This is a genomic window from Halegenticoccus soli, assembly GCF_002844195.1.
Classification (GTDB): Archaea; Halobacteriota; Halobacteria; order Halobacteriales; family Haloferacaceae; genus Halegenticoccus; species Halegenticoccus soli.
Genome location: NZ_PEND01000003.1, coordinates 288,358 through 342,062, shown reverse-complemented (window position 1 = coordinate 342,062; position 53,705 = coordinate 288,358). Strand labels below are relative to the sequence as shown.

Below are 53,705 nucleotides of genomic sequence, written 5' to 3'. Positions count from 1 at the left end.
TCGATTTGAACCTTCTCCACGGATTGACTCGCTCTACATCGAACAGTGGCGACGGGGATTCCGCCACGACCACGAAGATGTTCTCACGATCGAGGTCACCAACGTCGACGCAGCGCTTCCGGTTGCTCATCAGATTCGCGAGCTTGGCCGGCCGGGCGAGTACAAGTGCTTCAATGTCGATTTCTCGCGCGAATTCCGCTACTGCCTCGAGAACGATCTCGATCCAACTCCGACACAGACTCCCTCGACACTCTCACTCAAGGTTGAACCAGTGGAACTGGCGAATCCACCGATCACAGAACTCACCATCGACTGCCTCGTTATCGGGGCTCTCCGCAACTCTCCATAAGAGCGCCACCTTTTGATTTCACTTTTTGCGCTGTACTGTACTAGGCGTCGGCGGTACCGTTCGTTTGTGGCTGGTGTTAGCGTGCAGTGAGGTGATTCGACGAGCAGTAGCCAAATCAACACCAAGCATCGTCGCGGCGACGTCAGGGCTTTCATTTCGATCGACAGTACGCCTCAAAAGGGGATCAATCACGTCGTAGGTGGCCCCCAGTTCGTCTGCATCAGTCTGTCCTGCCCAGAATCCAGCGGTGGGATCTTTACTAATAATCCGCTTCGGCACACCGATGTGATCAGCGAGGGCGCGGACTTCGGTCTTATAGAGATCACCGATCGGGTACAGATCCGCACCCCCGTCACCGTACTTTGTGAAGTACCCTAGTAGTAACTCTGACCGATTCGCTGTTCCAAGTACGAGACGGGACCATCTGTTCGCCGCATAGTAGATGCAGGTCATTCGCAGTCGAGCAATGAGATTTCCGATCGTCTGATCCATAACATGGAATCCTTCCTGCTCTGCCGGTCCTGGTTCAAGCCACGGGGCAATCATATCCTCAAAGAAATCAAGCAACGGTCGGAGTTGAATCTCGTAAAACTCGATTCCTAACGCTTCCGCCATGATGCGGGCCTCGTGTGCATGAGGGCTCTCTGCTTTGTGACACGGAAGGCTTAGGCCAAGAACTCGATCGCTACCGAGCGCTTCAACGGCGAGAGCGGCGGTCAGTGTCGAGTCAATGCCACCACTCAGAGCGACAATTGCGCCGTACATTCCAGAGTCGTCGACGGTATTTCGAATGTACGAAATGATTTCCTCACGGGTGGTCTCAAGTTCGAGGTGACTCGAAAGGAACTCGTTGCTTTCCCCCACGTATCTTGTCTGCGTTTTTGTTTCGCTTTTGCTACTCATGCTCCAAGTTTCATCTCTTATTCTGCGTACACAGGTCTAATATGGAAGTATAAAGGCCTACTCCTTATAGAACTAATATTTTACCGCCCTCCAAGATCCGCATTCAGGATAAGCTCCGTCACCTACTCCGGGCTTCCTCATCGTATCTCTGAAATTACGAGCTCATCCCTTAGCTGTCGAGTTTCTGTATCTTTGATGTGACTTGAGACCTTGATTGGTTTCGTTTTCTCAACCTCAAACCCTTCGACCACCTCCTCAATTTTAATTATCTCAAAAAATAACGATTTATATTATGAATTAAAAGAAGCTATTCAAATTCGGTGAGCTCAGTAGGTTGCAGATGTGTAAAGAACTATTGCATCTCTTGAAGGGAGACAAACGAGTCGCCGCTAGCAGTAAGCCAGTGGGTCACCAGCTCTGCACTGCTGCAGTTACAGGGGAGAATCGTACATTCAACCATACTGTCTTCGTTTCTAATCGTGATGTGTTCGTACTGGTCGGCAGCGTCTATACCAGTAGTGGGATCATCCGTGTTTCCGGTTGGTCTCTCTTTCATTCCTCTCACCACATCGTCGCATTCGTAATGTGATTGGCCTCATTTATTTTGCTTTTGTCCATGTTATCTCGGATACGATCTAAGAATCTAATCTAGTTATATTCTCTAGTTGAATTGAGGTGCTGAGCCCTCTTCTTCAATGAGCGATAGAATGGTGTTAATAGGAGGAAGATAGTGTCATCTGAACGTAAAGCGGTCTGATGGGAGAACGGGGTGAAGCTCCCGTTAGCGCCTGTAGTGACTGCGCTCTCTTCGGGCACCCCTCCGGCCCGTGCAAAGCACGTCATCAAAACAGGAGACTCTACCCTTACCCGCGAGCCGTCAGGTAAGCAGTAAGGTGGAGTAGTCTGCTTGTGAGCTTCGTCCGTCGAACCTAAGCGAGACGACCAGCCGGCGATCCGGAGGGATCAGCTCATGAACAGCCGTCGGTCGGCGCGTTCGTGGTTCGCCGTGATCACGTCGATCAGCGGGGCGAACGGCATCATGTCGTCAGGCGTCCGGCCGGCGCTCGCGTCGACGGCCGCAATCATCTTCGGCCGCAGATCGTCGAGAATCCGCTGTGCGTCGGTGTGGCCGAGTGACAGCAGCCGCTGGGCGGCCCCCAGGAGTCCCGTGACGAACCCGTGACAGCATAGCAGACACGCCGACCGCTCGTCGACATCTGCCAGCCCCGTCACGACACCCAGAACAACGGCGTAGTTGCTAGGCGCGTCGCCGTCGGCGACGCGCTCAGCGTACTGGTTGAGGAATGACGCCTCGCGGAGGTCCCGCTGGAGTGAGAGGAGTCGCTCGCCGGACTGCTCCGCGCTCTTTCGGAACTCCGCCGCCAGCGTCACCGCAGTCAACCGGCGGTCGACTCGACAGGCGGCGTCGACGTCGCCCTCACGGGTGGTGGCGTGTGCGGCCCGAAGCGCGATCAGGTCGGCCGGACCGACCTGTCGTTCGAGATACGTCGAAAGCAGCGCTTCGAGGTCTGTCGCGTCGCTCACGCGCCCCTCTTGGACGAACTGTTCGAGGCCGTAGGAGGCGGTGTACGTCCCGACCGGCAGAAATGAGTCGGCGAGCCGAAACGCCTCCAGTGTGGCGTCCGCGGTCACGTCTCATCCCCGTCGGCACTGTGTGGATGGACGTGCGAGAGGTCCCCGTGACTGTGGCCATACGTGTGCCCGCCATCCTCGTGGGTGTGAACGTGCCCGTCATCGCCGTGGGTGTGGACGTAGCCCTCGTCGCCGTGCGGGTGGTCCCCGTCACCGCGACCGTGGCCGTGAGCGTGGTCTGCTCCCGTCTCGTCGAACGTCGTCGGCGAAACGGTCTCTGAGCGGACCGTCACACCGTCGGGGAGCAGGTCAGCGACGATCGTCTCCATACGCTCGTAGGTGTCCGCGACCGGAAACAGCGCCCGACTCCCGCGGATCGCGAGATCCCAGTGGCGGTTGCCGAGGGTGTGGCCGAGCGTCAGCGCCGCGATCGCCCCCACGTCGGCGTCGGTGAAGTCCAGGACCAACGCCTCAACAGGCGCGAGTTCGACCACGACCAGGTCGCCCTCCTCGGTTTCGAGGACGTCGCCGTCGCAGAGGTCGCGGGCCACGACGACGCCGAGATCCCGGCCGTCGTCGGTTTCCGTGCGGACGCGCGAGCGACGCCGGTCGGTGTCCGAGAGGACCACCCGGTGCGCGTTGGCGTCGGCCAATCGGTCCACGATGGCCGGGTCGTCGTGGTGTCCGAGGTAGCCGTCGGCGACCAGCATCAGTACTTCCTCCCGACCGGTGCCGGCGCGTCCAGTAACTCGCGGCGAGCGCAATCCCAAGCGGCGTGTAAGACGGTCTGAACCGCATTGGCGCAGTCACCGAGCGCGCGAACCGCGACGCCTGCGTCGTTGGGGAGTTCGGTCGCGCCGGCGCGAGCGTCCGAGTCCGCGTCGGACGCTGCCTCGTGCAGGGTGTCGCTCAACGCCGCCGCGTTCCGCCCGGGGGCGACGACGAACGTTGTGCCGTACACCGCGAATTCGCCGAAGACGCCCGGTGCCGTCGGGTCAGACTCGGCGGGCGCGAGGTGCGTGGCGTCCTCGAACAGCGACCCGTCCGGTCCCTTGGTGTGGACCCGCGAGAGGTACCGCTCGAAGTCGAACCGTTCACCGCGGGCGAGTCGGCCGGGCACAACGACGTCTGCGACGACGGCCGTCGCGTCGGCAGCGAGTTCGAGCGTTAGTTCCTGACAGTAGCGTGCGCCTTCGTGGAGGATCGTCGGTTCGGGCACGTAGTCGAGGTGTCCGCCGCTGCCGACCGAGAGCGCGGTGCGCGCGCCGGCGTAGTTACGTTGCATCGTTTGCACCTTCGTCGAACTCTGGGTCGAGACATGGGCGACGGCGTCGGAGTCGACCCTCACGGTCACGTCGAGGCGGTCGCCCTGCGCGACACCGCCGGTCGGTGACTGGACGAACACGGTTTCGGCGTTGGGATGGGGGTCGTGAGCGAGCGTCCCAGAGACGTGGAACGGCACGGTCGCGTAGTCGTGGACGAGCCTCGTCCCGCGACTAGTGGCCGCGAACGTCAGCTCCAGCACTCCGTCCTTGCCTGGCGAGCCGACGGCGGCCTGCGGAACGGGCTCCGCGGCGTACCCCTCGAAAGTCGGGTGGGGCGCGTCAGCGGCCATCAGGCGAACAGCACCCCCTCGCGGACGTGCATCAGCACCTCGTCGATTCCCTCTCGCGCCTTGCAGTCAGTGAAGACGAACGGGCCGTTCCGGACTTCGAGGGCGTCTCGCTCCATTACGTCGAGGTCCGCGCCGACGTGCGGCGCAAGGTCGGTCTTGTTGACGACCAGCAGGTCGCACTCGACGACGCCAGGGCCGCGCTTGCGCGGGATGTCGTCGCCCTCGGCTACGCTGATAACGTACAGCGAGTAGTCAGCGAGTTCGGGGTTGAACGTTGCGGCAAGGTTATCGCCGCCACTCTCGACGAGGACGAGGTCGAGTTCCGGGTGGTCGTCGACGAAAGCATTTATTTGCTGGAGGTTCACCGACGGATCCTCGCGGATGCCGGTGTGAGGGCACGCGCCGGTTTCGACGCCGGCGACGAGGCTCTCGGGAACGACTCCGCGGAAACGCTCGCGGAGGACGTTGGCGTCCTCCTGGGTGAGGATGTCGTTCGCGATGACGCCGACGTCCAAGCCCTCCTCCCGGAGGCGTGGAACGAGTTCGGTCATCAGTGACGTCTTTCCCGAGCCGACTGGGCCGCCGATTCCGACCGTCGCCACGTCGCGGTGGGTTCGCTTCATGCGTCGGACGCCTCCGCAGTCTCTTCCGGACCGGCTTCCTCCGTCTCGGTCTCTCTGCTCACGTCGGCGGTTCCGACGCTGTCCGAGCGGATCGGGTCGTGAACGGTGACGAGCTTCGTCCCGTCGGGGAACATCGGTTCGACCTGAATCATGTCGATCATCTCCGGAATGCCGTCCATCACGTCCTCCCGTCCGAGTAACTGTGAGGCACCCGAGCGTATCTCGGCGACGGACTGTCCTTCTCGAGCGCGTTCGATGCACCAGTCGCTGATGAACGCGACTGCTTCGGGGTGGTTCAGCGGGACACCGCGTTTCTTGCGGCGCCGCGCGATCTCTGCGGCGGTGAAGACGATGAGACGTTCCTGTTCTTTGGTCGTGAGCTTCATAGCATGTACCGCTGGGCAAGTGGCAGTTCTGAGGCCGGTTCACAGGTGATGTGCTCCCCGTCGACCCGCACCTCGAACGTCTCGGGGTCGACGTCGATGTCGTCGGGACAGTAGTCATTGTACACCATGTCGTTCTTGCCGGGCGTGCGCGTCCCCCCGACGGGGACGATGGGCGTGTCGAGGCCGTACGCCTCGTCGACGCCCGCCTCAGCCGCGGCTGGCGAGACGAACGACAGTGAGAGGCCGTATTTCGCCTTGCCAACCGCGCCGGCCCGTTCGCGCTGGAGAATAGGCTCGCAGGTCATCAGCGAACCGTTGGCCTCGCCCATCTCCGAGTGGACCGGACAGCCGCCCTTGAAAGTCATCGCCGGTTTGATTCCAAAGAACGCTGGATCCCACAGGACCACGTCAGCGAGTTTACCGGGTTCGAGTGTACCGACGTACGGTTCGATCCCGGCCGCGATAGCGGGGTTGACCGTGTACTTTGCGAGGTAGCGTTTGATGCGGTGGTTGTCGGCTCCGGTCCCCTCATCCTCGGGGAGCGGGCCGCGCTGTGACTTCATTTTCGATGCGGTTTGCCACGTCCGCGGCACGAGTTCCGCCATTCGTCCCATCGCCTGGGAGTCGGTCGTCATCATCGAGATCGCCCCCATATCGTGGAGCACGTCCTCGGCGGCGATGGTCTCGGCCCGCACGCGCGATTCGGCGAATGCAACGTCCTCGGGAACGTTCGGGTTGAGGTGGTGACACACCATCACCATGTCGAGGTGTTCGTCGAACGTGTTGTCAGTGTAGGGCATCGAGGGGTTCGTCGACGAGGGGAGCATGTTCGGTTCGCCGACCAGTTCCATAATGTCCGGCGCGTGACCGCCGCCAGCCCCCTCGATGTGGAACAGGTGCATCGTCCGACCGTCGACGGCTTCGAACGTGTTCTCGACGAAGCCGGCTTCGTTCAACGTATCCGTGTGCATACACGTCTGGACGTCCTCGTCCTCGGCGACGGAGAGCGCGGTGTCGATCGCTTCGGGCATCGAGCCCCAATCCTCGTGCAATTTAAGTGCGCAGGCACCTGCCTCGACCTGTTCGCGCAGCGGCGCAGGGTCGGACGCGTTACCTTTCGCGTAGAAGCCGACGTTGACCGGCCACGCTTCGGCAGCTTGGAGGTACCGCTTGATGTTCTCCGGACCGGTCGTACAGGTCGTCGCGCCGCCACCGTAGCCGCCACCAAGCATCGTCGTGATGCCCGATGACAGGGCGTGTTCGTGCAGCTGTGCGGAGTTCCAGTGGACGTGGATGTCCAGCGCACCTGCGGTCGCGATCTTCCCCTCGGCCGGGTAGACATCCGTCGACGGACCGACGACCATGTCAACCCCATCCATCGTGTCCGGGTTCCCGGCCTTGCCAATCCCGGCAATCTCGCCGTTCCGAATGCCGATGTCGGCGGCGACGATCCCGAGAACGGGGTCAAGTATCGTCGCGTTCGTGAGGACCCAGTCGAGCGCCCCATCCTTCTGCGTGACGCCGGGGGCCATCCCCAGACCATCCCGCAGGGTCTTGCCGCCGCCGAAGACGGCCTCGTCGCCGTGGGTCCGGTAGTCCGTCTCCACTTGGGCGAACAGCTCGGTATCGGCCAGCCGAACCTTGTCGCCCTCCGTCGGGCCGTACAGCTCTGCGTAGGCCTCGCGGTCGATCTCGCGGGTCATGCACCGGTCCCTCCGGCATCGATCTCGTCGTCGCCGTCGGTCGCGGCGTCGTCTCTATCGGTCCGGTCGCTGGTGTCGGCGAACCCGGCCGCCCGCATGTGCGTTATCGCCGCGCTCGGATCACCGTCGATGCTTCCGTTGACCAGGCCGTTCATGCCGTGGGCACGGCGCTTTCCGCCGATAGCGACGAGTTCGACTGTCTGCTCGTCACCCGGTTCGAACCGGACGGCGGTCCCCGCGGGGACGTTCAACCGCATCCCGTAGGCCGCCTCGCGGTCGAACGCCAGCGCCGCGTTGGCCTCGAAGAAGTGGAAGTGCGAGCCCACTTGGACTGGACGATCGCCAGTGTTACTGACGGTCACCTCGGCAGTCTTCCGGTCCCGATTCAGTGTCACGGTCCCGTCTCCCGTGACCACTTCACCGGGAACGAGATCCTCCGTCATCCTCCCACAACACCTCCGCCGATGGTGGGGTGCCAGAGATTAGATGTATATTCATCCATCATCGGCGTGCATTTCGAGACGTTAGGCATAAAAAGACGGGTAGAGGATAATATTTGCATAGTAACGAAGTGACTTACTGAAAAACTGTATACCGGACTTCGATGCGCGTATCCAATTCGACCACGTTCGATCAGTCCGCACTCAGGACCGACCGGCGCTGCGAGGTTACAAGCCGATGAGCGCGGCTGTTCTGACCGCGCTTGTTTCCGCCTGTGCGCTCGGCGTGACGCATGCAATGGAACCTGATCACGTCGCCGGAATTTCTTCTTTAACCAGCGAGTACGGTGACTTCCGTCTCTCGGCGCTGGTTGGGGCCTGTTTCAGCCTGGGTCACGTAGCGCTCGTTGTCGGGTGGCTCTGCGTCGCGTACCTGCTGTTTGGCCGGACTGAATTCGCTGCTGTCTATGACGCTGTCGGGACGGTCGGCGTCGGGGTGATGCTCGGGGTGCTCGGGGCTGGGATGGCCGTCGCGGGGGTTCGTCGCGCCGTGCGGACGGACGAACATGATCACGGCGACGTGACGCACAGCCATCCGCACCTCCACCTCCCGCTACCGGGATTCGACGGGCACGATCACGACCACAACACCATCGCCTACCTCCGGATCGGTCTGGTCGGTGCATTGTTCACCCTTTCGCCGCCGGTGTCCATGATCGTCTTTTCATCAACGCTGCTCCCGGACTACGGGGTGAGCGTCATCGCGCTGGCCGTTTTCGTCTACGCCGTGAGCATCACGGCGACAATGTGCCTGCTAGGGGCGGGTGCCGGCGCACTATTCGGGCTCACTCGCGATCGCAACGCGACGTTCCACGGCGCTGCGCAGACTGTCGCCGGCGTTGCCATCGCGGCCCTCGCGGTGTCGCTCCTCGCGGACGGGATACCGACGTTACTGTGACTTTGTGAGCGTTTTCTCTCGTTCTTCGCCGCTCGTCGCCTAGGAGACGGTATCTCGTGTACCCGACGCGGAGCGAATAAATGGGCCTAGACGCAACGATAGCGCATACACCATACCCACTCGTGAACTACCCCGCCCTCAGCGAGCGCGTCAGCGCGAGCAGGGCGGGGCTTTCTGATTCGGCGTCGCGCTTTTTTACGTCACACGGACGCACAGGGAGCGCAGACGCCACAGGCGTAGATTCGGAGTCTCCCACTCCTAGTGGCTCGATGGGGGGTTCCACGGGCTACCGCACGCTTCTTGTCGCACTTGAACGATAGCCGTCCCCTCCACTCCCGCAAGGAGCGAGCCGTCCCTCTCGGGACGGCGAGCGAGCCGAAAGCGGAAGCACGGAACGCCCATCTTGCGCTTGCCGACGGGCATTCGGAAGATAACTCTACCGATGGAATCTAACCGATGACGGGCGTTGTATCCCCCTACTCGATTCCTTCGGTCGCTCGTCGAGGAAGGGGCTTAGCGTCCTGCACCGCACAAGCTAAGGCGCCCACGTCACCCTCCCGTTCGACGGCGACGCTCGACGGCTATGGAAATTTAAGATGTCCAAAAATGACAGTGATTAACCACTGATTGTCACCATATTCGGAACAGACCTAACAGTTCCTTATACACTTCCCTCTATTTGAAGGAGAATATATGATCGGATAAGCAAGATTTATTTATGCACTGTTGAACGCAAGAGTGTGAACGATATGATGGACAGACGTTTGGAGTATTTCGTAAAATATGAGGCTACGTACAGCTCATGCGCGATGAGAATGAACAAATGCCGTGGAATCGTGAGGGAAGCGGTATGACTGCCAGTCTTTCCGATCGCCGTGGGTTCCTCGCGTCGGCGGCGGGATTGGCCGGGACGGCGCTCACCGGCTGTATCGGACAGAGTGCCTCCAGCAGCGACACGGTCACGCTCGGCGTGTTGGAGGACCGTTCCGGGAACTTCGCGCTGGTGGGCGACCCGAAGCACAAAGCCTCGATGCTCGCAATCGAGGAGATCAACGCCGACGGCGGCATCAACGGCAAAGAGATCGAAGTGTTCGATCCTGACCCTCAGTCAGACAACCAGCGCTACCAAGAGCTGACTCGTCGAGCGATCGGCCAGAAGAACGTCGACGCGCTGTGGGCGGGGTACTCCTCTGCCACTCGCGAAGCGATCCGTCCGATCATCGACCGCGAGGATCAGCTATACTTCTACACGACGCAGTACGAGGGTGGCGTTTGCGACAAGAACGTCTTCGCCGTCGGTCCGACGGCTCGCCAACAGTTGGGTATCGTCCTGCCGTACCTCGTCGACGAGTACGGGCCGAACATCTACACTATCGCCGCGGACTACAACTTCGGGCAGCTCTCGGCTGACTGGGTAAAAGTGCTGGCGAAGGAGAACGGCGCGGAGGTAATCAATGAGGAGTTCATTCCGCTGTCGAACTCTCAGTTCGGGTCGACGATAAACCGCATCCAGGAGGCCGATCCAGACTTCGTGATGTCGATGCTCGTCGGCGCGAATCATACCTCCTTCTACGAGCAGAAGGCGTCGGCCGGACTGGAGGTTCCCATCGGGACGTCGACGGCGATGGCCCAGGGATACGAACACCTCCGCCTAGACCCGCCGGCGATGGCCAACGTCTACGCTGGGGTCAACTACATGGAGGAGGTTCCGACGAAGCGCAACACGGAGGACGGCGGCTTCGTCGACCGCTACTTCGAGAAGTTCCCGGACGCGCCGTACCTCAACGAGGAGGCCGAGAATAACTACTTCTCGATCTACATGTATAAGCGGGCGGTCGAGCAGGCGGGCACGACCGACCAAGAGGAAGTGAAAGCAGCGCTGGAGTCTGGCATCACGTACCCTGCGCCGGAAGCGCCTGAAGGCGAGGAGATACGGCTCGATGGCGCAACCCACCACGTCGACCACCACATGTGGGTGATGAAAGCCGACGAGAAGCACAACGTCGAGGCCGTCGCAAACCGCGTCATCCCCGAGACGTTCCTCTCGGAGACCGTTGGCTGTAACCTCCCCAAAGAGGCAGAGGAGACCCAGTACACGCCACAGGACTTCTACGAGGAGGCCGGGTAGCATGGTCAACGGACTGAACCTCCTGTTTCAATTCCTCGATAGCTTCGCGTTCATTGTACTGGCGGCCGCAGGGCTCGCCATCATCTTCGGCATCATGGGCGTGATCAACCTCGCTCACGGTGAGTTCATCATGGTCGGAGCGTACGCGACCACGCTGGCGAACGTCCGGCTGGGACTCCCCTTGCCCGTAGCAATGCTAGCGGGTGTCCTCGTCTCTGCCGTTTTCGGCCTGGTCGTCGAGCGGGTGATTATCTCCGGCGCGGTGCCGAACGCCGTGAGTCGGCGGACGCTCGGTCGCGACATCGTCGAGCCGCTGTACGACCGTCTCGCCGACTCGATGGTAGCAACGTGGGGGCTGAGCCTGATCATGGTCCAGGGGGTTCGCCTCACATTGGGCAACTCGCTCGATCAGATCGGAACCCCGCTGGGTAAACTCGCCTACGGCGGATTCTCCTACCCGACGTACCGTGTGCTGCTCGCGGGAGTTGCGGTCTGTGTGCTGGCGCTCACGTACTACGTCTTCACTCGGACCGAGTACGGGATGCGCGCGCGGGCGACGATCCAGAACAAGCCGATCGCCAGTGCGCTGGGCGTCGACACGGAGCGCACGTACATGACGACGTTCGCCATCGGTTCTGGAGTGGCCGGGCTGACCGGCGCACTGTACGCCCCGACGATCACGATGGTGCCGAGCCTCGGCGGTGCGTTCCTTGTTGAGGCGTTCGTCGCGGTCGTCGTCGGCGGCCCGAGCGTCGTGCTCGGAACGGCGCTAGCCGGCGGGCTGCTGGGGTCGATCAACGCTCTGATCTCGAACCTCGTCGGGACGTTCTTCGGTCGAATCGCGCTGCTCGTCACTGCGATCCTAATGATCCGGTTCCTCCCGGAGGGCATTACGGGCTATGTCGAACACGTGCGCGAGCGCCGCAAGGAGGGAGCGTAGATGGTCGCTAACACGACCGACGGTGCAGGCTCCGCCGACGCGGGCGGACCCATGGACGCGCTGCGTCGCCGGATCGAAGGGCCAAACACCGTAGGGAACTCTCGCGGATTCTGGATCGGGTTCACCGTCGCCGTCGCCTCGCTGGTGGCGTACCCGCTGGCGGTCGGTTCCTACCAGGCGTCCCGATTCTCGCTGTTCCTCGTATACGCCTTCCTCGGCCTCTCGCTGTCCGTCGTCTGGGGTTACGCGGGCGTGCTGAGTTTCGGCCAAGTGGTGTTTTTCGGCATCGCGGGCTACACGTTCGGCATCGTCTCGGTCAACTTCGCGACGCCCCTCGGCATCACTGCAGCGTTTCTGCTCGGCGTCATGGGTAGCGCGCTCGTGGCCGCCGTGCTGGGGTACTTCATGTTCTACGGCGGGGTGCGCGACGTTTACGTCACCATCATCACGCTGGTGTCAACGCTCGTCCTCCACACGTTCATGGCCCAGACGGCCGGCGACGAGTGGACCATCGGGACTGCGGCGCTCGGCGGGTTCAACGGGATGCCGACAATCCCCACCCTCGCCCTCGGCGTCGGCGGTGCCGCCTTCACTTTCGACAGCGTGACGTTTTACTACTTCGTGCTGGCGCTGCTCATAGCAACGTACCTCGGACTGCGGGCGGTGGTCAACTCCGACTACGGTCGTGTGATGGTCGCAGTGCGAGAGGACGAAGACCGGACCCGAATGTTCGGTTACGACGTGAAACGCACAAAACTCGCCGTGTTCACACTTGGCGGCGCGCTGGCGGGTCTCTCGGGCGTGCTGTACGCCTCGTGGGGGAACTACGTCAGTCCGCAGGTATTTGAGCTTGCCTTCGCCTCCCTGCCGGTCATCTGGGTGAGCGTCGGCGGACGTAAGACGCTTCTTGGGGCCGTGGTTGCCACCGTTGGCATCGAGTTTGTGAGGAACTCGCTGGGTGGCGAGTGGGCGTTTATCGCCGTCGGATCCCTGCTACTGGTGTTTGTTCTCGGGCTTCCCGGCGGCATCGTTCCATGGATCCACCGAGCCTACGTCGATGCGCGTGGCGACGCTACAGCGTCGAACCCCCCGGAGGCGGAGACTGTGGAGGTGTCCGACTGATGAGTACGATCGATCCAACGGGCCACCCCAACGTCCATCAGACGGCTGCGGAACTCGCAACGGGCGACAAAACCGACACGCTGCTTCAGACCGACGGGCTTCGGAAGGACTTCGGCGGCTTCACCGCCACTGACGAGGTCGACTTCAGCGTCGACGCCGGCGAGCTCCGATGTCTCATCGGTCCCAACGGGGCCGGCAAGTCGACCCTGCTGAAGCTCGTCATCGGCACGTACGCCCCGAGCGCCGGCAGCATCTACTACAACGGGCGCGACATCACCGACCTTGCCCCACACAGACGGGTCCGCCGAGGCATCAGCATGAAGTTCCAGGTGCCGTCCGTGTACGGCGAACTGACGGTGCGGGAGAACGCGCGGCTTCCCATCCAGCGGTTCGCCGACGGCGAGGAGCGTCGCCGGCGCGTCGACGACGCGATCGCGGCGGCCGGCCTTACCGGCTACGAGGACGTCGCCGCCAGCGTGCTCTCGCACGGGCAGCAACAGCAGCTCGAAATCGGGATGGCCGCCGCGCTGGAACCGGACCTCCTGCTCCTCGACGAACCAGTCGCCGGCCTAGACGTGGCGGAGCGCGAAGCCATCGCCGAGCGGATCGTTCGCCTCAACGAGGAGGAGGACATCGCCTTCGTCGTTATCGAACACGACACGGACTTCGTCGCGAGCATCGCCGACGAGGTGACCGTGTTGCACAACGGCGACGTGTTCCGCGAAGGACCCGTCGAGGAGATCAAAGCCGATCCCGACGTCCAGCGGATCTACCTGGGGGACGAGCAGTGATCCTCGAATTCGACGGCGTCAGCGCCGCCTACGACACGACCCCGATTCTCCGAAATGTTGATCTCGCTGTCGAAGCGGGCGAGATCGTCGGCGTGATGGGGAAGAACGGGGTGGGGAAGACGACGCTGATGAAGACGGTCATCGGCCTGCTCGAACCGACCGATGGCACCATCACGTACGCAGGAACTGACGTCACCGAATCGTCAGCCGACGAACGCGCCCGCGCCGGCATTGGCTACATCCCCCAGGGCCGGGAGGTGTTCCCGAAACTCAACGTCGAGCAGAATATCAGGATGGGGGAGACGGTCAACGCTGACAGCGACGAGACGCTCTACGACGAGATATACGACTACTTCCCCGTCTTAGCGAACCGGGCCGACCAGCAGGCCAGCACGCTCTCGGGCGGCCAACAGCAAATGCTCGCTATCGCGCGGGCGCTCGTCTCGAATCCGGACCTGCTTCTGTTAGACGAACCAAGCGAAGGGATCCAACCCTCGATCGTCGACCAGATCAGCTGCGACATGCAGGCGATCAACGAGGAACTCGGGACGACGATCTTGTTCGTTGAGCAGAACCTTGGCGTCATCCGCGAGTTAGCCGATCGCTGTTACGCGATGGAACGAGGCAAACTCGTGGACGAAGTTGGTCCGGAGACATTGGCAGATGAGAGTGTCCTCACAAAATATCTGGCAGTCTAATTAAGCGAAAGAAAACGCGTGTATCTGTAGATGGCCTGGTTTGGTTGCCTGCTTTTTCGCTTCGATTACCGAGACGAGGCAGCAGAACCCGTAGATGCTGGCCGTCCTGCGAGCCACTTGCTCTACACTACATTAACTGTACCGCTGGATCCAAGACGGTGGCGTTACCAGCCATTTGAGGAAGATCGATCAGTCACTGAGCAGTCTTCCTGAGGCTCGGAAGAGGTTTGGATTCATAGAAAACGTTGTTATGGATGACGATATTCAATAATCATGTACGAATCTATCCTGCTCCCAACTGACGGGGGACGAGAGATGGAGACGGTAGTGACACAGGGTCTCGAACTCGCCGAACTCTGTGCTGCAACAGTCCATACGCTCCACGTTGTGGACGAACGGGCGTATCTGACGATTCCTGACGAGATGCGTGATCAACTCCGGGAGACGCTCGAAGAGGACGGTCACATGGCGACGAAGGCTGTCGCAGAACGGGCGCTTAACGCCGGCCTCTCCGTTGTCCGCGAGGTTCGTCGTGGAGATCCGAGCGCTGCGATCCTTGCCTATGCGGTCGACAATGACATCGAGCTCATCGTCATGGGAACTCACGGTCGGACCGGCTACGAACGGTATCTCCTGGGGAGCGTCGCCGAAAAAGTCGTCCGGTGCTCACCGATTCCCGTGTTGACCGTTGCGGTCGGCGATGTCGATGTGATAAAGACAGACATTCAGGCGGGGCTATGTCGAGATTTGAAAGGTGTTGAAACAGACACAGGGCCACGTAACCAAACCGATGATTAATCTGATATGTGAGCATAGTGATTCTCCATCCCTCTTCCTTTCCCTCGAAGCGTGTCCTAGAATACCGATTGGCACTGTCTAAATAAGCGCCAGAGCCGGGCGTCCGGAAAAAGAGGAGCTCCCTTATCAGGGAGGGGCTTACGATGCGTCGATTAGGGGCGTGAGCACCTACCGGCACCGTAGACAACCGAACTGAATCTGCTGGTGAGACTGATAACCGCCCAGATGTTCAACCACTTACAGACGCCCGAGTCGGCTTAACTAAGCAGTGCTCTCATGCTAATTCAGCCGAGAGTAGAACAAGAATCAATCGCCTGCAGTGAATGTTCGCATCTTATATTTCGAGCCAAACAGCTATCGTGAGATAGATATCAAGTAAAAAGTATATCACAGATTACTAATAGCGGCCGACAACGACTCACAGCAGTGTTCGATCGACACCTCGACGTCGGGTTGCATCACGGCGCCCAACTGGCCGTCTACGTCGACGGTGATCTCGTCGTGAATTTCGCGGGTGGAACGACCAGCCCCGAGGGTACTGAAACCACACCGGAAACACGGCATCTCATCTTCTCGTGTACGAAACCATAGCACACCTCCTCTTCGATAGAGAACTCGTTTGACAATCAGGAACCCAAAAATGTACCCTTGGGATTTATACCACTTACTCGGTGATACCTTCCTATGTCATCAATCGATCTGACGCCGAGCCAACGGATGATACTCACCGCCCTCATCAACCTCTCTCGCCAGACCGAGAACGCAGTGAAGGGTGAAGACATTGCCGAGGAGGTGAACCGAAACCCAGGCACTATCCGCAATCAGATGCAGAGTCTCAAGGCCTTGCAACTGGTCGAAGGGGTACCTGGTCCGAAGGGTGGCTACAAGCCGACCACGAACGCATATGAGGCGCTCGACATCGATCAGATGGACGAGCCTGCATCAGTTCCGCTGGTTCACAACGACGAGCCAGTTGAGGGCGCGAACGTTCAGGAGGTGGACCTCTCGAGCGTCCATCACCCTGAACAATGTCGGGCTGAAATCCACGTCCAAGGCTCTCTCCACGACTTTGACGAAGGGGATGCGGTGACAGTCGGTCCAACACCGCTGTCAAAACTCGTCGTGGAAGGCACGATTGACGGAATCGATGACACCAGCAACATCCTTATCCTCCGTATTGAGGATATGGTCGCACCAGCCGACGGACCGGCTCACTAAGGTAACGGTGGTACCTCACGGTCAGTCCGTGAGTCTTCTCGGTGGTAAGGATTGGGTCTATATTCCTCGGGTGTACCGTTTTTGCAACTATTGGAGTGGTGTCGATCTAATCAAAGGCGTACCTACGCAGTAGGGTTTCGTTACAACGTGACATACATGAATAACAATGGTGAAGTCGATTGACTCTATAGTTGTATGTTCGACTTGAGTGGCTTCCAGCGTGACCTCTTGGTCGTGATCAGACGTTTTGATCAACCATCAGGCCAAGACATCAAAGAGGAGATTGAACAGGTGTACGAAGACGAGATCAACCACGGGCGGTTGTACCCCAACTTAGATACGCTCGTCCAGCAGGACTACGTTGAGAAAGGAAGGCTCGACCGCCGGACGAACTCCTATGAGATCACTGAGCAGGGCCAGGATGCGCTAGATGAGTGGATTGAGTGGAGTCAGAAAGAAACGCCACAGCTCTCTCAGTAGGAGAGGTCCCGTTACCCCCCATCACCCCACAAGAGACTACTTCAATCGCCGAGCGACGTGCTTCGGCTGCTCAAAGTCCGTGCTTCCAATTCCTTTCAGCCTGGTCGGCCGCATTGAGGAGCGAACGGGCAAGGAACGTGCTTTCTCAGGCGGGATGGTAAACAGGAATTCTTGATCTTTATTTCCACTCGTTATCACAAACCAGTATACATGGATGTTAATAGACATCTAAGACATCCGCTGCTAGCTCCCCGGATTGACGCCTGGTGTCGGTCTCTACCAATTGTTCATGTGGTATAAATTTAATACCGAGCGGCCGTATCATTGATACATGGGGCTCAAAACAGTCTTGCTTGTAGTTAGACCTGGAAACGAAGGGTATGGAAAGCAACTTGCACGGACAACAGCCGATATTGCAGGACCAGCCAACGCTCGAACTCTTGTCGCCCAAGTGTTTACAGAAGACGAATACGATGCTACCACGAAGAGCCTTGGCGTTAGTGACTTGTCTGACGTACCGGCCGAGGAGATAGCGAGCCAGCATGGGACGCTCAGGACGATTGTAGATTACCTGGACGCTACGGAACTCGACTACGAGCTCCGCACCGCCGTTGGACCACACACTAGCAGCATCCTCGACCTTGCTGCGGACGTCGATCTCGTTATTATCGGCGGTCAACAACGGTCGCCTACTGGAAAGGCGGTTTTCGGTTCGACAGCCCAAGAGGTTCTCCTCTCTGCACCCTGCCCAGTAGTGTTTGTCCGGCAGGAATAAGCGTCGTACATCGTCTCTCGCAGTTTGTTATTTTTGTGCGTCGACGACAGCGACGCTAGCTAGATTGACGATATCCTTGACTTCGTCACCGCGCTGGAGGACGTAGACGGGCTTGTCCATGCCGACGAGCATCGGCCCGATGGCCTCCGCGCCGCCGAGCCGCTGCAGGAGCTTGTAGCCGATGTTGCCCGCTTCGAGGTTCGGGAAGACGAGCACGTTCGCCGGGCCGTCGAGTTCGGAGAACTCGTAGGTCTCGGTCAGCATCTCCTCGACGAGAGCAGTGTCGGCTTGCATCTCCCCATCGACTGGGAAGTCGACTTCGGGGTCGTCGTGGAGGAGACTCACCGCATCTCGTGGCTTGCGGGTGCCCTCGTTCGTGACGCTGCCGAAGTCCGAGTATGACAGGAGCGCCGCACGCGGGTCGACGTTGAAGCTCCGGGCCAGTTCGGCGGTGTGCTTCGTCACTTCGGCGAGTACCTCCTCGTCGGGGTCGAGGTTGACTGTCGCGTCCGCACAGAAGATGACGCGGCTCCTGAACGTCAGCATGTAGACGCCGGCGGCGTAGTCTGCGTCCTCGGCCGTGCCGATGACTTGCAGGGGTGGACGGAGCGCCGACGGGTAGTGGTTCGTCAGCCCAGTGAGCATCGCGTCGGCGTCGTCCATCTCCACCATCACGCTGGCGAAGTAATTCGAGTCCTGCCAAATGAGTTCACTGACTTCCGTCCGTGTGAGTCCTTTGCGTTGCCGGCGCTCGTACAGGTAATCGACGTAGTGGGTCCACTCTCCCTCGCGCGGGTTCACGATAATCGGGTCGAAGTCCAGCCCCAGCTCTTCGGCTTTCTGTAGTATGCGGTCAGTCCGACCAATGAGAACGGGTTCAGCGATATCGTCTTCGACGAGTTGGTTCGCTGCGCGTATCATCTTCTCGTCTTCCCCCTCGGCGAGCGCAACGCGCTTCGGGTTCGATTTCGCCTTGTTCATGACGACGCGCATCATCTCGCGAGACTTCCCAAGCCGCGCTTCGAGTTCTTCGCGGTACTCGTCGAGGTCGAGCTTCTTTCTGGCTGCGCCGCTCTCAATTGCTGCCCGCGCGACGGCGGGCGCCACCTCGTAGAGGACGCGTTGGTCGAGCGGTTTTGGGATGAGATAGTCGGGACCGAACTGGAGCGGTTCGTCGTCATAGGCCTTGACGACGGCGTCGGGAACGTCCTCGCGGGCGAGGTCGGCAAGCGCGTCGGCGGCGGCAAGTTTCATCCCTTCGTTGATTTCGGTCGCCCGCACGTCGAGTGCCCCGCGGAAGATGAACGGGAATCCGAGGACGTTGTTCACCTGGTTGGGGTAGTCCGACCGGCCCGTCGCCATGATGACCGTATCGTCGCGGGCCTCCTTCGCGTCCTCGTAGGTGACCTCGGGGTCGGGGTTCGCCATCGCGAAGATGATTGGATCTGCGGCCATCGACCGAACCATCTGTTGGCTGACAATATCGCCGACAGAGAGGCCGACGAACACGTCTGCGTCTTCCATCGCGTCTTCGAGTTCGCCATCGTCCTTCCCACGGGCGAACGGTTCGGTGAACTCGTTGAGGTCACCGGCCTCAGCACGAGCCTCCGAGAGGATACCGTCGATATCGCACATCGTGATGTTCTCCCGAGGAATACCGAGCGAGACGTAGAATCGGGCGGTCGCCGTCGCCGCCGCGCCCGCACCCGCGAAGGTGACTTGGATGTCTGAGAGTTCTTTCCCGACGATGTCGACGGCGTTGACGAGTGCGGCACCGGAGATGATGGCCGTCCCGTGCTGGTCGTCGTGGAACACGGGGATGTCCATCTGCTCCGAGAGATCCGACTCGATCGCGAAACATTCGGGTGATTTGATGTCTTCGAGGTTGATGCCACCGAACGTTGGTTCCATCGCCGCGACGGCCTGCGTGAACGCGGCGGGGTCGTCGAGGTCGAGTTCGACGTCGAACACGTCGATGTCCGCGAAGCGCTTGAACAGAACGCCTTTTCCCTCCATCACCGGCTTCGAGGCTTGTGCGCCGATGTCACCGAGGCCCAGAACGGCCGACCCGTTCGAGACGACGCCGACGAGGTTCCCCTTCACGGTGTAGTCGTACGCCTGTTCGGAGTCCTCGGCGATGTCGCGACACGGTACTGCGACCCCCGGTGAGTACGCCAGCGAGAGGTCACGCTGGGTGTTCGTCGACTTCGTCGTCGATATCTCTACCTTGCCCGACGGAGAACGCCGGTGATACTCTCGTGCGTCGTCTTCAAGTGTCATTGATTATCACTTCGTTGTTGCGATTGGCAGCCTCTTCGTTTGTCAGCGAGGCCAGCACTAGCTGTCTCGCTCCGTTGATTCGCTTCCGGTGCTGGCGTCGTAATCACGCGGATAATGAATCCCACCGAGAGAAGCGTTAGTCCTGCGAGTAGCAGCCAACTTTCTCGGTATCCGACAGTCTCGGCGAGAAATCCGAAGGTCGGTGGTGCGAGCAGTGCCCCCGACGTGAGTGCCAACTGTCCACCGGCGGTCGCACCACCCATCTCGTCGTTCGATACGAGCGTCGCGAGACATGAATAGTATACCCCGGTGAAACCGAGAACGAAGAACCCCAGTGTGATGAAAGCCACTGTCGCTGCCACCGTACCGTCGACGAACGCGACGACGATGAACAGACCTGCGCTCGCGAGGGCCTGACTGACGAGAATCAATCCGATGCGCCGACGTGGCTCACCCGGGAGCGTATCACTCAACCACCCTGAGAGTATCCGACCGGCACTTCCAGAGACCTGAAGACCGGCAAGAACGAGTCCGCTGACCGCAACCGATATGCCGACGGCCTCGTCCAGGTAGATTATCGTGTATCCAACAGTGGTAAAGAGGGCAGCACCTAGGAACCACCCTGCGATACAGAGTGACCGATACGGTCGGTTCCGAAGAAGAACTCGGAAGTTTGGAAACTCTGCGTGACCCTCGCTCTCCGTGGGATTGTAGGTGACGGCAAAGACGAGGGCGATAGCGATTCCGAGTACTGAGGCGACGTAGAACCCAACTTCCCATGAGACGAGATCAGCGACCTTCGTCACGAGAACAGCGCTGACTCCGCTCCCAGCAGTGACGCCGACTTGTTTGATACCTGTAGCGAGGTTTTGACGGCTGGTCGAAACGTTCCCAAAAATTGCCTTGTTCGTGCCCGGCATCGCCGTTCCGTACAGCGCACCAAGGACGAAAACAGCGCCGAGCAGTGCCGAGAACGACCCAGCATGCGGCACGATGAACGACCCGAAGGCGAGTCCGACGAGACCGACGGTGAGCATACGGTGTTCGCCGTAGCGGTCGGTGAGTGCTCCAAGCGGGAGTAAAAACGCTGCATAGCCCAGCGTGAGCGACGTCACCACGAACCCAACCGCCGTTCCGGTGAGCCCGAACTCGTCGCGGAGAAACGGCGTCGCGGCGAACACGGCGTAGTAGCAGATGCTCGCAGCGAGTTGCCAGAAGAAAACTAACGAAAGAATTCGAGTGTGCTTCATGAGGGGGAATGGATGAATAAACCGTTTATCTGGCCACAGTACCACTGTACTACCAGAGGAGGTGTGGCCAGACGAAATTGAATAGTCCCCAAATCAGACCTGTGAGTACTGCCGTCATGATGACGTTGAGGATTACCCCGGTTCGCAGCATGTGGCTCTGTTTGATGTAGCCACTCCCGAATACGATCGCGTTCGGTGGTGTCGCAACCGGGAGCGCGAACGCGAAACTGGCGGCAATCGTCCCGGAGACAGCGAGGAAGATAGCCGTTTTGAAGTCCGTGAGACCGAGCGTGGCTGCGAAGACACTTCCCAGGCCGATGAGGATCGGGACGATGATGCTTGTCGTTGCCGTGTTCGAGGTCATCTCTGTCAAGAAGACGACGAGCAACACGACGGCTGCGATGATGAGTATCACGGGGGTTCCGGTAAGTCCGCCGAACACCGTCTTCGCGATCCACTCTGTGGTTCCCGTGTCCGCGAGTGCTTTCGCGAGCGCGATGCCCCCACCGAACAGGAGGAGCGTCCCCCAGTCGATATCGACGAGTTCGTCCCAGTCCATGGTATCTGCCAGGACGAGCGCAGGGATCGCCATGACACCAACCATTACGTAGTAGAGAAGCCCCTGATGCCCTTCGAGGCCGAAGATGGTCATCCCATCGCCGCCGAAGAGCGTGTTCATCCACACGTCTGGCAGATACGGAGTCAAGAAACTCCCGAGTCCACCCAGTACCCAGAGTCCGGCAGTGGCTCCGAAGATCACTGCGACTCGCTTCCCCCGCGAGTCGAGTTCGTCCTCCTCTTCGAGGTACTCCCGCGCCTGTTCTTGTGCATCGTCGACGTTCGATATCTGTGGGGGATAGAGGACGTAGGTAAGGAGATACCAAACGAGCGGAAGCGTAATGAAGACGACTGGTAGACCGATCAACAGCCAATCGACAAATCCAATCTCGTAGCCCAGGGTAGCGTTGAGTTGGCCGACAAGAACGGCGTTCGGAGGCGTGCCGATTATGGTCCCGACACCGCCGATGCTCGCAGCGTATGCTGTTCCGAGCAGCATCGCGATCTGCATGTTGGTGAAGTCGTCTGTAGTGCCTATACCACCATCTGCGACCGTACCTGAGCCAGTACTCTCGGGCGTTGATTCCCCAACCGATTGTACCTCTTCACGGCTGAGAACCTGCGAAAGGACACCAACAGCGATCGGCGTCATCATCGCGGTCGTCGCCGTGTTCGAAACCCACATCGATAACCCTGCGGTAGAGATCATGATTGCCGCGATGAGACGACGTGGTGAACTTCCCATTTTTGCCATCGTATACAATGCGATACGACGGTCGATATCGTACTTCTGAACGGCATTTGCGAGCATGAATCCTGCCATGAAGAGAAAGATGAGGTGATCGGCGAACCCAACGAGTGCGGTATCCATGTCGTCATAGACACCCGTTCCAGTGAGGAGAACCGGAATCGTAAGCGCAGTAACAGCAAGTGGAAGCGTCCCCGTCACCCAAAGCAATCCGGCGAAGAACATCGTTGCAAGCGTATACTGCCCAGCTAGTGAGAGTCCTTCTGGAGTCGGCGCAAACGCGATAAGCACTGCTCCGAGAGCTGCAATGCAAAATTCACCGAGTTGCATCTGGACTGCGGTCAAACGGTGCTGTATCATTGATACACCCGTATTTCTGTACCACCGTTATTAGATCTTGGTATAGTGCCACATATTGATTTACTATTATCAAACTAAAAATTCAGAACAATAGCTTGGACCTGTTCTTCGGTGAGTTCTGCGGTATAGAGCTCGAATAGCAGTCGTCGTCGGGATTCCGAGAGAGCGCGGTTTCCATTTTCTAACATCGAGATGTGCGCTTGCATGAGGTCATTGATCTCCCGCTCGACCCTTCGTTGCTCGTATCCTGCGGCGACCCGAAGAAGTCGCCAAGCCATCGGTGAAATTTCGTCCGGAGAGACTGATTCCACACGACTCATTGGTTTTCGGGGACAGGATTTCCGTGCTGGGCTTCATGAACTGGATTTAACGACGTGCTGGACTGTGAGATAAACAAGATTCAACTACCTCTTAGACGAACAGCAGAAGGCAACGTACCGATCTGTGAATGCATTTTGCTTGTTATCTAGAGCAGAGTGGAGAGCATCATAAATCGTTTGTTCTGTGGCTTAGAGGCCACTTTTGCCGAGTGAACGGAGACAGTGAATTGATGTACATATCTATTCAGCTTGGTGCTTTTCGGGCTTTCCAGAGGGAGATATGACGGGTATCTGTACGTGTCGGTGTCCGTCGGGTGCAGGCCACCGTATTGGCGTCCTGGAGGGAGAACGGGACCCCTTTGCCCGTGTAGTTGAAGACGAAATCCGCGGCCATCACCGACAGGCTCCCTGAAGAATCGTAGGCGAATCGTCTCGCAGCCCGCCACCTCCATCCCAAAGGGGGTGCTCAAGGGCGCAACCATCGAGTCGCTCTACTCCGACGAGGGTTTGTCGAAGGTCGACGGCACAACGGGCGACCGCTTCCCCGACTTCGCGGCAAACATCCTTGACTGCGAGGATGAAGAGCAGCTTCCTACAGGCTACTCGGAGCGGCAACTCGTCCGCTACCTAGTCGAACTCCGCACCGAGGGACTGGACCCCGACGACATCGTCGAGGTGCTGGGCGACGAATACATGCTCTACGTGTGTCCGGATGACGTGCTCTCTTTCTTGGACTAGGCGGTCCGAACACTCAAGGCCGTCGATGCGCTTGCTGACGTCGACAGCGACCCGGAGACGGCTCGGGAGGCAGTGGAGGCCAAGCGATCGCTTTCCGGCAGCCGCTGATACTGTCGGGTGTAGCTTCAGGACCGTTGGCATTCCGAGGTACCGACCACAGTCGTCGACGTACAGCCGACAGTAGGAGGCCACCGCATGGAGAGCCGAACCGACCGTCTCGATTTGAGGTTCGCCAACCCGCGAGCACCGCCGGACGCACTCGACACCACCGATGAGTGAGCGGTGGCTTCGACCAGTTTGGCTCGGGACGCACTTTTTTTTCTCTCGAGTTACATTTGCCGAGTATGTCAAGAAAGGACCGATCCCATGGCGATCGAGTGTCCCGTGTGTGGCGAGACGTTCGATAGCGAAGAGGAACGGGACGAACACCTCGTACAGAGGCATCCTGACTGACCGATCCCACCGCCGGCAGCAGGATCGAGGGCTCCGTCGCCGTCGATGGGATGAGCGTTCGCCCGCGGTCAACCGTCTCGACGAGCCAGCACGAGCAGCGCGGCGGAACGAATAAGACCGACACGAGGCGAGTCGTAGCATGCCGCTACTGCAGTTCGACACCACGGTATCGTTGTCGGCCGAAGAGAAGGCATCGTTCGCGGAGACGGTGACAGAACTGTACACGACGGAGATGGCGACGACCGCGGGCCACGTCGCCGTGACGATACGCGACCGGGCCTCCGCGGATCTCTACCTCGGTCGCGCCGTCGAGGGGCCACTGCTGTTCCTGGACGCCGAGATCCGTCGAGGCCGGCCGTTCGAGCGCAAGCGTGCGTTCGCGCTGGCGGTCATGGAACACGTCGCGGCCACATTCGACGTCCCCGACGAGAACATGAAGGTCGTGTTCACCGAACACCCGGGGGAAGCGATGATGGGGGTCGACCGCGTCGGCGGCGAGTGGGACGGCGAGTGAGACGGGTGGACGTGACGGCCTGTGCGGCCATCTCGCCGACACTCGCACTCCTCGTCGGTGTAGATGGACGTCGCGCGTGCTTGACCACTGGCGCTGACCTGCGTTCGTTCCCACGTTTGCCGGCTCCGGCACGGTGAGAGGTTTCCGTCGAAAACGCGACGTCCGATGGACCGATCGTACTAGCGGACGGTGTCGCACGTCACGCTGTGGCAGGTATCCGCCAGCGCCTGTTACTACGCGGTTTTCGCCGCGACACAGTTCTTCCGGGACGTGCTCGGCCTCAGCCGGTTCGCGGTTGGGCTCGTCGTCACGGCATTCACGCTCGGTTACGCCGTCTTTCTCCTCCCGATTGACATGCTTTAACCGCTGATCGACGCCCGCGACGCGTTCAAGCGAGAGATCCGCGGGACAGACGAGCCAGAGTGGGCCACGACACAGCAAGCCCGGTCAGATGCAATCAAGTGGATTCTGGTCAGTTGCTTCGGCTATCAAGGATTCTCGAACGCAAAATTTGGACGGATCGAGTGCCACGAAGCGATCAACGCCTACGCACGGGATATCCTACTCGACGCAGAGGCAGTGTTCGAAGCGAACGGGTGGTGCTTGGTTCACGGCATTGTCGATAGTTTGTGGGTGACCGCAATTGACGATGAAGAACAAACGCCACTGGAGGAGCTTGCAGCGGCGATTACTGACCGTGTGGGCATCCAGCTTGAGTACGGGGCGGCATTCGAGTAGGTGGCGTTCGTCCCGCTGCGCGATAGCGAGCGAGGTGCGCTCACTAAGTACTTCGGGACGGTCGCAGGGACAGGCAGCGAAGATGCGGAGTACAAGTCCCGAGGGATCGAGTGTCGGCAACGCTCGACGCTAGCATGGATTGCAGATGTCCAGCAGGAGTTGATCGAGACGGTGGATCACTATCGGTCACCGGAAGCGGTGTATGATTGACTGGGCCGACGACTAGCGGAGCTTCGTGGTGGTGAGGTCGATCCCCAGAGGCTCACGATCAACAATCGTGCGTCGAACCACGTGGAGGAGTATCAGCAGTACACGCGGACGGTTGCCGCGCTTGAACGGGCCGACGATGTGGGATTAAATCCGCAGCCAGGCCAGAATGTGTCCTACGTGGTCGTCAACGATTCGAAGCGCTCTTGCGATCGCATTGCGCTTGCGTATGAAGCGTCAAAGCGGTACGATACAGCGTTTTACGCGGATCAATTGCTTCGGACGACAGAATGCGTGTTGGCATCGCTCGGGTGGCGTCGCGCTGAGGTTGCAGGGTACTTGGTGGAGCAGACAACGCCGACGCTATCGGCGTTTGACTCCCGGTGAGTCTCTACACTTAGTGGTTGAGGAGAAATTTCACCACAAAACATATACCGACAACCACACATCCCGCAAGTGGTCCGTGCCGAAGGGGTCCCAGACTAATCAGCCCTCCACGGACACACGCCAATTAGCTCATCTCCCGGAGTCACGCTCATGAGAACCCACTGCACCAATGGAATACTACTCAGAGGGATTAGCAGCAGTTCCCATACATTCGACTGATGTACTTCCCTGTGACTGGTAGGTAGATCGTGCTGAATCGAGGGCGCGTATCTTGCACGGCTGATGTTAGTGAACTGGGAGATGAAGAGCTACTGATTGGAGAATTCAGGTGGGGGTGAATCGTGACCCACTGGACCGTGCAGAGTCAAAGATCAATGCACGAAAGAAGTCGAGGAGGAGGACGAGTCCGAAGCCGACTCCGATCGCCATTCCCGTAGGCATCCCGAGGAACCATATGAACGAGGTGAGGAGGGCTCCAACGGCCAGCACCCCTTCAACTCGGGTCCATGGAACGTCGAATAGTACCTGTCCGGGAGCATTCTTCCTGGTCGTCTCAGTCATGGATTCATCGGTCAGGGGTTGCAGATTGGACGTTGTCGCCAATTCCAATAGCAATTCTCGGAAACATGTTGCCCTCTGCTGCATTGTCTCCTTGCCGTCGAAAATCCATCTGCAGCCGACAGAGTAGCGCCGTCACAAGGAGGGAAACATGTTTGCGCCAATATCCACGAAGATTCGGTCCCTTCCCTCTGCCATGGCGCGAATCACGCGACCAACCGAATGTGAAGAAAGCCAACCTGCCCAGGCCCTTGTCGAGGGACACCTTCGCTCAACAGACCTGAGGAGTAGCTAATGTATCGGCGTGAAATCCTCCAAGACATTTGTGTCGGTGGTGGGGTTGCCATCGGCCTTTCAAGCGCAGGATGTCTCGGCATAGGGTCCTCTGGTGCTGCATCCCCGGACGTGGACGGAACACTCATCGAGATGACTGACGATAACCGATTCGAACCTGACAGGGCCACGATTCCTGCTAGAGAGACGGTCGTCTGGCGGACCGTGGGGTACGCTCCGCACACGGTAACCGCCTATGAGGAGGAGCTCCCACGAGAAGCGGAGTACTTCGCCAGTGGTAACTTCATGACCGAGGCGGCCGCCCGAAGGGGAGCATCCGAGGGTGCTGGTGTCCTCTACCAGGGCGAGGAATACAGCCACACGTTCGAAGTGCCTGGCGAGTACGACTACTTCTGCATCCCCCACGAGCAGGCCGGGATGACCGGCACCATCATCATCGAACCATCAGCAGAATCTGGGCACGGAAGCGCACAGGGCCAATGACCGCTGACACAACTCAGAAGCGATCAATGGAGCTACTTCGAGAAGCTGGGGGCCTCCGTCGCGTCGCGTTCTACGTGACGATTGTGACGATCCTCGCACTCATGACGGCCTTCCTTGGTGACACGCTCGCGTTCATCTTCACAGCCTGGACTGTTAGTGAGCCAGGGGTTCACCACCTCCACGACCTCGCGCTCGTCACGATACTCTGGACGGTCGTCTTCGGACTCCTCGTCCAACTCTATGAACCCGAGAGACGGGTCGCGGGGATCCAGCAAGCCGTGCTCGTCAACATTGTCATCACCGGATCGAACTTCCTAACGGGGTTCATCTTCCCGTCCGCGTTGATCCTAGGCGGCTTGTTGTTGGTAGACTTTGCACTGCACCCCGCTGGCTGGGATGTCCTCCGGGTTCGGACAGCGGGCTCGGTCAGTCCCGTTCTGGTCGGGTTAGTCGTCCTCGCGGGGATTCCATTCACCATCTACGCAGCAGATCAGTATGCTCTCCAGGCGTCAGGGGACGTCCACGCTCAGCTTGACCACTACGCGGACATGGTTACGTATTCCCTGCTCGTCCTGCTGTTGGGGCTGCTGGCCAGTGTGAAACCCGTCGGCTGGCGGATCCCGCTCTGGAGTGCCGCAGGATTCGTAGGTGTACTTGGGGTCACCTCCATACTACATCCTGCGCTCGCGTCAAGTGCCGGGCCAATATGGGGTGGACTCGCCATCATCTGGGCTGCGGGGCTCATCGTAGCTGGAGAGGTGAGCCACCGGAGGAGTGGGGACACCCTGACCGAATTGAGTTGAACTTCAAGCATTCGACGAACGCGAACATGTTTGCGTTATCGCTGAATAGGTGGCTGACCTCTGAAACAGTATGCCGAAAGTCCGAATGAAGGTTGAAGCATCTGGGAGTCTCGCCGAGCTGTCGAAAGCATACCCGGATGCCACGTTCCGTATCCTGACGTCCATCTCGACAGATACAGGACACATGACCCTTGTTGAAATCGAATCGCTTGAACCGGGGACAGTGACCGACATTCTCGAGAATGATTCGGAGGTACTCACATACGAGGTACTTCACATTGACGACCACAAAGCAGTTATCCAGTTTCTCCAAGACTCCGAGCCAGGCGCAGGAATAGCTGCAAGGGAATCTGGAAACCCACCTCCATTTCCGTTGGTGCTTCGTGATGGTTGGATCCACGCCGAGTCTACCACTACCCATGATCGGCTCTCGGCGTTCAAAGATCAACTCGATGCGGTGGGCGTGAAGTATGAACTTCTATCCGTAACTCAGTCGCACGACCCAACCGAGCTGCTCACCGAACGCCAGCGAGAATTCGTATCTAAAGCACTCGAACGTGGGTACTACGACTCACCACGCGGCAGTTCGCTCACCGACCTCGCAGATGCGCTCAATGTCAATAAGGCGACGGCGAGCGGCATTCTCCACCGGGCCGAAGGTGCAATAATAAAGGAGTTCATGGAGGAGGCTTCGATGGAGGAGGATTCAACATCGCGATAACCTCATCACCTCTATCTTTTAGCAGCGAAAGAATCCCGCCGTTCACGGCGGGTGTGAATCGCGTCACTCGACTACGCAAACCACGAACAACAGCCAATCGAATACCCCACCGTAACACGAACTTTTAAGGTACGAAGAAACGTACCGTAAAACGGATGCGTGTTGACATCGCCATCGAACGTGGAAGCCCGCTCCACGAGCGAGTAAAAGAATACTCCCGAGAGAACGGCCTGCGAATGGACTTCGCCTACGCCGAACTCGTGGAACAAGGACTCAACGCTACTGGCGAATGAGGGAGGAGTGCAAGACGCTCGAAACGTATCTTGCCCCACCCACTCAGCACAAGCAGTGCAAACTCCACGACGAACACGAACGATACGAATCGTTGCTTCGTCGCAGTTTCAATGACGAGTGCGACACGATGACTGCTGTGAACGAGGTCGTTAGCGGTGAAGACCTCAACTGGCACTCGAAAAACGCACTCAAAAAGTACGTTCCAAACCTCCTGGACGAGGACACGTATGATGCAAAGCAACTCGCAGACACTCATCCAATCCGCTACGCCAACAACGCAGCCGTCTTCGACCACGATGAAGATCGCCACCACGAAATCTGCTGGGAAGTCCCGCTTTCCGGTCATGGAACGAACTTCTGAATTCCACTCCAATTGAATCCCAAGCAAGAAGACTGGTGGCACGCACTCATCGACGACGAAGACGACAGCGTATGGGCTGGCGAACTCCGCCTGCAACGCGACGGAAATCAATGGGTGTTGCACGTCACGGCGAACTACGAAGTGGAAGCCGACCACTCGTTTTCGTGTGAAAGTGACGATGTGACTCCTGTCGGGTTCGACGTGGGCGAATCGAAACTCTTGGTGGGCTGTGCCCTCCGAGACGACACGCCCGTTGACCCGTTGTTCGTGGATGGTGGTCGCGTCCGACACCTCCGACAGAAACAAGTCTCTGCTGAAGACCGCTTGAAACCACGCGACGCGTCGAATCTCTTGGACGATCTCGTGTGGGGGCGGTGGCAAGACGCCATCGAAGACGAGATCGAGAAAGCCTCCACACGAGCCGTCGAATACACGTCACAGTTCGAGAACCCGATTATGGTCCTCGAATACCTCGATGGTATCACGGACGAGGGCATTGGGAAGTATTGGAATCGACGTCTCGGAAAGTGGCTGCTCTCTCGGTTGCAGTCACGCATCGAGGATAAGGCAGCGGAACGCGGAATTCCTGTGGAATACGTGCATCCGCATCACACGTCGAAAACATGTCACGCCTGTCAGCACATCGGGTATCGACCGCATCAGGGCACGTTCCGATGTACGAACGAGGCATGTTGGGTGTCGGAGTATCAAGCGGATTTGAACGCAGCAGCGAACATAGCTAATCGGCTGAATCCGTGGGGAGAAAGCCTGCCTTGGATATCGGCAGGCGATGACTCGCCTCGGAGTGGGGGCCAGTGGCAGGCCCACGAAGACACGTCACCGAGTGAGGGCTTCCCGTCCGAGAGGCGGGCTTCCGATGACAAGGTTTCGTCTAACTCACCAGCGGTGGGAGCGGGGACGGAGCCGGAGACCGGTGACGCGCATACGTCTTGAAACCTTAATCCAGCACGTTGCTGGTATTCCACCCGTGGTGGAAGCCCCGGCGTTCACGCCGGGCGAGGATGTCACTTAGCGCTCAACTGCATGCATCCTCTGCAGCTTGCACGACGATTTCGAGAGGTCGGCATTCTGCCACACCGAAGCGTACGAAGACTTCCGCTAATCTCTATCAGAAAGTGGATTGGCTCCGAGTTGCTGGAGGAGGCCGAACAGATCAAAGTTGGCCCACCGCTCAGCGATTTTCCCGTCTTCAACACGGACTACATTGATTCCCATGATATCAATGGTCTTGCCCGTCGGGTCGAGTCCCATGAACGATCCTTCGTGAGTACCCGTTGTCCGGCCCCAAAACGCGACAGAGTCGCCTTCGGCGATGTAACGATCTACCTTAAGGTGCAAATCTGGAAATGCCTGCCGATATCCCTGGATGAAGTCCTTGAATTCCAAAAGTGGTTCCTCGGCGTCGCCAGTTGGATCGTGGTAGAGTTGGTGCGCAGTCAGGATCCCGTCCAGCGCGTCGATGTCACCCCTGTTCCACACTACTTCGACGTACTGGCGCGCCACCTCTTTCGGATCCGCTTCGGTACTCGGCAGAGGATCGTCAACGCTCCACAGAAGCATGTACTTCTAACTTGAGGGAGACGATCTCTTGGCCGAGGACCTGCTCGGCGACCTGTGCGTAAGCGGCAACCTCTGCGGTGGTGAGATCGCACGTTGCTTGCGTCACGGTGGCGACGGTAGAGGCTAGGTTGAGCACGATGTACGCTTCGGTGTACGTGTGTTCCCAGTCGATAGAGTCTGTCGTTCGAACCCAGGTTGTGTGCGCGCCCGTGAGCCACGCCACATCGCCTGCGTTCAGCACGAGTGGGATTAGATAGCTCGTGAAGCGGTCGCCCGGGAATTCGGTAGGGCGATATGTGGGTTCGATATAGACGGGGATTTCCATGTCAGAGGCAGCTAGGGATTAGCACAAGGATTCAGATACTCATTCTCTCTACTCTTTGGACGTTGTTAGAAGCGGCGTGCTGAATATAGAGGATGGATTCAGCACAGTGGTCGTATGTACTTGACGCGTTGATTACCGCTGTCTGATGTGATATTTTTCTTGGACCGTCACGGTATGGATGCAAAATGGTCGTTAGTCGCTGACCTGGGCAAATCTGTCTTCCTATGGTCCCGGAATATGAGTCGTTACGCGTCTCCCTCAGATTGATATGGTTCCCCGACCGCCTCCCGTGGGAGTACGTTGTGGAGCTCGGACTCAATATCGGCAGCCGATTCGAACGACTCACGGGAGGTCTTGAAAACCAATTTACCTAGATTTGCCTCACCGTCGGCCAGTATCAACCTCACATCGGAGAGTTCTTCCGATGCTGTAGTCCGTCTGATGGGATAATCAATTTCATCAAGCAAGGTCGAAATGTCACTGTACTTGATTTTGCGGGCCATATTCCCAACTACGTCCGGGAAGGCAATAAGTGACGTAACCGGTGTGACGAACATTCTCCGATGATTGGGATTCCCGGCAGTGTTTTTGTCAGAGAAATTTACATTATCAACCGGTTCGATTGAGCTCCCGAGTATGTTCAAGAAAGAATATTGTTCCACGGAAATTCCGCAAGCGATCCACACGTGAAACTTGGGAGGCCGGCCACATGTATTTTCCCACAATCGGATGAGTAGGCTAGCAAGTAACTCGATCGTGAATAATCTCCAACCTGACATATGTACCTGCCGTACGAAACTTGCGCGCTGTATTCAGCACGCAGATTTCAGTAGGGAGGAAACATGTAATGTTGAAGAGTATAAAGACGTCCGCTAATCACTGAGAGAGGTCGTTGAGAAGCGACCGGACGTGGTGTTCAGTGACGGTTGTGGTGCCGCCGACGATGAGTGCGTCTGTGCCCGTGTCAGCGATCGCTGCGTAGGTGTTGCCGTCAGGGAGTGATTTGTCGGGGTCAACCTTTGTCACATGTGTCCAGTTCGTCCATGGGGCCGGCATACGCTCAGTAGTCGTCACGTAGGCAAACCGCTTTCTCTCGACGAGAATGGGATAGTCTTGCGGTCGACGCTTCTGGTCGCCTCAGAAACACGGTCTGAGAGCCACGTCTGACTGAGACTTTTTACCGTTCGTCCTGCAATTACCAATATATGAATCCTCGAACACCACTGCCGCCGCGGGCCAAAGAGGCGCTTGAAGTGCTTCGCTCGCTGGTCGAGAATGCGGGTGGTGAACTTCCTCGTAAGCAAGCTCTCTCAGTGGTGGCTTCGGAGTGTAACGAGGAGTCTGCAGAGACGCTATTGAATATCCTGCATAGCCGCGGCTACATTTACTATGTTGACGAACAGGTCCGGATTACGTAGGCTCTCGGTCTCGTGAGGCCCCAGTCTTCACTCTGACAGAGGGGGGTTCTCTGGTGTGACGCTTGAGGTTAGGCGAGTGGGGTCTCTCGAAGGGACTGCTCTTCCCACTCGTGGCGCTCTTGGAGGGCATCTCGGCCTTCGTCGGTGAGTTCGTAATAATTGGTCCGGCGGTCGACTTGGCCCTTCTCAACGTAGCCCTCGGTGACGAGGACGTCTAAGTTGGGGTACAACCGCCCGTGATTGATTTCTTCGTTGCGGGCGTCTTCGAGCTCGGTTTTGATCTGTTGGCCCGAGGGCTGGTCGTGGCCAGCGATGACGATCAAGAGGTCGCGCTGGAAGCCGCTGAGGTCGAAGAGGGTCATCACCTGGAAGGTGCACCAGCAACGGATATAATCATCAGCATTGTGTGGTGTGGGTGAGTGATCGATGGACAGAAGAGTTTTGAGTCTCTGTTGGTTGGCCGGGAAGTTGGGAAACTGTTGTCACACCGAGCGAGGAGATAACATGGAGGGTACTAACCCACATTGAGTTGAAGGGGTGGATGTGGGTTAGTCAAACAGTTGGGGACGCGTATTGGGCACGAACGCTTCGTAAAGCTGCAGTTCCTACTCTGTTCGTTTTCGGGTCGGATGAGACGGTCTTGATGAGAGCTTCTGACGGTCGTGCTGTTTAGAAGGTGCGTCTGAAACAAAGTTGGAGCGAAGAGGAACGGTGGAACCGGAGGGGTCCGGTACAGTTCACCGGTAAGGTGTCGGTAGAGTCAGTGAGCAGATCAGGGCCACACCCACGCCGTCTCCCCGGCTTGTTTGATGGGGACACCAACGTCAAGGTCCGCACCGATGAACCAAATAGGACTGTCCAGGTGAACCAGTGTCGTGTTGATAGCGACGTGTTCAACAGCGTGATCAGTACGGTCGCCGTCAGCGTGACTCACCATCACCTTGTGATGAAACGGCCCTTCAGGAATAATGACAATACGGACGTCCTCATACGTGACCGTCCCTTCATCGAGCGTGTCCGTTCGCGGGTCCAGGCTCATGTCTGACATGGGGTGTCGCCTCTCGACGGCCGTCGTACAGCAGCCGCGTGTTCCAGAGTAGACGTCGTCGTCTTTCCCTATCGTTATGAGCCTCCTGCGGTCCCATCAATGGATAGACCTCTCCCTTCTATTGACGGACTACAGGGCGACATTGGTACTACTCGAGGAACGACTCAATTCTGGTTCTCATCCTTGCCTGCTGAAGAGACCCTCTGTATACAGCAGCCCGGTCATATTACCTTATATATTTATATCTATCTGAATTTTCCAGGTGCTATAACTTGCTCGGAGCTCGAACGTGTTGGAACTAATCGGGCATCGCTTCCGAGTGAAGAGAGTCGACCTCGTGGTGACCGTCCCGGTGACGGCGAGCCTGGTGGTGGCGTCAGGTCCGCTGTCCTTCGTTGAGAACGCTGCACAGCCGGACGTGTTTTCGAGCGTTCCAGCGACGTTGTGGAGGGGGTATAATGAGGCCCACAACGATTGTCTCCTATTGGCGTTAAACGTGTAAAGGGACCATGTGGAGACCCCTGTCCACCGAGAGTGAAGCGGTTGTGAGCAGATGAGATGAGAGCGGTCGACGGTTTTCACGAGAGCGGGAATTAAACCAGGACAGGATCCGATGTTAGGAGCAGAGCTTCGGGTTTCGCGCTTCAGCTTGATTATCCCGCAGTTCACTGAGTGTTCGATGATCAAATTCCGGATGGCACCAGTAGTTGTATCCATTGAGCGCGTTACTTGGATCGCGATCCACAAGGGTGCGAAGGAGTCCCTTAGAAGTAAACGGTGTGAATTATTCCCCAGTCCGATGGATATATATTCCACTCGTCCGTAGAAGCGATCATGGCCGACGATTCCACTTCCGATACGAATCCCCCGGAGGCTTTCACACGCCCGTCACAGACGCGTGGTGAGCGCATCCGAGCAGCTGCACGAACTCTTCGAACGCCACGGACCGCATCATGGGTTGCCACCGAAACAGAGGCGTCTGTGAAAACCGCGCAGAAGTATCTTGACCAACTCGTCGAAGATAATGTCCTTCGAAAAATTGAGCAGGGCGACCAGACACTCTACTGTATCGATCAGTTGATGGCGACGTACCGAGAGATCGCGTCCCTCCAGCGGGAACACACGCGTGAAGAGCTCACGACAGCACTCACATCGATGCGTACCAAGATTACAGCTTGGCAAGAAACATACAACGTTGAGCGTCCCGGTGAGCTCCGCGCGAGTATTGCTGACCTCACTGACCAAGATGAGATAGAACGCCGTCAGGAGATTGCCAGCGAGTGGGAACACCTCGAAGCACGGCTTCCAGTCGTGCGAGCAGCACTCAACGAATACGATTGGGCGAGCGAGCGAGACGCCCTCTCTGCATAAAGGAGGGTGAATTCGATGGGGCTTCCGGGGGTCACAGACAGCAGCACCTATGAAGGATTGAAGGACGTGCTTCAACGCCAACCAGAAGTCACGTCTGTCAACTACGAACCGAATAGCATCAGCAAACGGTTTTTACGTGCGACGATTGATCCAAACCGTGTCTCTCCATCGACGGGGCCAGAACCACCAGCACTAGATGTCGAGTGGCGATACGCCGACGGAGACACCTATTATCGGATCCACTATTTTGACCCGAATACAGGGTTCAATTGTGGCTGGCACCGCGATGAGGACCACCCTGAACTCGGCCCGGTCCATTTCCAATCTGAACATCCCGAGATGGGTAAAAGCGACCACAAAAGCGCTCACTTTTCCAAGTCAGCCCCGACAGAGGTGCTCTGGGAAGCTGTTGAGCAGCTCTTCGAAGAGCTGCTTCCGACACTCAGTGGCTAGCGCCCTACATTCTGGCGCGTGTTGATACAAACGCCGGAATTCAGAGAAATATCTCAGATGGAAGAAGTACGAATTAGAAGGTGCTGAGCAGAAAGCTAGCGTCACCTACGAGCCGAATGCGCACATCGTTATCATCAACTCCGGACCCAGGGACTCGGACGACGACGACGGCTTAGAGGGCTTCGCACTCTGCATGGAGTGTAACCGGTGGCTCACCAGTGAGAACCAGATCGAACAACACGTCGGTGATGACGGGAAGTGCTACGCCAACGCCACAGCCGAGGCCATTCACCGTGGCATCGTCCTGTACACCGAGGGCGGGCATGACACAGTCACCCTGACGACTCCTGTCCCAGCCAGTCTCGACAGCGAGTAAATCGACCAGTTCTACACCACGCTCAAGGAAGCCATCTACCAAGGAGTTCTGGTCGCTTTCGACCTCGACGAAGAAGAACTGGAGACGTTCATCAAACCCGCTTCCGGTACTGGGGGGTTCGTGTCGATTGTCCTGTACGAGACGGGCGAAGGTGGTGCTGGTGCGCTCCATGCGCTTATGGAGGCCTCCAGGATGCGACAGGCTGTTCGAGAGGCTCTCGTTGTTCTGCACGGTAAACCGGACGATGACGGCTGCGAGCGTGCCTGTTATGAGTGTCTAATGTCCTTCTACAACCAGTCAGAGCACGAACTTTTGGACCGGAGCCTTGTCTAACCGTGGCTCGAAGCGATGGAAGAGGCGACGCTTTCGGAAGTCGAGGGAGAGACGTTTGACCAGGTGCATTATCTGGAACTTCGTGAAGCCATCGAATCGAGTTTTGAGGAGGCCGTGCTAAAGGCGATTCGGGATAATAGTTACCCACTACCCGATAAAGTTCAGCACATCATCTATGACGGTAATGAGCCAGTGGCTAAACCGGACTTCTTCTACAAGAGTAGAGGACCGCCAATCGCGGTGTTCGTCGATGGCCCGGATCACGAAAAAACTACGTGAGGGAGAATGACAAATGGAAACGAAATCGACTCCGACGGATGAATTACCGTGTTATTGAAGTCACCGATGTTGACCAAGTTCGAGATATTTGGAAGACAATACCCTTATGAGCGAGCTCGCTCAGTGGTGGCTTCGGAGTGTAGCGAGGAATCTGCGGAGGCGCTGTTGACTATTCTGCACAGCCGTGGCTACATCTACTATGTTGACGAGCAAGTCCGGATTACGTAGGCTCTCGGTCTCGTGAGCCCGCAATCATCACTCTGACAGAGGGGGGTTCTCTGGTGTGACGCTCCAGGTTAGGCGAGGGCGGTCTCTCGAAGGTACTGCTCTTCCCACTCGCGACGTTCTCGGAGGGCAGTGCGACCCTCGTCGGTGAGTTCGTAGTAATTTGTCCGGCGGTCGATCTGGCCCTTTTCGACGTAGTCGGTGTTGACGAGGACGTCGAGGTTGGGGTACAAGCGGCCGTGGTTGATTTCTTCGTCACGGGCGTCTTCGAGGTCTGCTTTGATCTGTTGGCCTGAGGGTTGGTCGTGGTCGGCGATGACGATGAGGAGGTCACGCTGGAAGCCGCTGAGGGCAAAGATGGTCATCATTGAGAAGGTGCAATAGCCACGGATATAATCGTCAGCATTGTGTGGTGTGCGTGAGTGATCGGCGGGAGGAAGAGTCTTGAGTCTCTGTTGGTTGGTTGGGAAGTCGGGGAGCTGTTGTCACGTTGAGTGAGGGGTGATGTGGGGTGGCTCTCTCCTAACCCACATTGAGTTGGAGGGGATGGGTGTGGGTTAGTCAAGCGATGAGGATGCGTATCGAGCACGATCGCTTCGTAAAGCTGCATCCCTTGCTCTGGTCGTTTTTAGTTGGATGAACCGCGCTCTCGATAAGATCTTCTGACGGTCGTACTGACTACAAGGCGTGCGATGTAGATTTGCGATCCATCGACGGTGTATCCGGGCAGGGAGTCGCTGGCCTGATCGTAGGTGATAATCTCGGTCGTGTTTCGAGACACCGCTTCGTCAAGGTAATCGCCAGTATTCCCGTTCCACCACGCTTCGGCACTGGTCTCCGAGTTCGTCGGGTGCTTTTCTGCGTATCCGCCGGTCATCTCCGCCGTCTGCGTGGCCGTTATCGACAATTCGGCCGAGCCAACCGCATCCGTGGCGATGTATCTCCCGGTTACCGCGTCCACCGAGTCAGGAATCGCCCCCTGCTTGTGCGGCCGTCACCCCGTGCGGGTTCGCTGTGTCGTCGACGTGGATATCCAGATCCGTTTGCGAAGCAGAGCCAGAGTGCGGTATTCGACGCTCCTTCATGGCCGTCGTTGGGTGCGCCTCCGCCGTCCTCGATCGCCTTCGGGAGCACGCTACTGCTGTGCTCGTCGACCGACAGGAGGCTAATCCATAAGCGTCAGAAGATTTTGCAATGAGGCTGCTAGTTGTTTTCACAGTTGGGGCTAAACAGAGGAGTATGCCACCTGTCGAATTAGATGAGGTCGATCGGGGATCCTTCACATGCTTCAACAAGATGCACGCCGGATCACCACCGAAGAAATCGGTGAGGAGGTTGATGTTTCGGCGAGCACCGTTCGTAATCGCATTGGCAACCTAGAACGATCAGACGTTATTCGTGGATACCACCCGGACATCAACTACGAACTGGCGGGTTACCAACTTCACATCCTTTTCATGTGCGCTGCTCCTGCTGCCGACAGGGAGAAACTCGCAAGAGAGGCGACTGATGTGAAGGGTGTCATCCGGATTGATGAAATCGTAGGGAGTGAGCAAAACATTCTCGTCGAAGCTATCGCGGCAGATACGGACCAGCTCGGTAAAACGCACAATGGTCTCGCCGAATTAGGGTTGACCATCGCCCACACAAATATATTTAGAAACGCATATTTACAACCATTCGACCACTTTGGGATCGAACGACCGACAGACTAAATGACATTTTGAAATCTAATTTTCGGACTTATTTTGCGATTTTCGCAACTCTGCCGCGGATTTTTGCCCCACTGTCCCCTAAAAAATTGCGAAAATAGCAATCTATTTCTCCCCATCCAGTCTCCTCCCCGTATGGATGTTCGGTACAAGATAGACGAGAGACATATGTTAGTGGTACCATTGGCTGAATGATAGAATGACAGTACATCAACGTAACTCAGAAAATTCGCTAATTAGCGCCAAATTTGTAGCTAAGCTACCCTTGCTTCAGCAGTCTCTCGCGTCGGTTCCAGATCTGGTACTAACCGTTGAGCCTGGACAGTATCCATTTGTTGGGGACAAATCTTCCAAACTCCTCATATGGGCGTCTGGCGATGATTTCGAGCGCTTTGAAACGTCTGTTCAGGAAGATCTTACGGTCATGGAAATTGAACCAGTCGCAAGCCTTGACAACGCTCGGCTTTATCGGATCGATTTTTTAAGCGAAGAACTCGAAGCACTCTTTGCGACGTTGTTCTATGACCATGACACATTTCTTGTTAAATGCAGGGTCACCCACCGAGGGTGGGAAATTTGGTTACACGCACTAAACAAGTCAGCTATCTCGCTGATATATGGTCGATTAGAAAGTCGAAATATTCCGGTTGACGTCCAGTCAATCTACTCTAATTCAGATTATAAGTCACCCATGAGAAACCTGTCCGAAGAACAGTATGAAGCACTCTCCGTCGCATACGACCGAGGCTATTTCAAAATTCCTCGCGAAATCACTTTAGAGGAACTCGCCGAAGAGATCCCCGTTTCGAGCCAAGCACTATCTGAGCGGCTTCGACGAGGAACAGCAGCCGTCCTCAAAGAAATCTTCGATGGATCAGATACTGTTGGAAATTAATCCTTGAGAGAAGCCCCCAATGTGATAGCCCTAATAGGCGCTGGTGACTGGTAAGTTCTTTCACTGCCTTCTTTGCAAGCGAAGACGGTTTTGACCGCTCCTAGCCATATAGAGTAGCACCTGAAAAGATAGACGCTAGGTTGATCCCCCACATTGAGCCAACCGTTTGAGAAGTTCTCCCTCGTCATTCCTTCGAAGTAGCGGTTGATCCGACAAAGCTTGATGAATACGTGCCTTATATCTCGCACAACATTTCCGACAACAGCCGGGGAGCACACCAATTGAATATATGGATTTTTTGCTCATCCCTATGAAAGGACTGCCTCCTCTAGATCGTCCTCAGCCGGTACCCAGTGCGTGCCGTAGCAGATTGCGCTCCGCCCGCTGCAGGTGTTCCGACACCGTCGATTGATCCACATCGAGTTCGGACGCGACATCCGCGGTCGAAACGCGCCGGGGAACCTCGTAATAACCCATTTCATAGGCGGTGCGAACGACCTCGCGCTGTCGCTGGGTTAAGGAGTCCAGCACGCCAGTGGGGCCGTGATAGTCGGTTATGGCTCGCAGGTCCATCGGGATACCCGCAGCAATGTACTCGCCCATCACATAGGAGAGTGTCTCTTGGTCGCCGACAAACGAGATGTCAAGCCCTTGGTCGTGGACGGCAATTTCCTCGTTCGACACATTGAGTTCGTGAAGTGGGGGTAGTTCATCCGTTAAGCCGGGGACATCCAGTTTGATGAGATAGCCGATGTCCGCCGTCGCTTGATTCGTTCGTTCCCACCACACGACAGACTCAAGGGCAGACAGCTGCGCTTCGTCGAACGGCCGCTCGACCTGTATCGCCACGATTCCACCGGGGCCAGTACAAACGGTTGGACGCCACTCTTTGACTCCTGCGTCACGGCACAGCGAGACGAATTCCTCAAGGCCAGGGTGTGCGTACTCCGCCGTTGGAATCCGGACGGCGGCTTCACGCTTCATAATCCTTGATTCGTTCGGGATGTGTAAAGTCGTTCCGTGATTGACGCTGCAAGCGCACTTCTCGAATACGCCATAAATACGGTTCCAGAATAAGGGGTACTGATGCCTTCCTCGCGGCTGTCATACCGACAGCCGAGATGACAGAACAGCTGACATCGACGAACGACATTGAGCGGCCAGATGACCGCCACAGTCACCTTTCAGATGGTCGTCGACGGCATCGAACTCGCCGTCCACCAAGCAAGATCACCGATGCGATCCCTGCCGCCGCCGAAGCCAATCCGACTGGCTCGCTCGAGAACCTCGCTGACATTGTGGGGGCCTGAAACGATGGTCGAAACCAGCGAAACGAGTCTGACCATCCGGCGAACGTTCGATTCGCCACGCGAACGCGTGTTTCGCGTCTTCGTCGACCTCGACGAGTTGGAGGCGTGGCAATCGATTGGGGATCTATCTATCGAGGCCCACACACTCGACGCCGAATCCGCGGGTTCGTTCCCAGTGAGTTATTTCTCTGGTAATGATCGCTTCGACTCCGAGGGCGAGTTCCTGGAGGTCGTAAAGGGCGAACGCCTCGCTTACACCCTCCGAGAAGTCGATGGACGGTATGATGTCGTGGAGAGCCAGATCACCGTCGAGTTCCGGGATGTCAGCGAGGGGACCGAAATCGTGGTCACCCAGGAGCAGGTCGATCCGGAGATGGGGAATGGCCTGAAAGGGTGTGGCACCGACAGGACGAGGACATAACGATGTTAAAGAATCCCAGAATAAGGGGTGCTGATAGCTTCTACTCGGCCGTCGTACCGACAGACGAGATGACAAAACCGCTGACAACGACGAATCACGTTGATAACAGGGCAGCGACCGCCTCCAGACGGGCGATTTCGCTGACTGATCTTTGGTTCACTTACTATAACGGGACGACCGCTGTTCGGGGCGTGTCCCTCGATATTCGGAAGGGCGAGTTTTTCGGACTCCTCGGCCCGAACGGGGCAGGGAAAACCACACTGATCAAGACGCTCGTCACGCTCCTGAAGCCAACGACCGGTCACGTAACCGTCAACGGCGTCGACGCCGTGGAGCAGCCCGTTGCCGTGCGCAACAGTGTTGGGTACACTGCGCAGGACACCAGCGTCGATCCCGAACTCACCGCCAGGGAGAACCTCCAGTACGCCTGTAAGATGTACCGCGTTCCGCAGGTAGAACGAGCGGACCGAATAGCCGACCTCCTCCAGTTGGTCGGTCTGGAGGACGTTGCCGACGCACGGGCGGACACGTTCTCCGGAGGGATGCGAAAGCGCCTCGACATCGCAACGAGTCTCGTCCATCGCCCGCCGCTCGTGTTCCTCGACGAGCCCACAAACGGTCTCGACCCAGCAGCCCGATTACGGTTGTGGGAGCATCTCCGGGAGATCAACGCCCAGGGGACCACCGTCTTTCTCACGACTCAGTATCTCGAAGAGGCCGACCACCTCTGTAATCGGCTCGCGGTGATCGCAGATGGGGAGCTCATTGCGCGTGGTTCTCCAGCAGAACTGAAACAGCAGGTCGGGGGCGACACGTTGGAGATCACACTCCAAACCACGACTCCGACGGACGTTGCGCGGGCACGGAGGGCAGTCCTAGAATCCGATCATCTGGGCGAGGATGCCCACGTTGGGCTCACGCAGGACGGCCTCGTCATCTCGTCACCTCGGACACGACAGATCGGAACGAAGGTACTCGTGGCACTCGAAGAGCGGGACCTCAGTGTGACACAGTTCAATATACGGTCACCAACCCTCGACGACGTTTTCCTGACGCTCACTGGGGAGACGTTCGACGAAACCCATCAAGAGAAGGCAACCTTATCGAGTACCGAGCACGTCAACGAGGAGGTGAACACATGAGGAGAGCTGACGCAGGTGAGCACTTCCACCGCTCTCCCGCTTCAAAGAGCGTTGTCCTGCGGGATATCTGGACGAATTTCGAACGGTGGAATCTGAAAGCGGTCAGGAATCCGTTCACGCTCACGGTTTCGGTAGTCATGCCGATCATCTGGCTCGTCGGCTACACCCAGGTGTTCAAATCGTTGACGCTGCTCCCGGGCTTCCCTGCCGACAGCTATCTGGCGTTTTTCTCTCCAGCGGTCATCATCGTCATGGCGATGTTCGCCGCCGCCACGTCCGGAATGGGCCTCGTTGACGACATGGACATGGGAATATTCAACAAACAACTCGTCTCACCGATGAACCGGAGCGCGATGTTCGTGGGGAAGATCTGTTCCGAGGCGCTCCGGCTCGCGGTGGAGGTCCTCCTTCTGCTCGCACTCGCACTGGCACTTGGAGCGCACGTCGTCACAGGACTCGGCGGTATCGTTGCGATCGTCTTGATCGCCGAGTTGTTCAGTTTCGTCTTCGTCGCGTTCTCGAACATCGTTGGACTCGTGACGCGCCGCTCGGACGCGACCGCTCTCATTAGCAACTTTATCACGCTGCCGTTGGTGTTTCTGAGCTCGTCGTTTGTACCGAGGTCGCTCCTTCCAGCGTGGATCCAGACCATCAGCGCGTTCAACCCCGTGACCTACGGGGTGAACGCGATCCGAGCGCTCATGCTGGATGGGTGGGTGTGGACGACGATCGGGCCAGCCATCGGCGTGCTCGTCGTGTTCGATCTCGTACTCGGGGGATTCGCCGTCGTGTTGCTTCGCCGCGCGACAGATAGCGGGACCACGCCGAGCGTACGGGGACACCGATGACGACGACACCCTCGCAACACGTCGAAACGGTCGTGATCGGTGGGGGGCAGGCCGGATTGACCATGGGCTACTACCTCGCACAGCACGACCGCTCGTTCGTGATTCTAGACGCTGGGAGCCGTGTGGGTGAGGCCTGGCGCGACCGCTGGGACTCACTACGGCTGTTCATCCCGGCCGGGCTCAGCAACCTGCCGGGACTGCCGGTTCCCGCTGCGAACGCCTACTTCCCGACAAAAAACGAAGTGGCCGACTACTTGGAGGCGTATGCTGACGAGTTCGATTTGCCAGTACGGCTCGACACGACAGTCGAGTCGCTCACCCGGAACGGTGATCGCTACGTGCTCGATGTCGGTGCGGAGCGTATCACGGCGGACCACGTCGTGGTGGCGACCGGGCCATATCACCACCCACACGTCCCCGCGTTCGCATCGGAACTCCCCCCGTCGATTGTCCAGCTCCACTCAAGCGAGTATCAGAATCCCGACCAGCTGCCGGAGGGAGACGTGCTCGTCGTCGGGGCTGGCAACTCGGGGACCGAGATCGCCATCGAACTCGCTGCTGACCGACGTGTGTGGCTCTCTGGGCCGGACACCGGACATCTCCCGAAATGGGATGCCGATGATCTCCCTCGCTGGTTGTTCTGGTTCGACGGGCGTCTCTTCCGGTGGCTGTTCAGCGACCTCCTGACTGTTGACACGTGGCTCGGTCGAAAGCTAAAAGCGCGTGGGCAGGAGGGGGGCGATCCGTTGATTCGTCTCACACCCGATGACCTCGAACAGGCAGGCGTCGAGCGGGTCCCCCGAGTTGAGGGGGTGGTAGACGGCGCTCCGCGTCTCGACGATGGGCGACGCCTCGACGTGGACACCGTAATCTGGGCGACTGGTTTCCGCCCGGACTTTAGCTGGATCGAGGTCCCAGGGCTGCGCCGTGATGCGGACGGCTCCCCCATCCACGACCGAGGCGTCGTGGAGGATGAACCGGGCCTGTACTTCCTCGGTCTGCCCTTCCAGCGGTCGCTCCTCTCGGCCACGCTCGTCGGTGTTGGTGCCGATGCCCGGTATCTCGTTGCTCACCTATGAACACGGGTTGAGGCCAGCGAGAAGGAGTTACCGACACGTGGTACGCTGGCACATGACGGACAGCACCTGCTACTATCACTCGTCAATCGCTCGGTAGAAGGACGTCAGACGTCTCTAGTAGTCCCCGAGGGAAAGCCGAGAACCTGGGTCATCAGGATCGCGACCGAGTCTATCCAGCCGGTTGACGTCGAGTTGTGCCACAGGGGTTGCCGTTCGTCGACCGATTTTGTATCGTTGTCTGGTATTATTAACATCCCTCCCACTGGGGGGACCGTCCATCAGGATAACTGGCGATACTCGGAATCGGTCTTCGACCAGGCTGTGAACCCGTCTAGCCACCTGCTCACTTCGGCAGTAACTACTGTCATACTCACTCCTGTGGTCGTAGATTCACGATATCCTCGGTAAGCTCGGGAAGGCCGTCCTGGAACACGTGCCCGTAGCCGTCGAGTTGACGAATCGTCGCCTGTGGAAGTGCTTCTCTATACAGCGCACCGTGTTCGGGTGGGACGACCTCGTCGTCCCCGCTATAGTAAAACGAAATCTGCGGGATTCGTGGGAGCTTCGATGCAAAGTCCTCCCGCAGAACGAACTCACCGTGCCAGTCCTCATCGCCCCCCCAGAACGGGGTTGCGACGAGGAACAGCCCAGTAATCGGTTGGTCGACCGTCTCCTCGGAAAGGTATTTCAAGAGAACCGACCCGCCGAGAGAATGACCGACGAGAATTACTTCGTCCTCTACCGAAGAGAACTCACGAGCGAACCCGGTTTTCCACGTCTGGTACTCGGGATCTTCGAGGCCCGGCATCTTCGGATACAACACGTCGTACCCGGCTTCCAGGCTGTTCCGTAGATACGCCACCAAATCACCGCTTCCATCGTGTGGCCCTTGAGCGCCGGCACTGTGGACGAACAGGATCTGTTTTTTCATACTACACCGGCGTGGTGACCGTCACGCTCCTCTTCATCCTCGTGCCACTCCTCGCGCGGCACCATGTTCGGATGGTGGAGTTCGTTCTCTGTCATGGCGGTTCACCGTCTTCCTCGAACGATGGACCGTTCGTTGTGAGCGCCGTTCGGAGCGCCTTGAGCGCGCTCGGTCCAACGGCGTGCAGGCCCCCGACCGCTGCCTCACCCACTTCTGCGAGCGGTCCCAGAGTCGTGTATCCGACTCCTTCGAGTGCTCGTCGTGCCGGAGCGTCGAGCTCTTCGGTGGGGATGAACATCTCTCCGGTATCACTTGGCATACGCACCTTCCAGGGCCCCGATATCGATCTTCTGCATCTGGAGCATCGCTTCCGTCGCCCGTCGCGCTCCCTCGACGTCCTCACCCTGCGTGAGTTCCGGTAACACGGTGGGGACAATTTGCCACGACACGCCGTACTTGTCTTTGAGCCAGCCGCACTGTCCTTCTTCCCCGCCGTCGGCGGTCAGTTTATCCCAGTAGTAGTCGACCTCCTCCTGGTCCGCACAGTCGACGACGAAGGAGATCGCCTCGGTGAAATCGAAGTCGTGTTCCTGTGCGCTGTCCATCGCCGCGAAGTGCTGCCCCTCGAGTGTGAAGTCGGCAAACATGACCGTCCCTTCCTCGTCCGGGGGTTGATTCCGACCGTAGCGGGCGATGTCACCGATGGCCGTGTCGCTGAAGATCGACGTGTAGAAGCCAATCGCTTCCTCGGCCTGACCGCACCGCTCGCCGACGAACAGCAACGACGGAACGATCTTCCGCTCGGGGATGTCTCCGGCGTAGATCAGCTGCCAGGACACACCGTACTCGTCCTCGATCCAGCCGTACCGCTCGCTGAACGGATACGAATCGAGCGGCATCAGCTCCGTCCCGCCGTCGGACAGCTGTGCCCAGAGGTCGTCTACCTCGTCTTTCGTGAGGCAGTTGACGATGAACGAGATCGCGGGCGTGAACGAGAACGCCGGGCCGCCGTTTAGCGCGACGTACGACTGGCCTTCCAGTTCGAATTCTACGGTCAGGACGCTCCCCTCCGGTTGGCCGGAGGCCGTTGCCGACGCCTCGTCGTACCGACTGATGGCGCCGACAGACGAGTTGTCGAATATGCTGGTATAGCGGTTTACCGCGTCTTCCGCGTTGCTGTCGAACCACAGGGACGGGGTGATCTTCTGCATGATGTCATCCCTCGTGGTTCACCGACGATGTACTCGATGGCGTGTGCGTTCCCGATTCCGTTTGACGCGTACTTGTTGACATGGTCGTGTCTCCGGTCGTTGTCTCATTCCGTTTCCAGTCGCTCGCCGATCGGATCTCTCGGCTGTCGTTCGGACCGGCGACGGTGCCGTCGAGCGACACAGCTGTGTCCGTGGCGACGCTGGCGCCCGGTCGATGTTGCGTGCCGGTGGTGGGTATCATCGCGCCCCCACGAACGCCTCGAGTTTGTCGAGGGTCTGGCTCCACCCTTCCTCCATCCCCTTGAGCTGTTCGGCAGCGTCGGGCGACGCCTCCATGACCGTCGCTTCGAGCGTGAGCGTGGTCCGGCCGTCGCGCTCCTCGAACGTGACCGTCTGGCGCACTTCCATCATGTAGCTCCCGTCGTCGTCCTCGACCGCACCGGCGACGAGGACGAGTTGCTCGGGTTCGATGACCTCGTCGAATACCCCGCGACTCGGGAAGACGGTCCCATCGGGGGCTTCCATGTCGATGTGGAAGGTGCCGCCGGGGCGAACGTCGAGCTCGCAGCGTGGAACCGTGAAGCCCTCCGGTCCCCACCACTGCGCTACCTGGGCGGGATCCGTCCATGCCTCCCAGACGCGCTCACGGGGGGCATCGAACGTTCGGACGATGGTAACATCGTAATCGCTCGGGTCGAAGTCCATTTCGCTCATGCTCCTCCGACCGCCTCTTCCAGGTTGTCGAGGATGGCGCCCCATCCCTCGGCGGCTCCGTCGACCATCTGGGCGTCCGGGAGTTCGTGGGTCAGGACGACCTCCGTCCCGTCGTCCGTGTCGTGGAACTCGTAGGTGAGGCGGTTCACGCCCTGCGGGGTCTCCTCGACGGTGACGATGCGCTCGTGCTCGACGACCTCCTCGAACGTGCCTTCGTTGTCCATCTGGTGCTCTTCTGACGTCCAGCTCACGGACATCTCGCCGCCGGGCACAGGGTCGAGGGCGTGGACCTCCGCCTCCATGCTCTTGGGTACGAACCACTGGGCGAGTTCGTTGGGATCCGTGAACGCCCGCCACACGCGCTCTCGAGGCGCGTCGAAGGTCCGCCGGACGGTCAGACGGTTTTCGTCGCTCATTCGTCGTCCTCCACCTTGGACGGTTCGTATGTTAGCGAGACGACGCCCGAGCTGAACGTCTTCGACTCGATCAATTTCAGGGCAGTCCGTTCGCCGCCTTCCTCGAAGAGACGCTTCCCACTCCCGAGTACCAGGGGATGGACATTGAGTACGAACTCGTCGAGGAGGCCATAGTCCAGCAGCGACCGGACGAGCGTGCGGCTGCCGACGATCCCGATTCCTTCACCTTCTCGTTGTTTCAGTTCGGCTATCTCTTCTGCGACGTTTCCGGCGATGAGCGTCGAGTTGTTCCATTCGACGTCCTCTAGTGACGTTGAGACGACATACTTGGGCACGTTGTTGATGAACTCCGCGATCGGATTGTCGTCGGGTTGCGTTGGCCAGAAGGCGACGAGTTCCTCGTAGGTGACTCGTCCCAACAGTAACGCATCCGACGACGACATCCCCGCGGCGTTCGCCTCGTCTAGTTCTTGGGTCGAGTAGGCTGGAGCCCACTCCTCGGGAGATTCTATCACGCCGTCTAGCGAGACGGACTCCGTTGCGACTAGCTTCCGCATCGTTCAGGCCTCCTCACCGAGATGATCCTCCGCAGCCGGCTCGTAAGTGAGCACGACGACGCCCGAGCTGAACGTCTCCGTGTCGACGAGGCGCATCGTCGTCGGTCCGTTCACGCCCGCAAAGAGGCGCGTGCCGCTGCCCTGGACCACCGGGTGAACCATGAGGCGGTACTCGTCGACGAGTCCGTGCTCAACGAGCGTGTCCACGAGTTCGCCACTCCCATTGACGAGGATGTCCTGTCCGTCCTCCTGCTTCAGCGTGGCGACCGCCTCGGTGACGTCACCGTCGATGATCGTGGAGTTGTTCCACTCGGCCTCCTCGAGACTCGTCGAGACGACGTACTTCGGGAGGCTGTTCATCCGGTCGGCGAAGCCCGACTCGTCCTCTCGGTCGGGCCAGGCTGCCGCGAACGTCTCGTAGGTTTCGCGTCCCAGCAGGAGCGCGCCGGACGCGAACAGTTCGTCGTGCTTGTAGGTCTGTTGCTCTTCGCTGAAGAACTGGAAGGACCACTTTTCCGGCGCCTCCATGACCCCATCGAGGGTCAGGAACTCGGAGACGATCAGGTTTCGCTGTGATTCAGTGTTGGTGTTGTCGGTCATGTTTCGTCTTCCTTTAGGTGGATGGCCAGCGCGTCGAACCGGTCCTCCCAGAAGACGCGGTATCGGGTGAGCCAGCCGAACGCGGCCGAAAGCGGCGCGGCGTTCAGGTGGCAGCGGCGAACGCGACCGTCCTTCTCGATGTCGATCAGGCCTGCGTCCGCCAGCACGTGGAGGTGCTTCGAGATCGCGGCGAGCGAGACGTCGTGCGGCTCGGCCAGTTCGCTGACGCTCTCGGGCTCGTCGGCCACCTGTTCGAGGATGGCCCGACGGATCGGGTGTGCCAGCGCCTGGAAGACCGCGTCGAGATCGAGGTCGTCCGGTGTTCGTTCAACCATCCGGTTAAACAAACGCAGAACTAATATTTAACTATATGGTTAAACATCTCAAACCGCCGAATTCGACGTTGAGTGAGGTCGAACTCCGGGGGCCGTCTCCTCGCGCCGACGCGACACCGCCCTCTCGGGGACCAGCGTTTTTCTATCTCGCCTCGAACGCTCCCCCCGACGCTCGATGCATGATACTTTGCTCATTTCGACCGACCGCAGCGAGGAGACCGAAACGTCTCGTGTTATACTAGAGCGTGTCAGACAATTCGCCTCGTCCCCCTTCAAAACGGCAGAAGTGATGACATCCTCCCCGACGTAAACGCCGGGGGTTCCCGATCGCGGTTGGGATATTATGGTTCGCAGTCCGTTTGAGTGGCCTGTTCTCGCGGGGCGAACCGACCCTCGCTCCGGTCGAACAGGCGGACCGCTGGCTGTGCCAACCAGCCGTTATCCCTATCCTCTGGTGGAGGATTCGGGAGTACTTTTTGTCTGATGTTCTCTGCACCATTACAGTCGGCGTTCCCGACGAACCCGCACTCGCACACGTACAAACCTCGGTGGACGCGCTGACGCTTATCCGACCGCCCGCACGCCGAACACGTCTTCGAAGTGTTGCGCTCGGATGTCGTGACCACGTCGATACTCTCGGCTTCGGCCTTGTACGAGAGCATCTGTGTGAAGCGGTCGAACGCCCATCCGTGCAAATCGAGATTGCCGTGCGAACCCCAGTTGCGGGCGTCGCCGTTCTCGTCCTCGCGGATGCCGCCGAGGTCACCGACGACAATCGTTCCGATGTCACGGTCGACGCACTCTGAAATGATATCTTTCGACAGTGCGTGCAAGAAGTGTGTCAGACGACCTGTTCGCTTACGGTCGAGACGCTTTGCCTCACGCGAGGCAGAATCGCCCGTCTCGGCGCGCTTCTTGGCGAAGTAGTACTCGTCTTCTTTGAGCGCCCCACCGGGATACACCACGGCTTCATCGCCGTAGGAGACGGTGGCGAGGTTGCAGATCCCGAGGTCGATGCCCGCCACACCGTCGCCCGGCGGCTCGGCTCCGTCGATCTCGACGCGGCAGACGAAGTGCAACCGCCACTCGCCGTGTTCGTATACCGCTCGGACCTGTTGAACGTTCTCGACGGTGACGTTCGGGCCGGCGTCGTACTTGCAGAGAATGAAGTCTGACCAGTGTTCTTTGAGGTTGCGGCCTTTCGAGAGGCGGACGCGGTTGTATTTCGCGTCGTGCTTGAAGCCGTCTTCTTTGAACGTGACGGTCGAACGCGGATGGTCGTCGCCGTGTTTGCGGTAGCCGGGTGGATTCGCATTCTGGTTCCCGTTTCGGCGGTGGCCATACCAGCCGTTGAACGCTTCAGAAAGCTCTTCGAGAACTTTCTGACTTGATTGTGCATTAAGATCAGCGTAGCGTTCGTGGCTCTTGAGGTACGACTTCAGAACGCCATCATCGGGAATCTGGCCGCATGCGTCCCAAACACGCCCGACCGTCCATCGGGCGACGTTCCAGAGTTTGCTGGCGGCGAATCCGAGCGAATCGAGGTCGTCGCGAACCTGTCGCTGGTTGCAAATACCAGCGGTGTAGGTCCGAGTGACGACCCGTTTCGCCATACATAGCCTATGTCATTGAATATACTTAACATCGACCTATGCGGAGTGAAAGTGAACGTAGACGTAGAATATCCAGTCGGCGGTCGCCGGCGGCTAGATACTACCATGTCGGATTCACGCCCGCCGTAAACGGCGGGTTTCTCTCCTTGATGAAGATAGACGTTCCGCAGTCCCGATGCGAGAAGCACTGCAAGATACGCGGGAAGGAAATTTCCCTGAATGAGTAACGACCCCGCAAGGAGCATTCCGAGGACGATACCGACCTCTTTCCCGACGAATACCTGTCGAACGCCGCCAGTATTGAAGGTCATACTTGTACTAATTCGGGGTATCAAATCATAACAGTTTATCCAACTATCAGGAACAGTGTGGTAATGTTGCACGCTCTATCTAACAGCTGATTCGCTGAAGGACAGGGCGAAGTCAATTCCTTGGGGATGGGTCTATGACACACTCGTTATACTAGGCTAGCCATTACGCTGAGAGCCGTGCCGCCGACCATCACAGCCACGACGGCCTGCAACGTGCGAACCGCGAGCGTACCTGCCCACCGCCAGAGTACACCGACGAGACCGACGAGGCCGGCGACACTGAACATGAGCATTCCAAGTGTGATGAGGAAGAACAGCGCGGCCGACCGCCGGACGAGGTCGGGAACGACCATCGAGAGGTTCGCCAGCTGGACCAGGAGCCACATCCCTGAAAGCACCCCAACGCCGATCGCGCCGGTCGACGTCGTCGAAGCTTGCAGTCTCGCTATGAGTACGAACTCAGGGGGCTGGCCCCCGCACCCCTCTCGGGGGCGATAAACCGTCTCTGGAGTACCTCACTTGAGCGTAGACGGATACGCGATTAGAAATCCGCTTGGGAGTCCGCCCCGTCTCCGCCGGCCGGCCGGGTGAGAAGACTCACCTCCTCAAGGAGGTCCCTCGCTGTCTTGACTCGTTCTTGATCCGCGTCGTCCAACCGGTCGACATCTAGCCGATTGAGACTACTGAGCACGCGATACATCCGGTAGCCCTGCTCGAACTGTTGATCCATTGGAAGCGCCTCACCGCTCGCCGGGTGGATAGACATCGCCTGGCTGTCGCTGGATTCGAGCGAGATCACCGCATTAACCAACGAAACTCGGCTACACTCATCCTTGTTGGTTAACCGGCGCTCGATTCTCCACTACTCGGGAGCTGGTCCGTAGCGAGCTGTACCGCATACCTGGCACTCCCAGATCGGTTGCCCCGTCCACGTCTCATCAGCGATCGATTCGTGAGTCTTGAACTGATGGTCGGTTGCTCTCCCGCAGTTCTGACAGTCGAGGTGCGTAGTCGTCGGTACCGACGGACGCTGGCTGTCCGAGTCTCGCTCGCCTGCTGTCTCGGTGAGAGCCACCGCTGGGACTAACCATGCGTCATCGCCGGCGTCGTCGAGAACCGTCCTGAGGCGCGACTTGTCGCGGATGCCGTTCCCACGTTCGTCGTAGAGGTACGTCGGGGCTTCTTGCTGGTACTCCGAGTCTCCATGCCCGCTCCACCCCGTTCGATCGCGGGCGGCTGCGAGGAGCTGCTTTCCCTCTGCTGACGCAACTTGTACCGCGGCGGGGAGTGAAGGCCATCGGTCTGCCAGCTGGGGCGCAGGGTCTCGCCGAGATTGTAGAGCCGTGTGTAGTCGTCGACAGCTGGCTCCGTCTCGTTTGAGATGAGGAGGCTCGCGGCGGCACTGCCCTTCGCGAGGGCACCGTAGAACGTGGTCGACTCGACGACCAGATGGACGATGCCGCGAAGTGTCGCGTCCATCATCCCGCCCGTACTGGCGGCTTTGTCACCGAGGTGGTCGGTGAGACAGAACCGGCATTTCGTCTGGCTAGCCGGGATCGACGCGCCACAGGACCGGCACTCACCGTCGGTGGCCGTCGGCGCGTCGGGGGAGCCACCCGTGGTCGTCGCGACGCGTTGTCGCCGGGGGTCACCCTCACACCCGTCGTCCAGCTTCGTGTCCGGAATGTGGGACGCCTCGCCGGTCGGCCGCAGTTCCTCAAAGTCAGAATATCGGTTGTACATCGATTGGCTCGTAGGTTCTGCCGGAATGGTATTTCAACGTCAGGGTGACCGTACTCGCGACTACTTCTTGATTATACGCGAAGACACAAACATATATGAGAGTAGAGCGAGAACGCTGTTGATAGAGGTACCCAGTATGTCCGAGTCCTCGCGAGATGGCGTCCAGTCGTGGACCGAGTCGATGAGCGCCCGCGAACGTATTCGGGCGGTCGCCGAGACGCTTCGCGAACCTCGTTCAGTCAACTGGATCAGCGAGCAGGCCGACGCCGCCTGGAGCACAACCAACGAGGAACTCCAGGCTCTCGTCGAGCAGGGGCAGCTGCGCCGCGTCGAGGCCGGCGAGACGACGCGCTATCAGCCGGACTACACGCGACTGCTCTTCGAGGAAATCCGCACGCTCATCGAGGAGAGCACGCGCGAGGAGCTTCGGAACGAATTGGCCGCGATCACCGAGGAGATCGAGGAGTGGCAGGCGACCTACGACGTCGAGACGTGGGAGGATCTCGAACAGTCGCTCGCCGACGGCGACCTTGCAAGTGACGAGCTCCGGGAGCGCCACGACGTCATCGTCCGTTGGCAGGAGAACCTGGAGAATCGTCGACTTATCAAGCACGCGTTGGCACTCTACTCCGACGTCGAAGCCGCTCGCGAACAGATGACCGACATGGCTGACCGCGCCATGCGCTAATGCCTCCTTACGGCGGGTTTGATGCGCTATTCAGCTGGTCGACGTCGTCGTTCTCGTACGTTGCTCGCCACATCGCATGGACTGCACGAGTGACGAGTGACACCTCGGTTACGTCAATGCAGGACGGTTCGGCTGCCGATGTGGCGGCGTCGGGCGGGGGAGTGTGTATTCGGGTGCCGATCGAAT

General features: G+C 58.6%; 67 protein-coding genes and 5 pseudogenes (2 of these 72 only partly in view). 35 read left to right on the top strand and 37 right to left on the bottom strand.

Translation table 11 applies throughout. The features are described from left to right. On the top strand, positions 1-349 hold the 3' portion of the coding sequence (locus CNO20_RS10170) for a hypothetical protein (RefSeq protein WP_101296022.1). Its footprint begins 101 nt before the window's first position; the window shows 349 of its 450 coding nt (coding positions 102-450); its start codon lies off the left edge, out of view; it ends in the stop codon at positions 347-349. 18 nt (positions 350-367) lie between these two features. On the opposite strand, the gene CNO20_RS10165 is transcribed toward CNO20_RS10170, so the two are convergent. From CNO20_RS10165 to CNO20_RS10130, 9 genes are all read right to left on the bottom strand, one after another. Beyond that, positions 368-1,252 carry an NAD+ synthase gene (locus CNO20_RS10165; RefSeq protein WP_101296021.1) on the bottom strand — a complete coding sequence of 295 codons (885 nt, stop codon included), beginning with the start codon at positions 1,250-1,252 and terminating at the stop codon, positions 368-370. A gap of 352 nt (positions 1,253-1,604) precedes the next feature. Beyond that, positions 1,605-1,808, bottom strand: a complete 204-nt coding sequence (locus CNO20_RS24500; RefSeq protein WP_449405042.1) for a DUF7511 domain-containing protein — start codon at positions 1,806-1,808, stop codon at positions 1,605-1,607. 407 nt (positions 1,809-2,215) lie between these two features. Continuing rightward, a complete protein-coding gene (locus CNO20_RS10160) occupies positions 2,216-2,905 on the bottom strand; it encodes an urease accessory protein UreF (protein WP_101296020.1) in 690 nt (229 codons plus the stop codon). Next, positions 2,902-3,555, bottom strand: a complete 654-nt coding sequence (locus tag CNO20_RS10155; protein WP_101296019.1) for an urease accessory protein UreE — start codon at positions 3,553-3,555, stop codon at positions 2,902-2,904. Before CNO20_RS10155 ends, CNO20_RS10160 begins: the two co-directional genes overlap by 4 nt. Continuing rightward, the gene (locus CNO20_RS10150; protein WP_101296018.1) at positions 3,555-4,460 is read right to left on the bottom strand and encodes an urease accessory protein UreD; all 906 of its coding nucleotides are present in this window, start codon (positions 4,458-4,460) and stop codon (positions 3,555-3,557) included. The genes CNO20_RS10155 and CNO20_RS10150 overlap by 1 nt, the downstream gene beginning before the upstream one ends. Further along, the gene (gene ureG / locus CNO20_RS10145; protein ID WP_101296017.1) at positions 4,460-5,083 is read right to left on the bottom strand and encodes an urease accessory protein UreG; all 624 of its coding nucleotides are present in this window, start codon (positions 5,081-5,083) and stop codon (positions 4,460-4,462) included. Before ureG ends, CNO20_RS10150 begins: the two co-directional genes overlap by 1 nt. Next, the gene (locus CNO20_RS10140; protein WP_233204093.1) at positions 5,080-5,469 is read right to left on the bottom strand and encodes an urease subunit gamma; all 390 of its coding nucleotides are present in this window, start codon (positions 5,467-5,469) and stop codon (positions 5,080-5,082) included. The genes ureG and CNO20_RS10140 overlap by 4 nt, the downstream gene beginning before the upstream one ends. Next, positions 5,466-7,172: an urease subunit alpha gene (ureC, locus tag CNO20_RS10135; protein WP_101296016.1), complete on the bottom strand. Its 1,707-nt coding sequence runs from the start codon at positions 7,170-7,172 to the stop codon at positions 5,466-5,468. The genes CNO20_RS10140 and ureC overlap by 4 nt, the downstream gene beginning before the upstream one ends. After that, a complete protein-coding gene (locus tag CNO20_RS10130) occupies positions 7,169-7,615 on the bottom strand; it encodes an urease subunit beta (RefSeq protein WP_101296015.1) in 447 nt (148 codons plus the stop codon). The genes ureC and CNO20_RS10130 overlap by 4 nt, the downstream gene beginning before the upstream one ends. A gap of 235 nt (positions 7,616-7,850) precedes the next feature. Between CNO20_RS10130 and CNO20_RS10125 the strand changes: the two genes are divergently transcribed. The 11 genes and pseudogenes from CNO20_RS10125 to CNO20_RS10075 all read left to right on the top strand — a co-directional run bounded on the left by CNO20_RS10125 (position 7,851) and on the right by CNO20_RS10075 (position 17,520). Then, positions 7,851-8,570: a hypothetical protein gene (locus CNO20_RS10125; protein WP_143423182.1), complete on the top strand. Its 720-nt coding sequence runs from the start codon at positions 7,851-7,853 to the stop codon at positions 8,568-8,570. An 850-nt stretch (positions 8,571-9,420) separates the two neighbouring features. After that, the gene (locus tag CNO20_RS10120) at positions 9,421-10,698 is read left to right on the top strand and encodes an urea ABC transporter substrate-binding protein (RefSeq protein ID WP_101296013.1); all 1,278 of its coding nucleotides are present in this window, start codon (positions 9,421-9,423) and stop codon (positions 10,696-10,698) included. A gap of 1 nt (position 10,699) precedes the next feature. Beyond that, entirely contained in the window at positions 10,700-11,638 is a 939-nt protein-coding gene (gene urtB, locus CNO20_RS10115) for an urea ABC transporter, permease protein UrtB (RefSeq protein WP_101296012.1), read from the top strand. After that, on the top strand, positions 11,639-12,760 hold the full coding sequence (locus tag CNO20_RS10110) for an ABC transporter permease subunit (protein ID WP_101296011.1): 1,122 nt from the start codon (positions 11,639-11,641) through the stop codon (positions 12,758-12,760). Beyond that, a complete protein-coding gene (locus tag CNO20_RS10105; RefSeq protein WP_101296010.1) occupies positions 12,760-13,551 on the top strand; it encodes an ABC transporter ATP-binding protein in 792 nt (263 codons plus the stop codon). Before CNO20_RS10110 ends, CNO20_RS10105 begins: the two co-directional genes overlap by 1 nt. Beyond that, positions 13,551-14,249: an ABC transporter ATP-binding protein gene (locus tag CNO20_RS10100; protein WP_101296196.1), complete on the top strand. Its 699-nt coding sequence runs from the start codon at positions 13,551-13,553 to the stop codon at positions 14,247-14,249. Before CNO20_RS10105 ends, CNO20_RS10100 begins: the two co-directional genes overlap by 1 nt. A gap of 315 nt (positions 14,250-14,564) precedes the next feature. Beyond that, complete coding sequence (locus CNO20_RS10095) at positions 14,565-15,047, top strand: universal stress protein (RefSeq protein ID WP_233204090.1); 483 nt, start codon at positions 14,565-14,567, stop codon at positions 15,045-15,047. A gap of 384 nt (positions 15,048-15,431) precedes the next feature. Beyond that, positions 15,432-15,635, top strand: a pseudogene (locus tag CNO20_RS24300) (serine hydrolase); the annotation flags it as partial. A gap of 96 nt (positions 15,636-15,731) precedes the next feature. Beyond that, positions 15,732-16,265, top strand: a complete 534-nt coding sequence (locus CNO20_RS10085) for an Rrf2 family transcriptional regulator (protein ID WP_101296008.1) — start codon at positions 15,732-15,734, stop codon at positions 16,263-16,265. Positions 16,266-16,460: 195 nt separating this feature from the next. Next, entirely contained in the window at positions 16,461-16,745 is a 285-nt protein-coding gene (locus CNO20_RS10080; protein WP_101296007.1) for a PadR family transcriptional regulator, read from the top strand. Positions 16,746-17,076: 331 nt separating this feature from the next. Next, positions 17,077-17,520, top strand: coding sequence for a universal stress protein (locus CNO20_RS10075; RefSeq protein WP_101296006.1), 444 nt, complete (start codon positions 17,077-17,079; stop codon positions 17,518-17,520). Positions 17,521-17,547: 27 nt separating this feature from the next. Here CNO20_RS10075 and CNO20_RS10070 read toward each other — a convergent pair whose 3' ends face one another. The 4 genes from CNO20_RS10070 to CNO20_RS23770 all read right to left on the bottom strand — a co-directional run bounded on the left by CNO20_RS10070 (position 17,548) and on the right by CNO20_RS23770 (position 23,036). Next, positions 17,548-19,800, bottom strand: a complete 2,253-nt coding sequence (locus tag CNO20_RS10070) for an NADP-dependent malic enzyme (protein ID WP_101296005.1) — start codon at positions 19,798-19,800, stop codon at positions 17,548-17,550. Continuing rightward, positions 19,797-21,050 carry an MFS transporter gene (locus tag CNO20_RS10065; RefSeq protein WP_101296004.1) on the bottom strand — a complete coding sequence of 418 codons (1,254 nt, stop codon included), beginning with the start codon at positions 21,048-21,050 and terminating at the stop codon, positions 19,797-19,799. The genes CNO20_RS10070 and CNO20_RS10065 overlap by 4 nt, the downstream gene beginning before the upstream one ends. A 49-nt stretch (positions 21,051-21,099) precedes the next feature. Continuing rightward, positions 21,100-22,686 carry an SLC13 family permease gene (locus tag CNO20_RS10060; protein WP_233204087.1) on the bottom strand — a complete coding sequence of 529 codons (1,587 nt, stop codon included), beginning with the start codon at positions 22,684-22,686 and terminating at the stop codon, positions 21,100-21,102. A gap of 104 nt (positions 22,687-22,790) precedes the next feature. Then, positions 22,791-23,036: a hypothetical protein gene (locus tag CNO20_RS23770; RefSeq protein WP_101296002.1), complete on the bottom strand. Its 246-nt coding sequence runs from the start codon at positions 23,034-23,036 to the stop codon at positions 22,791-22,793. 408 nt (positions 23,037-23,444) lie between these two features. On the opposite strand from CNO20_RS23770, the pseudogene CNO20_RS24205 reads away from it, so the two are divergent. From CNO20_RS24205 to CNO20_RS22965, 4 genes and pseudogenes are all read left to right on the top strand, one after another. Further along, positions 23,445-23,882: pseudogene (locus CNO20_RS24205) on the top strand (DUF5814 domain-containing protein). Between the two features lie 484 nt (positions 23,883-24,366). After that, complete coding sequence (locus CNO20_RS10045) at positions 24,367-24,741, top strand: tautomerase (RefSeq protein ID WP_101296001.1); 375 nt, start codon at positions 24,367-24,369, stop codon at positions 24,739-24,741. Between the two features lie 189 nt (positions 24,742-24,930). Continuing rightward, positions 24,931-25,092: pseudogene (locus tag CNO20_RS10040) on the top strand (MFS transporter); the annotation flags it as partial. Positions 25,093-25,320: 228 nt separating this feature from the next. After that, positions 25,321-25,479 carry a hypothetical protein gene (locus CNO20_RS22965; protein ID WP_158237387.1) on the top strand — a complete coding sequence of 53 codons (159 nt, stop codon included), beginning with the start codon at positions 25,321-25,323 and terminating at the stop codon, positions 25,477-25,479. Positions 25,480-26,397: 918 nt separating this feature from the next. On the opposite strand, the gene CNO20_RS22570 is transcribed toward CNO20_RS22965, so the two are convergent. Beyond that, the gene (locus CNO20_RS22570; RefSeq protein ID WP_143423181.1) at positions 26,398-26,634 is read right to left on the bottom strand and encodes a hypothetical protein; all 237 of its coding nucleotides are present in this window, start codon (positions 26,632-26,634) and stop codon (positions 26,398-26,400) included. Positions 26,635-27,036: 402 nt separating this feature from the next. Here CNO20_RS22570 and CNO20_RS10025 point away from each other — a divergent pair, with 402 nt between their 5' ends. From CNO20_RS10025 to CNO20_RS10010, 6 genes are all read left to right on the top strand, one after another. Then, positions 27,037-27,408 carry a cupredoxin domain-containing protein gene (locus CNO20_RS10025; protein ID WP_233204082.1) on the top strand — a complete coding sequence of 124 codons (372 nt, stop codon included), beginning with the start codon at positions 27,037-27,039 and terminating at the stop codon, positions 27,406-27,408. Further along, positions 27,405-28,211, top strand: a complete 807-nt coding sequence (locus tag CNO20_RS10020; protein WP_143423180.1) for a hypothetical protein — start codon at positions 27,405-27,407, stop codon at positions 28,209-28,211. Before CNO20_RS10025 ends, CNO20_RS10020 begins: the two co-directional genes overlap by 4 nt. An 85-nt stretch (positions 28,212-28,296) precedes the next feature. After that, complete coding sequence (locus tag CNO20_RS10015) at positions 28,297-28,932, top strand: helix-turn-helix domain-containing protein (RefSeq protein ID WP_233204080.1); 636 nt, start codon at positions 28,297-28,299, stop codon at positions 28,930-28,932. 155 nt (positions 28,933-29,087) lie between these two features. Beyond that, a complete protein-coding gene (locus CNO20_RS23315; RefSeq protein ID WP_199174796.1) occupies positions 29,088-29,225 on the top strand; it encodes a hypothetical protein in 138 nt (45 codons plus the stop codon). Next, on the top strand, positions 29,222-29,587 hold the full coding sequence (locus tag CNO20_RS23310; protein WP_199174795.1) for a hypothetical protein: 366 nt from the start codon (positions 29,222-29,224) through the stop codon (positions 29,585-29,587). Before CNO20_RS23315 ends, CNO20_RS23310 begins: the two co-directional genes overlap by 4 nt. Before the next feature lie 12 nt (positions 29,588-29,599). Beyond that, positions 29,600-30,541, top strand: a complete 942-nt coding sequence (locus tag CNO20_RS10010; RefSeq protein ID WP_199174794.1) for a zinc ribbon domain-containing protein — start codon at positions 29,600-29,602, stop codon at positions 30,539-30,541. Positions 30,542-30,706: 165 nt separating this feature from the next. Here the strand turns inward: CNO20_RS10010 and CNO20_RS10005 are convergent, their stop codons facing one another. The 4 genes from CNO20_RS10005 to CNO20_RS09990 all read right to left on the bottom strand — a co-directional run bounded on the left by CNO20_RS10005 (position 30,707) and on the right by CNO20_RS09990 (position 32,549). After that, positions 30,707-31,168: an ester cyclase gene (locus tag CNO20_RS10005; protein ID WP_101295995.1), complete on the bottom strand. Its 462-nt coding sequence runs from the start codon at positions 31,166-31,168 to the stop codon at positions 30,707-30,709. After that, the gene (locus tag CNO20_RS10000) at positions 31,149-31,493 is read right to left on the bottom strand and encodes a geranylgeranylglyceryl/heptaprenylglyceryl phosphate synthase (protein ID WP_101295994.1); all 345 of its coding nucleotides are present in this window, start codon (positions 31,491-31,493) and stop codon (positions 31,149-31,151) included. The genes CNO20_RS10005 and CNO20_RS10000 overlap by 20 nt, the downstream gene beginning before the upstream one ends. A gap of 245 nt (positions 31,494-31,738) precedes the next feature. Then, positions 31,739-31,996 carry a DUF5789 family protein gene (locus CNO20_RS09995; RefSeq protein ID WP_101295993.1) on the bottom strand — a complete coding sequence of 86 codons (258 nt, stop codon included), beginning with the start codon at positions 31,994-31,996 and terminating at the stop codon, positions 31,739-31,741. 373 nt (positions 31,997-32,369) lie between these two features. Next, a complete protein-coding gene (locus CNO20_RS09990; protein WP_101295992.1) occupies positions 32,370-32,549 on the bottom strand; it encodes a geranylgeranylglyceryl/heptaprenylglyceryl phosphate synthase in 180 nt (59 codons plus the stop codon). Positions 32,550-32,698: 149 nt separating this feature from the next. On the opposite strand from CNO20_RS09990, the gene CNO20_RS22565 reads away from it, so the two are divergent. Further along, entirely contained in the window at positions 32,699-32,911 is a 213-nt protein-coding gene (locus CNO20_RS22565) for a hypothetical protein (protein WP_143423179.1), read from the top strand. 68 nt (positions 32,912-32,979) lie between these two features. Here CNO20_RS22565 and CNO20_RS09985 read toward each other — a convergent pair whose 3' ends face one another. Together CNO20_RS09985 and CNO20_RS09980 are read right to left on the bottom strand one after the other, a co-directional pair. After that, complete coding sequence (locus tag CNO20_RS09985) at positions 32,980-33,273, bottom strand: PadR family transcriptional regulator (RefSeq protein WP_101295991.1); 294 nt, start codon at positions 33,271-33,273, stop codon at positions 32,980-32,982. Between the two features lie 410 nt (positions 33,274-33,683). After that, the gene (locus CNO20_RS09980; RefSeq protein ID WP_101295990.1) at positions 33,684-33,959 is read right to left on the bottom strand and encodes a hypothetical protein; all 276 of its coding nucleotides are present in this window, start codon (positions 33,957-33,959) and stop codon (positions 33,684-33,686) included. Positions 33,960-34,278: 319 nt separating this feature from the next. Between CNO20_RS09980 and CNO20_RS09975 the strand changes: the two genes are divergently transcribed. From CNO20_RS09975 to CNO20_RS09965, 3 genes are all read left to right on the top strand, one after another. Beyond that, positions 34,279-34,461, top strand: a complete 183-nt coding sequence (locus CNO20_RS09975) for a hypothetical protein (protein ID WP_143423178.1) — start codon at positions 34,279-34,281, stop codon at positions 34,459-34,461. Positions 34,462-34,793: 332 nt separating this feature from the next. Continuing rightward, positions 34,794-35,330 (top strand): DUF7342 family protein, encoded by a 537-nt coding sequence (locus tag CNO20_RS09970; protein ID WP_199174792.1) that lies wholly within the window; start codon positions 34,794-34,796, stop codon positions 35,328-35,330. Positions 35,331-35,345: 15 nt separating this feature from the next. Next, positions 35,346-35,783 (top strand): hypothetical protein, encoded by a 438-nt coding sequence (locus CNO20_RS09965; protein WP_101295987.1) that lies wholly within the window; start codon positions 35,346-35,348, stop codon positions 35,781-35,783. Positions 35,784-35,955: 172 nt separating this feature from the next. Here CNO20_RS09965 and CNO20_RS23760 read toward each other — a convergent pair whose 3' ends face one another. Further along, positions 35,956-36,330: a hypothetical protein gene (locus CNO20_RS23760; RefSeq protein WP_233204078.1), complete on the bottom strand. Its 375-nt coding sequence runs from the start codon at positions 36,328-36,330 to the stop codon at positions 35,956-35,958. Here CNO20_RS23760 and CNO20_RS24295 point away from each other — a divergent pair. Next, complete coding sequence (locus CNO20_RS24295; protein ID WP_394337257.1) at positions 36,238-36,492, top strand: Zn-binding domain-containing protein; 255 nt, start codon at positions 36,238-36,240, stop codon at positions 36,490-36,492. The two genes, CNO20_RS23760 and CNO20_RS24295, sit on opposite strands and share 93 nt — an antisense overlap. Positions 36,493-36,507: 15 nt before the next feature. Next, the gene (locus CNO20_RS23300; protein WP_199174791.1) at positions 36,508-36,771 is read left to right on the top strand and encodes a hypothetical protein; all 264 of its coding nucleotides are present in this window, start codon (positions 36,508-36,510) and stop codon (positions 36,769-36,771) included. A 296-nt stretch (positions 36,772-37,067) separates the two neighbouring features. Here the strand turns inward: CNO20_RS23300 and CNO20_RS09955 are convergent, their stop codons facing one another. Together CNO20_RS09955 and CNO20_RS09950 are read right to left on the bottom strand one after the other, a co-directional pair. Continuing rightward, positions 37,068-37,361 carry a PadR family transcriptional regulator gene (locus tag CNO20_RS09955; protein WP_394337252.1) on the bottom strand — a complete coding sequence of 98 codons (294 nt, stop codon included), beginning with the start codon at positions 37,359-37,361 and terminating at the stop codon, positions 37,068-37,070. Positions 37,362-37,624: 263 nt separating this feature from the next. After that, positions 37,625-37,957, bottom strand: coding sequence for a hypothetical protein (locus tag CNO20_RS09950; RefSeq protein ID WP_101295986.1), 333 nt, complete (start codon positions 37,955-37,957; stop codon positions 37,625-37,627). Between the two features lie 322 nt (positions 37,958-38,279). Between CNO20_RS09950 and CNO20_RS09945 the strand changes: the two genes are divergently transcribed. Next, a complete protein-coding gene (locus tag CNO20_RS09945) occupies positions 38,280-38,711 on the top strand; it encodes an Lrp/AsnC family transcriptional regulator (RefSeq protein ID WP_101295985.1) in 432 nt (143 codons plus the stop codon). 196 nt (positions 38,712-38,907) lie between these two features. Further along, positions 38,908-39,603: a helix-turn-helix domain-containing protein gene (locus CNO20_RS09940; RefSeq protein WP_101295984.1), complete on the top strand. Its 696-nt coding sequence runs from the start codon at positions 38,908-38,910 to the stop codon at positions 39,601-39,603. A 339-nt stretch (positions 39,604-39,942) separates the two neighbouring features. On the opposite strand, the gene CNO20_RS09935 is transcribed toward CNO20_RS09940, so the two are convergent. Then, positions 39,943-40,587, bottom strand: coding sequence for a helix-turn-helix domain-containing protein (locus CNO20_RS09935; RefSeq protein WP_101295983.1), 645 nt, complete (start codon positions 40,585-40,587; stop codon positions 39,943-39,945). 180 nt (positions 40,588-40,767) lie between these two features. Between CNO20_RS09935 and CNO20_RS09930 the strand changes: the two genes are divergently transcribed. The 4 genes from CNO20_RS09930 to CNO20_RS09915 are packed head-to-tail and all read left to right on the top strand — an operon-like array spanning position 40,768 to position 44,403. Next, positions 40,768-41,334 (top strand): SRPBCC family protein, encoded by a 567-nt coding sequence (locus CNO20_RS09930; RefSeq protein WP_101295982.1) that lies wholly within the window; start codon positions 40,768-40,770, stop codon positions 41,332-41,334. Between the two features lie 2 nt (positions 41,335-41,336). After that, positions 41,337-42,476 (top strand): ABC transporter ATP-binding protein, encoded by a 1,140-nt coding sequence (locus tag CNO20_RS09925; protein WP_199174790.1) that lies wholly within the window; start codon positions 41,337-41,339, stop codon positions 42,474-42,476. After that, positions 42,473-43,324, top strand: a complete 852-nt coding sequence (locus CNO20_RS09920) for an ABC transporter permease (protein WP_101295981.1) — start codon at positions 42,473-42,475, stop codon at positions 43,322-43,324. Before CNO20_RS09925 ends, CNO20_RS09920 begins: the two co-directional genes overlap by 4 nt. Then, positions 43,321-44,403 carry a flavin-containing monooxygenase gene (locus tag CNO20_RS09915; RefSeq protein WP_101295980.1) on the top strand — a complete coding sequence of 361 codons (1,083 nt, stop codon included), beginning with the start codon at positions 43,321-43,323 and terminating at the stop codon, positions 44,401-44,403. The genes CNO20_RS09920 and CNO20_RS09915 overlap by 4 nt, the downstream gene beginning before the upstream one ends. Before the next feature lie 370 nt (positions 44,404-44,773). Here CNO20_RS09915 and CNO20_RS09910 read toward each other — a convergent pair whose 3' ends face one another. From CNO20_RS09910 to CNO20_RS09855, 12 genes and pseudogenes are all read right to left on the bottom strand, one after another. Then, positions 44,774-45,334 (bottom strand): alpha/beta fold hydrolase, encoded by a 561-nt coding sequence (locus tag CNO20_RS09910; protein WP_101295979.1) that lies wholly within the window; start codon positions 45,332-45,334, stop codon positions 44,774-44,776. Positions 45,335-45,425: 91 nt separating this feature from the next. Continuing rightward, on the bottom strand, positions 45,426-45,650 hold the full coding sequence (locus CNO20_RS09905) for a helix-hairpin-helix domain-containing protein (RefSeq protein ID WP_101295978.1): 225 nt from the start codon (positions 45,648-45,650) through the stop codon (positions 45,426-45,428). Further along, positions 45,640-46,542, bottom strand: a complete 903-nt coding sequence (locus CNO20_RS09900) for a VOC family protein (protein WP_101295977.1) — start codon at positions 46,540-46,542, stop codon at positions 45,640-45,642. Before CNO20_RS09900 ends, CNO20_RS09905 begins: the two co-directional genes overlap by 11 nt. Positions 46,543-46,779: 237 nt before the next feature. Beyond that, positions 46,780-47,256 (bottom strand): SRPBCC family protein, encoded by a 477-nt coding sequence (locus tag CNO20_RS09895; RefSeq protein WP_101295976.1) that lies wholly within the window; start codon positions 47,254-47,256, stop codon positions 46,780-46,782. Next, a complete protein-coding gene (locus CNO20_RS09890) occupies positions 47,253-47,672 on the bottom strand; it encodes an SRPBCC family protein (protein WP_101295975.1) in 420 nt (139 codons plus the stop codon). The genes CNO20_RS09895 and CNO20_RS09890 overlap by 4 nt, the downstream gene beginning before the upstream one ends. Next, on the bottom strand, positions 47,669-48,229 hold the full coding sequence (locus tag CNO20_RS09885; RefSeq protein WP_101295974.1) for a dihydrofolate reductase family protein: 561 nt from the start codon (positions 48,227-48,229) through the stop codon (positions 47,669-47,671). The genes CNO20_RS09890 and CNO20_RS09885 overlap by 4 nt, the downstream gene beginning before the upstream one ends. Positions 48,230-48,232: 3 nt before the next feature. After that, entirely contained in the window at positions 48,233-48,829 is a 597-nt protein-coding gene (locus tag CNO20_RS09880; RefSeq protein WP_101295973.1) for a dihydrofolate reductase family protein, read from the bottom strand. Beyond that, a complete protein-coding gene (locus tag CNO20_RS09875; protein WP_101295972.1) occupies positions 48,826-49,164 on the bottom strand; it encodes an ArsR/SmtB family transcription factor in 339 nt (112 codons plus the stop codon). Before CNO20_RS09875 ends, CNO20_RS09880 begins: the two co-directional genes overlap by 4 nt. A 341-nt stretch (positions 49,165-49,505) precedes the next feature. Beyond that, complete coding sequence (locus tag CNO20_RS09870) at positions 49,506-50,777, bottom strand: RNA-guided endonuclease InsQ/TnpB family protein (RefSeq protein WP_101295971.1); 1,272 nt, start codon at positions 50,775-50,777, stop codon at positions 49,506-49,508. Between the two features lie 457 nt (positions 50,778-51,234). Then, on the bottom strand, positions 51,235-51,474 hold the full coding sequence (locus CNO20_RS09865) for a hypothetical protein (RefSeq protein WP_101295970.1): 240 nt from the start codon (positions 51,472-51,474) through the stop codon (positions 51,235-51,237). Positions 51,475-51,629: 155 nt separating this feature from the next. Further along, positions 51,630-51,818, bottom strand: a complete 189-nt coding sequence (locus CNO20_RS09860) for a DUF8012 family protein (protein ID WP_101296193.1) — start codon at positions 51,816-51,818, stop codon at positions 51,630-51,632. A 132-nt stretch (positions 51,819-51,950) separates the two neighbouring features. Beyond that, a pseudogene (locus CNO20_RS09855) lies at positions 51,951-52,831 on the bottom strand (biosurfactant protein 1). Between the two features lie 136 nt (positions 52,832-52,967). Between CNO20_RS09855 and CNO20_RS09850 the strand changes: the two are divergent. After that, on the top strand, positions 52,968-53,519 hold the full coding sequence (locus tag CNO20_RS09850; protein ID WP_101295969.1) for a DUF7342 family protein: 552 nt from the start codon (positions 52,968-52,970) through the stop codon (positions 53,517-53,519). Positions 53,520-53,526: 7 nt separating this feature from the next. Here CNO20_RS09850 and CNO20_RS09845 read toward each other — a convergent pair. After that, positions 53,527-53,705, bottom strand: a pseudogene (locus CNO20_RS09845) (hypothetical protein) (it continues 254 nt past the right edge of the window).

Bases quoted from the DNA above. Each gene is read 5' to 3' on its own strand.
- CNO20_RS09910 (WP_101295979.1), bottom strand. From the start codon at position 45,334: ATGAAAAAACAGATCCTGTTCGTCCACAGTGCCGGCGCTCAAGGGCCA.
- CNO20_RS09990 (WP_101295992.1), bottom strand. From the start codon at position 32,549: ATGCCGGCCCCATGGACGAACTGGACACATGTGACAAAGGTTGACCCC.
- CNO20_RS09850 (WP_101295969.1), top strand. From the start codon at position 52,968: ATGTCCGAGTCCTCGCGAGATGGCGTCCAGTCGTGGACCGAGTCGATG.
- CNO20_RS10075 (WP_101296006.1), top strand. From the start codon at position 17,077: ATGGGGCTCAAAACAGTCTTGCTTGTAGTTAGACCTGGAAACGAAGGG.
- CNO20_RS23300 (WP_199174791.1), top strand. From the start codon at position 36,508: ATGGAAGAGGCGACGCTTTCGGAAGTCGAGGGAGAGACGTTTGACCAG.
- CNO20_RS09860 (WP_101296193.1), bottom strand. From the start codon at position 51,818: ATGGATCAACAGTTCGAGCAGGGCTACCGGATGTATCGCGTGCTCAGT.
- CNO20_RS09985 (WP_101295991.1), bottom strand. From the start codon at position 33,273: ATGACCCTCTTCGACCTCAGCGGCTTCCAGCGCGACCTCTTGATCGTC.
- urtB (WP_101296012.1), top strand. From the start codon at position 10,700: ATGGTCAACGGACTGAACCTCCTGTTTCAATTCCTCGATAGCTTCGCG.
- CNO20_RS10045 (WP_101296001.1), top strand. From the start codon at position 24,367: ATGCCGCTACTGCAGTTCGACACCACGGTATCGTTGTCGGCCGAAGAG.
- CNO20_RS10110 (WP_101296011.1), top strand. From the start codon at position 11,639: ATGGTCGCTAACACGACCGACGGTGCAGGCTCCGCCGACGCGGGCGGA.
- CNO20_RS09885 (WP_101295974.1), bottom strand. From the start codon at position 48,229: ATGCGGAAGCTAGTCGCAACGGAGTCCGTCTCGCTAGACGGCGTGATA.
- CNO20_RS10005 (WP_101295995.1), bottom strand. From the start codon at position 31,168: ATGCTTCTGTGGAGCGTTGACGATCCTCTGCCGAGTACCGAAGCGGAT.
- CNO20_RS23770 (WP_101296002.1), bottom strand. From the start codon at position 23,036: ATGAGTCGTGTGGAATCAGTCTCTCCGGACGAAATTTCACCGATGGCT.
- CNO20_RS09915 (WP_101295980.1), top strand. From the start codon at position 43,321: ATGACGACGACACCCTCGCAACACGTCGAAACGGTCGTGATCGGTGGG.
- CNO20_RS10105 (WP_101296010.1), top strand. From the start codon at position 12,760: ATGAGTACGATCGATCCAACGGGCCACCCCAACGTCCATCAGACGGCT.
- CNO20_RS23760 (WP_233204078.1), bottom strand. From the start codon at position 36,330: ATGGAGCGCACCAGCACCACCTTCGCCCGTCTCGTACAGGACAATCGA.
- CNO20_RS09940 (WP_101295984.1), top strand. From the start codon at position 38,908: ATGACAGTACATCAACGTAACTCAGAAAATTCGCTAATTAGCGCCAAA.
- CNO20_RS09970 (WP_199174792.1), top strand. From the start codon at position 34,794: ATGGCCGACGATTCCACTTCCGATACGAATCCCCCGGAGGCTTTCACA.
- CNO20_RS09905 (WP_101295978.1), bottom strand. From the start codon at position 45,650: ATGCCAAGTGATACCGGAGAGATGTTCATCCCCACCGAAGAGCTCGAC.
- CNO20_RS09980 (WP_101295990.1), bottom strand. From the start codon at position 33,959: ATGTCAGACATGAGCCTGGACCCGCGAACGGACACGCTCGATGAAGGG.
- CNO20_RS10130 (WP_101296015.1), bottom strand. From the start codon at position 7,615: ATGACGGAGGATCTCGTTCCCGGTGAAGTGGTCACGGGAGACGGGACC.
- CNO20_RS09955 (WP_394337252.1), bottom strand. From the start codon at position 37,361: ATGACCATCTTTGCCCTCAGCGGCTTCCAGCGTGACCTCCTCATCGTC.
- CNO20_RS10000 (WP_101295994.1), bottom strand. From the start codon at position 31,493: ATGGAAATCCCCGTCTATATCGAACCCACATATCGCCCTACCGAATTC.
- CNO20_RS09900 (WP_101295977.1), bottom strand. From the start codon at position 46,542: ATGCAGAAGATCACCCCGTCCCTGTGGTTCGACAGCAACGCGGAAGAC.
- CNO20_RS09995 (WP_101295993.1), bottom strand. From the start codon at position 31,996: ATGGCCCGCAAAATCAAGTACAGTGACATTTCGACCTTGCTTGATGAA.
- CNO20_RS23315 (WP_199174796.1), top strand. From the start codon at position 29,088: ATGCGTGTTGACATCGCCATCGAACGTGGAAGCCCGCTCCACGAGCGA.
- CNO20_RS09875 (WP_101295972.1), bottom strand. From the start codon at position 49,164: ATGGTTGAACGAACACCGGACGACCTCGATCTCGACGCGGTCTTCCAG.
- CNO20_RS09930 (WP_101295982.1), top strand. From the start codon at position 40,768: ATGACCGCCACAGTCACCTTTCAGATGGTCGTCGACGGCATCGAACTC.
- CNO20_RS10140 (WP_233204093.1), bottom strand. From the start codon at position 5,469: ATGAAGCTCACGACCAAAGAACAGGAACGTCTCATCGTCTTCACCGCC.
- CNO20_RS09895 (WP_101295976.1), bottom strand. From the start codon at position 47,256: ATGAGCGAAATGGACTTCGACCCGAGCGATTACGATGTTACCATCGTC.
- CNO20_RS10065 (WP_101296004.1), bottom strand. From the start codon at position 21,050: ATGAAGCACACTCGAATTCTTTCGTTAGTTTTCTTCTGGCAACTCGCT.
- CNO20_RS23310 (WP_199174795.1), top strand. From the start codon at position 29,222: ATGAGGGAGGAGTGCAAGACGCTCGAAACGTATCTTGCCCCACCCACT.
- CNO20_RS10150 (WP_101296018.1), bottom strand. From the start codon at position 4,460: ATGGCCGCTGACGCGCCCCACCCGACTTTCGAGGGGTACGCCGCGGAG.
- CNO20_RS10070 (WP_101296005.1), bottom strand. From the start codon at position 19,800: ATGACACTTGAAGACGACGCACGAGAGTATCACCGGCGTTCTCCGTCG.
- CNO20_RS24500 (WP_449405042.1), bottom strand. From the start codon at position 1,808: ATGAAAGAGAGACCAACCGGAAACACGGATGATCCCACTACTGGTATA.
- CNO20_RS10020 (WP_143423180.1), top strand. From the start codon at position 27,405: ATGACCGCTGACACAACTCAGAAGCGATCAATGGAGCTACTTCGAGAA.
- CNO20_RS22570 (WP_143423181.1), bottom strand. From the start codon at position 26,634: ATGACTGAGACGACCAGGAAGAATGCTCCCGGACAGGTACTATTCGAC.
- CNO20_RS10015 (WP_233204080.1), top strand. From the start codon at position 28,297: ATGAAGGTTGAAGCATCTGGGAGTCTCGCCGAGCTGTCGAAAGCATAC.
- CNO20_RS10095 (WP_233204090.1), top strand. From the start codon at position 14,565: ATGGAGACGGTAGTGACACAGGGTCTCGAACTCGCCGAACTCTGTGCT.
- CNO20_RS09880 (WP_101295973.1), bottom strand. From the start codon at position 48,829: ATGACCGACAACACCAACACTGAATCACAGCGAAACCTGATCGTCTCC.
- CNO20_RS09925 (WP_199174790.1), top strand. From the start codon at position 41,337: ATGTTAAAGAATCCCAGAATAAGGGGTGCTGATAGCTTCTACTCGGCC.
- CNO20_RS09965 (WP_101295987.1), top strand. From the start codon at position 35,346: ATGGGGCTTCCGGGGGTCACAGACAGCAGCACCTATGAAGGATTGAAG.
- CNO20_RS10120 (WP_101296013.1), top strand. From the start codon at position 9,421: ATGACTGCCAGTCTTTCCGATCGCCGTGGGTTCCTCGCGTCGGCGGCG.
- CNO20_RS09945 (WP_101295985.1), top strand. From the start codon at position 38,280: ATGCTTCAACAAGATGCACGCCGGATCACCACCGAAGAAATCGGTGAG.
- CNO20_RS10080 (WP_101296007.1), top strand. From the start codon at position 16,461: ATGTTCGACTTGAGTGGCTTCCAGCGTGACCTCTTGGTCGTGATCAGA.
- ureG (WP_101296017.1), bottom strand. From the start codon at position 5,083: ATGAAGCGAACCCACCGCGACGTGGCGACGGTCGGAATCGGCGGCCCA.
- CNO20_RS09890 (WP_101295975.1), bottom strand. From the start codon at position 47,672: ATGAGCGACGAAAACCGTCTGACCGTCCGGCGGACCTTCGACGCGCCT.
- CNO20_RS10060 (WP_233204087.1), bottom strand. From the start codon at position 22,686: ATGCAACTCGGTGAATTTTGCATTGCAGCTCTCGGAGCAGTGCTTATC.
- CNO20_RS09935 (WP_101295983.1), bottom strand. From the start codon at position 40,587: ATGAAGCGTGAAGCCGCCGTCCGGATTCCAACGGCGGAGTACGCACAC.
- CNO20_RS09920 (WP_101295981.1), top strand. From the start codon at position 42,473: ATGAGGAGAGCTGACGCAGGTGAGCACTTCCACCGCTCTCCCGCTTCA.
- CNO20_RS09865 (WP_101295970.1), bottom strand. From the start codon at position 51,474: ATGTGGCTCCTGGTCCAGCTGGCGAACCTCTCGATGGTCGTTCCCGAC.
- CNO20_RS10125 (WP_143423182.1), top strand. From the start codon at position 7,851: ATGAGCGCGGCTGTTCTGACCGCGCTTGTTTCCGCCTGTGCGCTCGGC.
- CNO20_RS22565 (WP_143423179.1), top strand. From the start codon at position 32,699: ATGAATCCTCGAACACCACTGCCGCCGCGGGCCAAAGAGGCGCTTGAA.
- CNO20_RS10155 (WP_101296019.1), bottom strand. From the start codon at position 3,555: ATGCTGGTCGCCGACGGCTACCTCGGACACCACGACGACCCGGCCATC.
- CNO20_RS09870 (WP_101295971.1), bottom strand. From the start codon at position 50,777: ATGGCGAAACGGGTCGTCACTCGGACCTACACCGCTGGTATTTGCAAC.
- ureC (WP_101296016.1), bottom strand. From the start codon at position 7,172: ATGACCCGCGAGATCGACCGCGAGGCCTACGCAGAGCTGTACGGCCCG.
- CNO20_RS10085 (WP_101296008.1), top strand. From the start codon at position 15,732: ATGTCATCAATCGATCTGACGCCGAGCCAACGGATGATACTCACCGCC.
- CNO20_RS10165 (WP_101296021.1), bottom strand. From the start codon at position 1,252: ATGAGTAGCAAAAGCGAAACAAAAACGCAGACAAGATACGTGGGGGAA.